The sequence below is a fragment of the Stenomitos rutilans genome (assembly GCF_059505485.1).
In genome coordinates this window covers 1-42285 of the sequence record NZ_JCACKR010000111.1, presented here as the reverse complement: position 1 = coordinate 42285, position 42285 = coordinate 1, and the positions used below count along the sequence as shown (strand labels likewise).

At 48.6% G+C, this 42285-nt stretch carries 53 protein-coding genes and 2 pseudogenes; 23 read left to right on the top strand and 32 right to left on the bottom strand.

What is annotated here, in order from left to right:
• Positions 1-369 precede the first annotated feature (369 nt).
• The 6 genes and pseudogenes from AC5JLP_RS22335 to AC5JLP_RS22310 form a co-directional block, all read right to left on the bottom strand.
• A complete protein-coding gene (locus AC5JLP_RS22335; RefSeq protein ID WP_496070163.1) occupies positions 370-1014 on the bottom strand; it encodes a PDDEXK nuclease domain-containing protein in 645 nt (214 codons plus the stop codon).
• Positions 991-1254: pseudogene (locus AC5JLP_RS22330) on the bottom strand (DUF1016 N-terminal domain-containing protein); the annotation flags it as partial. The pseudogene AC5JLP_RS22330 and the gene AC5JLP_RS22335, both read right to left, overlap by 24 nt.
• A gap of 12 nt (positions 1255-1266) precedes the next feature.
• A complete protein-coding gene (locus AC5JLP_RS22325; protein ID WP_496070159.1) occupies positions 1267-1434 on the bottom strand; it encodes a DUF1016 N-terminal domain-containing protein in 168 nt (55 codons plus the stop codon).
• A gap of 85 nt (positions 1435-1519) precedes the next feature.
• Complete coding sequence (locus AC5JLP_RS22320; protein WP_496070158.1) at positions 1520-2500, bottom strand: ParB/RepB/Spo0J family partition protein; 981 nt, start codon at positions 2498-2500, stop codon at positions 1520-1522.
• Positions 2497-3186 (bottom strand): AAA family ATPase, encoded by a 690-nt coding sequence (locus AC5JLP_RS22315; RefSeq protein ID WP_496070157.1) that lies wholly within the window; start codon positions 3184-3186, stop codon positions 2497-2499. Before AC5JLP_RS22315 ends, AC5JLP_RS22320 begins: the two co-directional genes overlap by 4 nt.
• 473 nt (positions 3187-3659) lie before the next feature.
• Positions 3660-5393, bottom strand: a complete 1734-nt coding sequence (locus AC5JLP_RS22310; RefSeq protein WP_496070156.1) for an IS1096 element passenger TnpR family protein — start codon at positions 5391-5393, stop codon at positions 3660-3662.
• Positions 5394-5561: 168 nt separating this feature from the next.
• On the opposite strand from AC5JLP_RS22310, the gene AC5JLP_RS22305 reads away from it, so the two are divergent.
• Positions 5562-6536, top strand: a complete 975-nt coding sequence (locus AC5JLP_RS22305; RefSeq protein ID WP_496070155.1) for a Uma2 family endonuclease — start codon at positions 5562-5564, stop codon at positions 6534-6536.
• 149 nt (positions 6537-6685) lie between these two features.
• The gene (locus AC5JLP_RS22300; protein ID WP_496070154.1) at positions 6686-8200 is read left to right on the top strand and encodes a hypothetical protein; all 1515 of its coding nucleotides are present in this window, start codon (positions 6686-6688) and stop codon (positions 8198-8200) included.
• Here AC5JLP_RS22300 and AC5JLP_RS22295 read toward each other — a convergent pair.
• Both AC5JLP_RS22295 and AC5JLP_RS22290 read right to left on the bottom strand, forming a co-directional pair.
• Entirely contained in the window at positions 8161-8820 is a 660-nt protein-coding gene (locus tag AC5JLP_RS22295; RefSeq protein WP_496070153.1) for a response regulator, read from the bottom strand. The two genes, AC5JLP_RS22300 and AC5JLP_RS22295, sit on opposite strands and share 40 nt — an antisense overlap.
• A 2-nt stretch (positions 8821-8822) precedes the next feature.
• Positions 8823-10088, bottom strand: coding sequence for a sensor histidine kinase (locus AC5JLP_RS22290; RefSeq protein ID WP_496070152.1), 1266 nt, complete (start codon positions 10086-10088; stop codon positions 8823-8825).
• Positions 10089-10305: 217 nt separating this feature from the next.
• Here AC5JLP_RS22290 and AC5JLP_RS22285 point away from each other — a divergent pair, with 217 nt between their 5' ends.
• The 4 genes from AC5JLP_RS22285 (at position 10306) to AC5JLP_RS22270 (ending at position 13008) form a co-directional block, all read left to right on the top strand.
• Entirely contained in the window at positions 10306-10626 is a 321-nt protein-coding gene (locus AC5JLP_RS22285; RefSeq protein ID WP_496070151.1) for a hypothetical protein, read from the top strand.
• 138 nt (positions 10627-10764) lie between these two features.
• Positions 10765-11268, top strand: coding sequence for a hypothetical protein (locus AC5JLP_RS22280; RefSeq protein ID WP_496070150.1), 504 nt, complete (start codon positions 10765-10767; stop codon positions 11266-11268).
• A 33-nt stretch (positions 11269-11301) separates the two neighbouring features.
• On the top strand, positions 11302-11901 hold the full coding sequence (locus tag AC5JLP_RS22275; RefSeq protein ID WP_496070149.1) for a TetR/AcrR family transcriptional regulator: 600 nt from the start codon (positions 11302-11304) through the stop codon (positions 11899-11901).
• Positions 11902-12015: 114 nt separating this feature from the next.
• Positions 12016-13008, top strand: a complete 993-nt coding sequence (locus AC5JLP_RS22270; protein ID WP_496070148.1) for an NAD-dependent epimerase/dehydratase family protein — start codon at positions 12016-12018, stop codon at positions 13006-13008.
• 91 nt (positions 13009-13099) lie between these two features.
• On the opposite strand, the gene AC5JLP_RS22265 is transcribed toward AC5JLP_RS22270, so the two are convergent.
• The gene (locus tag AC5JLP_RS22265) at positions 13100-13696 is read right to left on the bottom strand and encodes a glutathione S-transferase family protein (RefSeq protein ID WP_496070147.1); all 597 of its coding nucleotides are present in this window, start codon (positions 13694-13696) and stop codon (positions 13100-13102) included.
• Positions 13697-14049: 353 nt separating this feature from the next.
• Here AC5JLP_RS22265 and AC5JLP_RS22260 point away from each other — a divergent pair, with 353 nt between their 5' ends.
• The gene (locus AC5JLP_RS22260) at positions 14050-14646 is read left to right on the top strand and encodes a TetR/AcrR family transcriptional regulator (RefSeq protein WP_496070146.1); all 597 of its coding nucleotides are present in this window, start codon (positions 14050-14052) and stop codon (positions 14644-14646) included.
• On the top strand, positions 14646-15491 hold the full coding sequence (locus AC5JLP_RS22255) for an alpha/beta fold hydrolase (protein WP_496070145.1): 846 nt from the start codon (positions 14646-14648) through the stop codon (positions 15489-15491). Before AC5JLP_RS22260 ends, AC5JLP_RS22255 begins: the two co-directional genes overlap by 1 nt.
• A gap of 115 nt (positions 15492-15606) precedes the next feature.
• Here AC5JLP_RS22255 and AC5JLP_RS22250 read toward each other — a convergent pair whose 3' ends face one another.
• Positions 15607-15915 carry a hypothetical protein gene (locus AC5JLP_RS22250; RefSeq protein WP_496070144.1) on the bottom strand — a complete coding sequence of 103 codons (309 nt, stop codon included), beginning with the start codon at positions 15913-15915 and terminating at the stop codon, positions 15607-15609.
• 129 nt (positions 15916-16044) lie between these two features.
• Here AC5JLP_RS22250 and AC5JLP_RS22245 point away from each other — a divergent pair, with 129 nt between their 5' ends.
• Positions 16045-16410: a winged helix-turn-helix transcriptional regulator gene (locus AC5JLP_RS22245; RefSeq protein ID WP_496070143.1), complete on the top strand. Its 366-nt coding sequence runs from the start codon at positions 16045-16047 to the stop codon at positions 16408-16410.
• Positions 16411-16443: 33 nt separating this feature from the next.
• On the opposite strand, the gene AC5JLP_RS22240 is transcribed toward AC5JLP_RS22245, so the two are convergent.
• From AC5JLP_RS22240 to hxlB, 5 genes are read right to left on the bottom strand one after another with little or no spacing between them, the layout of a single operon-like run.
• Positions 16444-17562, bottom strand: a complete 1119-nt coding sequence (locus AC5JLP_RS22240; RefSeq protein ID WP_496070142.1) for an amidohydrolase family protein — start codon at positions 17560-17562, stop codon at positions 16444-16446.
• The gene (locus AC5JLP_RS22235; RefSeq protein ID WP_496070162.1) at positions 17540-17794 is read right to left on the bottom strand and encodes an amidohydrolase family protein; all 255 of its coding nucleotides are present in this window, start codon (positions 17792-17794) and stop codon (positions 17540-17542) included. The genes AC5JLP_RS22240 and AC5JLP_RS22235 overlap by 23 nt, the downstream gene beginning before the upstream one ends.
• A 26-nt stretch (positions 17795-17820) precedes the next feature.
• Positions 17821-18366, bottom strand: a complete 546-nt coding sequence (locus AC5JLP_RS22230; RefSeq protein WP_496070141.1) for a glycine betaine ABC transporter substrate-binding protein — start codon at positions 18364-18366, stop codon at positions 17821-17823.
• Between the two features lie 27 nt (positions 18367-18393).
• Complete coding sequence (gene hxlA / locus AC5JLP_RS22225) at positions 18394-19029, bottom strand: 3-hexulose-6-phosphate synthase (protein WP_496070140.1); 636 nt, start codon at positions 19027-19029, stop codon at positions 18394-18396.
• Positions 19030-19038: 9 nt separating this feature from the next.
• The gene (hxlB, locus tag AC5JLP_RS22220; RefSeq protein WP_496070139.1) at positions 19039-19629 is read right to left on the bottom strand and encodes a 6-phospho-3-hexuloisomerase; all 591 of its coding nucleotides are present in this window, start codon (positions 19627-19629) and stop codon (positions 19039-19041) included.
• A 278-nt stretch (positions 19630-19907) separates the two neighbouring features.
• On the opposite strand from hxlB, the gene AC5JLP_RS22215 reads away from it, so the two are divergent.
• Together AC5JLP_RS22215 and AC5JLP_RS22210 are read left to right on the top strand one after the other, a co-directional pair.
• On the top strand, positions 19908-20342 hold the full coding sequence (locus AC5JLP_RS22215) for a DUF6640 family protein (RefSeq protein WP_496070138.1): 435 nt from the start codon (positions 19908-19910) through the stop codon (positions 20340-20342).
• Positions 20343-20682: 340 nt separating this feature from the next.
• Complete coding sequence (locus AC5JLP_RS22210; RefSeq protein ID WP_496070161.1) at positions 20683-21195, top strand: HAD-IA family hydrolase; 513 nt, start codon at positions 20683-20685, stop codon at positions 21193-21195.
• Here the strand turns inward: AC5JLP_RS22210 and AC5JLP_RS22205 are convergent.
• On the bottom strand, positions 21185-21760 hold the full coding sequence (locus tag AC5JLP_RS22205; RefSeq protein ID WP_496070137.1) for a cysteine hydrolase family protein: 576 nt from the start codon (positions 21758-21760) through the stop codon (positions 21185-21187). The two genes, AC5JLP_RS22210 and AC5JLP_RS22205, sit on opposite strands and share 11 nt — an antisense overlap.
• A 168-nt stretch (positions 21761-21928) precedes the next feature.
• Between AC5JLP_RS22205 and AC5JLP_RS22200 the strand changes: the two genes are divergently transcribed.
• Positions 21929-22285 carry a winged helix-turn-helix transcriptional regulator gene (locus tag AC5JLP_RS22200; protein ID WP_496070136.1) on the top strand — a complete coding sequence of 119 codons (357 nt, stop codon included), beginning with the start codon at positions 21929-21931 and terminating at the stop codon, positions 22283-22285.
• Positions 22286-22741: 456 nt separating this feature from the next.
• On the top strand, positions 22742-23275 hold the full coding sequence (locus AC5JLP_RS22195; protein ID WP_496070135.1) for a GrpB family protein: 534 nt from the start codon (positions 22742-22744) through the stop codon (positions 23273-23275).
• A gap of 102 nt (positions 23276-23377) precedes the next feature.
• On the opposite strand, the gene AC5JLP_RS22190 is transcribed toward AC5JLP_RS22195, so the two are convergent.
• Positions 23378-23569, bottom strand: a complete 192-nt coding sequence (locus AC5JLP_RS22190) for a hypothetical protein (RefSeq protein WP_496070134.1) — start codon at positions 23567-23569, stop codon at positions 23378-23380.
• On the opposite strand from AC5JLP_RS22190, the gene AC5JLP_RS22185 reads away from it, so the two are divergent.
• Positions 23553-24812: a glycosyltransferase gene (locus tag AC5JLP_RS22185; RefSeq protein WP_496070133.1), complete on the top strand. Its 1260-nt coding sequence runs from the start codon at positions 23553-23555 to the stop codon at positions 24810-24812. The two genes, AC5JLP_RS22190 and AC5JLP_RS22185, sit on opposite strands and share 17 nt — an antisense overlap.
• A gap of 8 nt (positions 24813-24820) precedes the next feature.
• On the opposite strand, the gene AC5JLP_RS22180 is transcribed toward AC5JLP_RS22185, so the two are convergent.
• Positions 24821-25183 carry a winged helix-turn-helix transcriptional regulator gene (locus tag AC5JLP_RS22180; protein ID WP_496070132.1) on the bottom strand — a complete coding sequence of 121 codons (363 nt, stop codon included), beginning with the start codon at positions 25181-25183 and terminating at the stop codon, positions 24821-24823.
• A gap of 96 nt (positions 25184-25279) precedes the next feature.
• Here AC5JLP_RS22180 and AC5JLP_RS22175 point away from each other — a divergent pair, with 96 nt between their 5' ends.
• A complete protein-coding gene (locus AC5JLP_RS22175; RefSeq protein WP_496070131.1) occupies positions 25280-26038 on the top strand; it encodes an SDR family NAD(P)-dependent oxidoreductase in 759 nt (252 codons plus the stop codon).
• Positions 26039-26114: 76 nt separating this feature from the next.
• On the opposite strand, the gene AC5JLP_RS22170 is transcribed toward AC5JLP_RS22175, so the two are convergent.
• Positions 26115-26276, bottom strand: coding sequence for a hypothetical protein (locus AC5JLP_RS22170; protein ID WP_496070130.1), 162 nt, complete (start codon positions 26274-26276; stop codon positions 26115-26117).
• Between AC5JLP_RS22170 and AC5JLP_RS22165 the strand changes: the two genes are divergently transcribed.
• From AC5JLP_RS22165 to AC5JLP_RS22150, 4 genes are all read left to right on the top strand, one after another.
• Positions 26272-26703 carry a M24 family metallopeptidase gene (locus tag AC5JLP_RS22165; RefSeq protein ID WP_496070160.1) on the top strand — a complete coding sequence of 144 codons (432 nt, stop codon included), beginning with the start codon at positions 26272-26274 and terminating at the stop codon, positions 26701-26703. The two genes, AC5JLP_RS22170 and AC5JLP_RS22165, sit on opposite strands and share 5 nt — an antisense overlap.
• Positions 26704-26896: 193 nt before the next feature.
• Positions 26897-27565: a TfuA-like protein gene (locus AC5JLP_RS22160; protein ID WP_496070129.1), complete on the top strand. Its 669-nt coding sequence runs from the start codon at positions 26897-26899 to the stop codon at positions 27563-27565.
• Between the two features lie 263 nt (positions 27566-27828).
• The gene (locus tag AC5JLP_RS22155; protein WP_496070128.1) at positions 27829-28137 is read left to right on the top strand and encodes a hypothetical protein; all 309 of its coding nucleotides are present in this window, start codon (positions 27829-27831) and stop codon (positions 28135-28137) included.
• A complete protein-coding gene (locus tag AC5JLP_RS22150; RefSeq protein ID WP_496070127.1) occupies positions 28134-28544 on the top strand; it encodes a GNAT family N-acetyltransferase in 411 nt (136 codons plus the stop codon). The genes AC5JLP_RS22155 and AC5JLP_RS22150 overlap by 4 nt, the downstream gene beginning before the upstream one ends.
• A 61-nt stretch (positions 28545-28605) precedes the next feature.
• Here the strand turns inward: AC5JLP_RS22150 and AC5JLP_RS22145 are convergent, their stop codons facing one another.
• The 5 genes from AC5JLP_RS22145 to AC5JLP_RS22125 form a co-directional block, all read right to left on the bottom strand.
• On the bottom strand, positions 28606-28968 hold the full coding sequence (locus tag AC5JLP_RS22145; RefSeq protein ID WP_496070126.1) for an FMN-dependent NADH-azoreductase: 363 nt from the start codon (positions 28966-28968) through the stop codon (positions 28606-28608).
• 24 nt (positions 28969-28992) lie between these two features.
• Positions 28993-30153, bottom strand: coding sequence for an MFS transporter (locus AC5JLP_RS22140; protein WP_496070125.1), 1161 nt, complete (start codon positions 30151-30153; stop codon positions 28993-28995).
• Between the two features lie 537 nt (positions 30154-30690).
• The gene (locus AC5JLP_RS22135) at positions 30691-31593 is read right to left on the bottom strand and encodes a helix-turn-helix domain-containing protein (protein WP_496070124.1); all 903 of its coding nucleotides are present in this window, start codon (positions 31591-31593) and stop codon (positions 30691-30693) included.
• A gap of 51 nt (positions 31594-31644) precedes the next feature.
• Complete coding sequence (locus tag AC5JLP_RS22130) at positions 31645-32040, bottom strand: VOC family protein (protein WP_496070123.1); 396 nt, start codon at positions 32038-32040, stop codon at positions 31645-31647.
• A gap of 12 nt (positions 32041-32052) precedes the next feature.
• Positions 32053-32469 carry a RidA family protein gene (locus AC5JLP_RS22125; protein WP_496070122.1) on the bottom strand — a complete coding sequence of 139 codons (417 nt, stop codon included), beginning with the start codon at positions 32467-32469 and terminating at the stop codon, positions 32053-32055.
• A 111-nt stretch (positions 32470-32580) separates the two neighbouring features.
• On the opposite strand from AC5JLP_RS22125, the gene AC5JLP_RS22120 reads away from it, so the two are divergent.
• From AC5JLP_RS22120 to AC5JLP_RS22110, 3 genes are all read left to right on the top strand, one after another.
• The gene (locus tag AC5JLP_RS22120; protein ID WP_496070121.1) at positions 32581-33279 is read left to right on the top strand and encodes a helix-turn-helix transcriptional regulator; all 699 of its coding nucleotides are present in this window, start codon (positions 32581-32583) and stop codon (positions 33277-33279) included.
• Positions 33276-34163, top strand: a complete 888-nt coding sequence (locus AC5JLP_RS22115; RefSeq protein ID WP_496070120.1) for a helix-turn-helix domain-containing protein — start codon at positions 33276-33278, stop codon at positions 34161-34163. The genes AC5JLP_RS22120 and AC5JLP_RS22115 overlap by 4 nt, the downstream gene beginning before the upstream one ends.
• 88 nt (positions 34164-34251) lie before the next feature.
• Positions 34252-34671, top strand: a complete 420-nt coding sequence (locus tag AC5JLP_RS22110; protein ID WP_496070119.1) for a ketosteroid isomerase-related protein — start codon at positions 34252-34254, stop codon at positions 34669-34671.
• A gap of 6 nt (positions 34672-34677) precedes the next feature.
• On the opposite strand, the gene AC5JLP_RS22105 is transcribed toward AC5JLP_RS22110, so the two are convergent.
• A complete protein-coding gene (locus tag AC5JLP_RS22105) occupies positions 34678-35376 on the bottom strand; it encodes a hypothetical protein (protein WP_496070118.1) in 699 nt (232 codons plus the stop codon).
• A 24-nt stretch (positions 35377-35400) separates the two neighbouring features.
• Entirely contained in the window at positions 35401-36444 is a 1044-nt protein-coding gene (locus tag AC5JLP_RS22100; protein ID WP_496070117.1) for a Rieske (2Fe-2S) protein, read from the bottom strand.
• A 382-nt stretch (positions 36445-36826) separates the two neighbouring features.
• On the opposite strand from AC5JLP_RS22100, the gene AC5JLP_RS22095 reads away from it, so the two are divergent.
• Positions 36827-37669: a hypothetical protein gene (locus tag AC5JLP_RS22095; protein ID WP_496070116.1), complete on the top strand. Its 843-nt coding sequence runs from the start codon at positions 36827-36829 to the stop codon at positions 37667-37669.
• Positions 37670-37947: 278 nt separating this feature from the next.
• Here AC5JLP_RS22095 and AC5JLP_RS22090 read toward each other — a convergent pair whose 3' ends face one another.
• From AC5JLP_RS22090 to AC5JLP_RS22065, 6 genes and pseudogenes are all read right to left on the bottom strand, one after another.
• The gene (locus tag AC5JLP_RS22090) at positions 37948-38949 is read right to left on the bottom strand and encodes a Vgb family protein (protein ID WP_496070115.1); all 1002 of its coding nucleotides are present in this window, start codon (positions 38947-38949) and stop codon (positions 37948-37950) included.
• A gap of 19 nt (positions 38950-38968) precedes the next feature.
• A complete protein-coding gene (locus tag AC5JLP_RS22085) occupies positions 38969-39625 on the bottom strand; it encodes an SDR family oxidoreductase (protein WP_496070114.1) in 657 nt (218 codons plus the stop codon).
• A 191-nt stretch (positions 39626-39816) separates the two neighbouring features.
• Entirely contained in the window at positions 39817-40254 is a 438-nt protein-coding gene (locus tag AC5JLP_RS22080; RefSeq protein ID WP_496070113.1) for a carboxymuconolactone decarboxylase family protein, read from the bottom strand.
• A 41-nt stretch (positions 40255-40295) separates the two neighbouring features.
• The gene (locus tag AC5JLP_RS22075; RefSeq protein ID WP_496070112.1) at positions 40296-40595 is read right to left on the bottom strand and encodes a putative quinol monooxygenase; all 300 of its coding nucleotides are present in this window, start codon (positions 40593-40595) and stop codon (positions 40296-40298) included.
• 271 nt (positions 40596-40866) lie between these two features.
• Entirely contained in the window at positions 40867-41646 is a 780-nt protein-coding gene (locus AC5JLP_RS22070; RefSeq protein ID WP_496070111.1) for a glucose 1-dehydrogenase, read from the bottom strand.
• A 100-nt stretch (positions 41647-41746) separates the two neighbouring features.
• Positions 41747-42220: pseudogene (locus AC5JLP_RS22065) on the bottom strand (MerR family transcriptional regulator); the annotation flags it as partial.
• Positions 42221-42285 lie beyond the last annotated feature (65 nt).

Below are 42285 nucleotides of genomic sequence, written 5' to 3'. Positions count from 1 at the left end.
TGTGTCAACAACTCAAACATCCATCGCTCAAAATGGCTTGTGCGTAAGTCCTAATTAAAACAAATCGAGTTGTTATTGTGCGGGAGAATCAGATTAAACTGTTCCGGGGCAGGGAAGCGTTTGGGATCGGCGGTAGTATGCTTGGCGGGTCCTAGCCAGTTTTTAGTTAGCGAGAACCTTTACCCCACTCAAGAAGCGTATTCCCTACTTAAGAAGTGTATTCTCTATGTACAGCAGGATGATGTCAGGCAAAAAGTGCCGCCACTTGAATAGAGTAGGAGTAGACATTGGAGAGGAGTTAGGCGGGTCTGGGCTTACCTACCCTACCACTGACCAGTTTTTGCGACACAACCTAAGCGCCTAACTATTTTAGTTGGTTATATTTCCCATATCGATACCTTCCTCTAACTCAACGGTCAAAACATTTAACTGCGTCTCTAACTCCTCGATCGTCGGTAAATTACCTTTCAAAGACTCTGGCAAAGCATCTCGAAGCTGATACGTCGAGACCCCGATCGGTTTGTTCACATCCCGCAGAGCATACTCAACGATTGTGTTGTCCTGTGTTTTGCACAAAACAATTCCGATCGTCGGATTATCTTGAGGATTCCGCATCAAATCATCGACGGCAGAAACATAGAAGTTCATTTTGCCAGAGAACTCTGGTTCAAACTCGACGGTCTTGAGGTCAATCACCACAAAGCAGTGCAGGCGGAAATGATAGAACAGCAAGTCCAATCTGTATTCCTTGCCACTGACTTGAATGGGAAACTGACTACCGATAAAGGCAAATCCTACTCCTAGCTCCAGTAAAAATTCTCGAATATGCTTAACCAACGCATTTTCTAGCTCCCGCTCTTGTGCTTCTTTGCCTAAGCTGAGAAAATCAAAGTTATAGGGATCACGCAGCACCTGTTGGGCTAAATCTGATTGTGGCTGAGGCAAGGTCTTCTGGAAGTTCGTCATTGCCTCTCCCTGGCGCTGGTATACTCCGCGCTCAAGTTGATGAATCAAAACGCTGCGACTCCAGCCTTGCTGAATTGTTTTTTGGATGTACCATAGGCGCTCTTGTGGATCTTTTACTTTGTCCAGCAACGTGCAGTTATGGAACCATGGAATTTGTCCAGCAACCTGCTGGACGATTGCTTCATCTGGATATGCTTCTGCAAGCGCTCGCATATAAAGAAGATTCGTTCGGGAAAAGCCTTTGATTGCTGGAAACTCCTTCTGCAAATCTTTAGCAAGCTTTGTGACTACTTTTGCCCCCTAACCCTGCTGCTGCTGCCGCAGTAAAATATCCTGCCCAATCTGCCAATACAGCAGCGTCAATTCCCGATTGACTGCAAGCGCAGCTCGTACTTGAGCAGTCCGAATGCGCTCTTTCAGCCCGTGCAGAAATGTTTCATAGTCTTCAGGGTGGAACAAATTAGTCATATAGCGAGCAGGCTTAAACGGGTTGGAAACTCTCAGGAAGACGGTCTCTAGAGAGCCAACAGTGATCACATTCCTTGTTCTAGAGTCAGTAGGTAATCATCGCCTCTAGTTGCGCGAGCAGATGTTCTAGCTGTTGAGTTTTGTCTGGGTTACTCCACAGCGTCTTATCTTTTTTGGCTAATTGAATTGTCTGGGTTAACCGCTGCTGAAGCGTTACTGGTTCGGCTAGCTTCGATTGGTTGTTAAGAGCTTTAAGCCGTTGCTTAATTTCAGACAGGCTGAGAGCATTGCCAACAACTTCTGTCAGCAGTTGCTGTCTGGTTTCTGTATCTTTGAGACTGGCAATTAAAATTCCTTTAGTATAATGAATTTTTCCTTGGCGAATCCCATCCAGGATCTCCTGTGGTTTTTTCAGCAGAGGCAGTCGTGTTGCGACAAAAGATTGCCAGGTGATTCGTCCAAAGGCATCAAAGATTTGTTTGACGAGTTCTGCTTCGTGGCTAACCAAAACGTTTTGGTTAGTTGTTCCTTTGGCGGCATTGTTCATGCGATAGAGCAGACTGACGACTTCTTCGGCGCTATATCCTAACTGAATTTCGAGTAGGCGTAAGGTATTGTCTAATTCCTCTAAAGCACTGAAGTCTCGGCGGTTGGAATTTTCTGATATGGCCGCATGAAAGGCAGTGCGATCGTCCCAATCGAACACCTTGGCTGGAACAGTCTCAAGCTCAATAATTCCGGCTGCTTTGAATCGGCGTAGTCCGGCAACCAGTTCATACTTGCCAGATTGATGGGAGTGGGGGCGCACCCAGAGTGGCGATCGAATGCCATTTGGCTTGATATCGTTCCAAGCCCACTGGTCTAATTCCTCTGGATCGTAGTAATGTCGGACTGGCTTACCATCAGGAACAAAAGTGAATGTGCAAAGAATGTCTTGGCATAAGATCAGTTGTTCCTTCGTTTCTTCAGCCACCTGAGTGATTTTCTGTGTCGCTGCTTGACCGAAGACAAAGCTCAATTCTTCATTGCCTGCGATTGCATCCTTCAACTTGCGTCGTGTTGTCATGATTCAGACTCAAATAATTTCAACGCTTCTATCAAAAGCTTTGTGTAGGCATTTGCAGCGGATTTAGGGGACGATCCTTTCATTCGAAACACCGTACTACCCTGTCCTGGTGCATCCTTGATACATTGTCGATCTGGAAGCACGGTGTTTAATAGAGGTAGAACGCCTCCTTGCAGAGCTTCCTGGGCTTCTCGCAGTAGAATCGTATTGTCTTTTACTGCATTTAAATACACCGCTGCGGATGGTAATCCCCCACGGATCTCTCTCGCTTGACGCACAAATTGCACAATCTTGCCAGTGCTCGCAAGGTCAATCATGGAATCTCGGCATGGAATCAAAACCAGGTTTGAACGAATGAGGACAGCCTTAGTCACCTCACTAGCATTGCCAGGTCCATCAATGATCACAATGTCATAGTGGTCACTTAGCTTGGGGAGTTCATCAAATAACTCCTCTGGGTCGCTGATGACTTTGCAAGGTAGCCCTAATTCTTTGAGCCAGTTCGATGAACTTTGCTGCCCATCCGCATCAACTAAAAGCGTAGAGTAGCCTTTTTGCGTAAACCAATCAGCAGCGTGAACTGCCCCCGTCGATTTGCCAGCCCCTCCTTTCTGGTTCGTAAATGCCAAAATTTTGGGTAGTTTAGCAGGAAGGCTTGCAGCTTCCCGAGGCTTTAATCTAGGCATGGGTTAAATAACCAAGTCTTATGGTTTGATGTTATCACTGATTTAGTAGGATGAAGCACAAAACTAACCAAAACGTTTTGGTTAGGCTGAATAGAAGTTGCAGTAGTTTGTAAAAGTCTGCGATAACAGAATAGCGGTTTGTTAATTCTCTTGAAAACGTTTCTTCACAGGAACAAAGCGGTCAAATTTCTATTACGTTGGTAGTAAAAGCAGCTTGTACAACGGTAATGGTGCTTCAGCCATCATTGGCTACGAATTTCAAGAGAGTGGCAGAAAGTGACTTGTATCTGGCTCCATATCGTTTAAATAAGAGTTGATCAGCCTTTCATGGGTTGAAACAACTAGGCGAACCAAAAGAATGTAGTTACAAAGTTTTACATGCAACTCTGATAACGGTAACGGAGCCCCTCACTTGTCTTTTGAATAGCCTCAGTGGATGCCGCTTGAAGTAGCAGTAGTAGATGAGATGCTGTTTAAGGGGAAGAAGGATTAGCAAGCGGTTCCAACTGCTTACTGACCTCATTCAGGTTAAACATTTCAGGATTGAACTCACGTCCGATCCACTCCTTGCGCTCCGAGTATTCTGGATGACGTGGATTCTGTAGAGTTTTTAGCAACGCTGTATAACCCCAACTACCACCACAATCTTCTGGCGGGCAGGCTCGTTTTCCTGCCAAACAAGTGAGATGGGGCTGTTCGGTCTGCAGCGGTGTCAGCTTTTCGACTGTAATTTGATGCACCCACTCATCACCAAAATCATAGACGTAGGAGAATGTGCACGATTCATCCAGGCTAAGCTGGTCTAAGCACAGGCTCTCATCCTCACTCAACGAAAAGCGATGCAGATGGTAATCTTCCCAGCCCATTGTGATCTGCAAAACCTGATGGAGCTGAGCTAAAGTTGTATTACCAAGCACTTGAAATCTACGCCAGAGCGCTGGACGAATGTCTTCTAGGACGACCTTCAGTTGATAAACTGTTGCCGACTGGGCGGCGGCGCTGGACGAGACGGACAAAGCGGAGGCTGACACGGTTGGACGCTTCTCGAATGCTTCACGCGCCACCACTTCACTGGCTGTTCCGGTCATAGCCAATTCGGGTTGTGCCGTTTGAGTAGACAGCACAATCTGGTCTTGGCCGGAAGCGATCGCACTGCTTGTTCCCATCACGGCATCAAACGCTGCCTCTGCTGCCGCTTGATCCGCTGCCTTGGTATAGCGTCGAAAGTTCTGCACTGATCGATGGCGCGTCAACGTCATCACATGATAGGGATTCATCCCCTTCAATACTAGATCCGTAGCAAAGGTGTGGCGAAACTGATGGGCATGAAACACAATCCCCGTTTGCTTAGCCAGCGCTGCCATCACCTTGCGAATGCCGTCATACCCTAACCGCTGCCAGCGATTACGTCGAGAATGGGAGGCAAACAGTGGACATGCCGACGACAGTTCCTCGCTCGTCAGTGCCCGCCACTGTAAATACTGTTCTAACACTGCCTTTCCCTGTGGTGACAAAGGCACAAAGCCTTTACTGTCTGCCTTCGCTTCGCAGATATGCAAGCGCCGCCCATCATAATCCGCCAGATTCAGTCGCGATACCTCTTCAGCCCGCAGTCCATGCAGGAGCACAAAAATGAGCGCCAAGTTCCGCTCTGGTAATGAACTAACTGCTGCTGCCTGCACAATCTGCTCCACTTCAGTCTCCGTTAAATTCTGTGCCTCTGGCTCCGCTAACTTCGGCAAAGCAACTTCAGTTGTGGGGTCAATGCTGACATAGCGCGATCGCACCAGCCAGCCATAAAAGTTCTTCAACGTCCCCAAAACGCGTCTAACGGTGGCATCAGAGAGCACTCGCTGGGTTGTGCCTTCCTCCTGCCGCAGAAGATGCGCCTTAAACTGAGCTACTTGACGCGGTGTGACTGCTGCCCACGCCGCGTCAGTCCAGTGGAGAAAAGACTGTAAGTCTTGTCGGTACGCCTTCTGACTCTTCGGAGCCAGCGAGCGCGCCTGCAAGAATTCCTCAACCCGCAAGCTTCTTAACTCCGTCGGCTCACTTAACTGGTTAGAACCCACTGCTTCAGCCTGTCTAGGAAAGGACTGAAGTGGCACGATAATAGGATCAGGAATGGTTTTACGAGGGTGCATGGAGTCGAGTGAAGAGTGTGAGGAGAAACGCTTGAGCGTCCAGCAGTGTTGAGCGATCGCCATTTCAAGGTGTGCGCTGCGTCTCTCTCCTACAATACCGCCTGCATCATATTCCGGTTAATTACTATTAGCTGGAATATACAAATGTAAGACGAAATTAGTGGAGTGGATGAGCACCAAATCTGAAAGGGCGGTAAAATGGGGGCTGTGAACTTGTTGGGACAAATGGCAATGGTTTCAGTTCCACCCAAACTCAATGTGATTGATGGGATCATTCACATTGAGCAGCACGACCCACCGCGATCGCCCAGAGACGTGTTGCCGACGATGTATGATCTGCCGAGTGAAGACCCGGAGGAGCCTGGTTTGCCCGACGAATTCCACGACCTCCAACCCCAACTCTTAAGCCGTACCCTCAGTTTGACGGGCTACAGCCGGGAGAATTGCTTCACTGCTTCTGACCTTAACCTTTACTACAATGTGCGGCATCCGTTGTGGCACAAGCGCCCAGATTGGTTTCTGGTGGTCGATGTGCCGCGCTTGTACGAGCAGCGAGATTTACGCCGCAGCTATGTGCTGTGGCAGGAGGGCAATCCGCCTACTGTGGTTGTGGAGTTTTTGTCACCGGGAACGGAAGCCGAAGATTTAGGGCGATTCTACGATGGAACGGTTGATGGTTCCGAGAGTGAGGCAACTACCTCTGTATCTAGTGCTGTCGCTTCAAACGAGGACAACGAGGCAACGAAGGCAAAACCACCAGGAAAGTTCGAGGTGTATGAAACGCGGTTGCGCGTACCGCATTACTTTGTCTACAACCGTTTCACCCAACGCTTGCGCTATTTCAAGCTAGAGGGGGGGCAGTATGGGGAGCAAACACTTAGTTCAGAACCACCATTGGTATGGCTGACAGACTTAGAGATTGGCTTGGGCATCTGGCAAGGAGAGTTTGAAGGGGTGACCGCCGCCTGGTTGCGCTGGTGTGATCAGGACGGACACTGGCTGTTGACAGACACTGAGCAAGAGCGACAGGCAAAAGAACAAGAACGGCTAACTCGAGAGCAAGCCCAGCAGCAATTTGAACAAGCTCAAACTCAACTACTGCAAGCGGCTCAGAATCTGCTAGCAACTGGAATGGAACTGGAGCAAGTGGCTCAGATATTGAATCTGTCGGAATCCCAAACCCAATCGCTCCGTTCTCTGGATTGAATTGGAACCTGCTACTCAAGCAATGAGTGACTTAGGAGAATGCCCCAACCCTATTTGACCTAATGACTCAACGGCACGATCAGATCAAAAATAGCTCAGAGACGGTATCAGTATCAGCTGCGCGAACGACCACGTCGCGCGTTTTTGAGATGCCGAAGGCTTTAACGCTACAGTCTAAGAAAATTCCAGACAAGTGCGTCCGCTGTGCTCTGCTCTCGATGGCGGAGGTACGATCGCTTCATGGAGCAGCAGGCGATGGGTGCTATGTCACTAAGGTGTGCCGCAGTCGCCGATCCTATGCGCGGCATCGTAACCTGCGCAATCAAACTCGCAGACAAAGACGGCATGAGACCTCATCGGAAACTAACGGTGCCAAAGCTGAAACTCAACCGACTGCTCAGTTAATTGTCTATCGGGCGACTCGCTACAACGCTCCAATTGATGGCATTGCGGCTGAGGTGCGGCAGGGAAAAACTAAACTGGCAACCGTTCAGCCAGTCTACTGTTTGGGATTATTACCGAAACAAATCGAGGCTTACATTGAGGCTATGCGGTTGGTGCTACAGCAGGACTATGGCATTGATAAGTTTGCAGGTGTCGTGCAGCAGTTACCGCGATCGTGGCAGGAATTAAAGGCTGCAAAGCAACGATCGCCCCGTCATCGCGAGATTAAGATTGACTTACCTGGGGTGACTGATAGTCACTCAGCCGTGCTGGAGATTTATCGTCAACCAGAGACTACTGCTGTTATTGCGCTCAAGACAGCAGTGTGGAGAGGGGCAACGCCAGAGAGCGGTACACCATTGCTCGACTGTCGCGGGCTGCTGCCGTCTCAAATTCATGCCTACCTGGGTCAAGTGCTCGCGTTGCTTCAATCGCGCTACAGTATTCGCTGGTTTGCTCGGAAAGTGCAACGGTCCCTCGAATCGTGCTTATCCTGGTTGGGACAGACAGAACAGACGAGCGAGGGGGAATCAGAACCTGAAGTCACGTTAGACCTTGACCCGCTGTGGTGGGAGTTGGAAACCAGTTTACAACAGCGTGACCTTCTTCCTGTACAAGCATTAGAGGTGGCGGCTGAGGGCATCTCCCAGATTGTGTTGCAGTTTGCTCAGTTTGCAGAGCTGGCGTTTGAGGAGTTGGAAGCCGTCGCGGAGCGTGGCGTGATACTAGCAGAGGATGTATTTAATCAGTATGTCCGCCAAACGATAGAGGTGGATTTAGAGCAGTTTATTGAACCTCTGGCAACGCTACCCAGAAAGCACTCGGAGCGACAAAAGATTAGGGAAGGAAATTCCGTCGTCGGGGAGTTAAATCAAGCGGCTGTGCTACAAGTGTTAGATGAGCAGATGAGCCAAGAACCAGAGTTAACAGAATCAGAAATCTTCAACGGAGCTTTGGCGTTGGCACACGAGGAAGATGTCTCAGCCTGGGGAGGGATGATCGCTCAGTGGATGCAGGAACACCAATCGTCATTACCTCTCCTGGAACTGGTGCAGGCAATGCAAATGCCGTTACTCAATACTTGGTTAGGAGTGCTGTTGAGCGACGAGTTTGTAGTGGAGCAGCGTGGACAGTTTTATGACTTAACGAGCGTGTGGATAACTGTGATTACCCACTCCGATCAATTTACTGAATCAAAATCCATGCCAACTAGACCATAACGCCACGCGATCGCCGTAGCTTGTGCCCGATCCGATACCTCCAGTTTTGCCAGAATGCTGGTGACATGATTGCGAATTGTACCTTCGGAGAGGTTGAGTCGATCAGCGATCGCGGCATTGGTCAAACCACTAGCAAGTAAACTCAACACCTGGCGCTCTCGCTGGGTCAGTAGCTCGACAAAAGTGACGCTGGGTGGCGCTCCATGCCGGACAACGTTGAACAGTTTGCCTGCTACCAGTGGATCAATATGGGTTTTTCCGGCGATCGTGCCTTCGATCGCGGCGATGATGTCTTCGCTGTTCGTGTCTTTCAAGAGATAGCCAGAGGCTCCAGCGCGAATCGCATCCACCACCCATTCATCCTGATCGTAAGTGGTGAGAATCAGGATGGGCAGGTGAGGATGTTGAGCTTTGATCGCACGAGTTGCGCTAACGCCATCCACAACTGGCATTTTCAAATCCATCAGTACCAGATCGGGCTGAAGCGATTTCACTAGCGAGACTGCCTGTTCGCCGTTCTGCGCCGTGCCAATCGTCTCGATCGTCGCCGCCGCATTGAGGACAACTTTGAGTCCTTCGCACACGATCGTCTGGTCATCGACAATTAACACTCGAATCATCTTCACACCTCAACCTGAAGCCATACCATTGTGCCCTGTTGCGGCGAACTGCGAATCTCTAGCCGACCGTTGATTAGCCGCGATCGCTCCTGCATCCCTGTGAGTCCATAATGACCTTTGGGAAGCGGTTTGTCTGGATTGAAGCCCATACCATCATCAATAATTTCCAGAATTAAATGATGATCGTGCTGACGGAGAGCCACACTAACCTGACTAGCATGGGCATGGCGCACGACATTGTTAACAGCTTCTTCAGCAATGCGGTAAAGCTGCTGTTCCAGGGCTGGATTTAAGCCAATCAACGAATCTGGTAAATCGAGGATCGCGTTCAGGGACGATCGCGCGGCTGCTTGCTCCACCAATTTTCGCAACGCCCCAACTAAACCGAGTGCTTCAACTGAGCTGGCGCGTAAAGCCTGTAAAGCACGGCGGGAGTCTTGCAGTCCGGCACGAGTTAATTCTTGAGTTTGCTTGAGCAATGCGTGGGCTGCCTGAGGATCTTGATCGAATAACACCTCTAATGCTTTTAGCTGCACGCTCAATGCACTCAAGGTATGGGCTAAGGTATCGTGCAATTCCCGCGCTAACCGATTGCGTTCCCGGCTGGTGGTTAACGCTTCTAATGTGGTTGCGTAGTCAGCCAGTTGAGCATTTTTCTGCATCAATTCCCGCCGCTGCTGGCGCTGCACTTTAGATAGCAGAATGATCGCCACTCCTGCCAGGGTAAACGTCATGGTGCGGTCAATGACATGACTGCTCATACTGCTAAAAATTGTGCCCTGCGCTGGGTCGAGCCAGTGTGCCAGCAGGAGAGTGGTTGCGCCCGTGCCCAGGATAAAGCTAACTAATGCCCGGTATCCATACTGCATACAGATGAACAGCAGAGGTAGCAACAGTTGGATATAGAGCCGTCGCGGATTGACCAATGCTGCATCGGGTGACAATCCAGCTTGCAGGTTCAAGTGAGTGGCGATCGCTTGACTCAGCAGAGGTTCGAGTGTGGCAATGACAATTGCGATCGGTAGATAAACTTCGCCTAACTGCCGCTGTGACCAGCGCGACGACAGGTAAATTAACAAAACGGTTGATTGCAACCAGGCTGCGATCGCTGAGTAATTAGATTGAAGGGTAGACCTGTGTGCTGTCACTACGAGAAACAACCCCAGCAACAGCCATTGCACACCTACAATCAGCCGAAACCCCCATACAATTCCAGGTTCAACGGATTCATGAGAGTGAAATAGCCGATTCAGTGGCACAACTCGCATCGTCGTTACTCTCGCGTCATTCTCACATTGAGTTCAACCTAACACGCTGCTCTCTATCCAACGAGGGAGCAGATGCTTGATCTACCATGACAAGACTCACAAAAAGTCATGAATCAGTGCCTAATGCCTGATGAGTAACGACACTGGGTAAGTTTTAGCCACCTTGATACCTTGAATGAGTTACGAGTTCTTAGCACCTAAATCAAGGAGTTATGCCATGAAATTTCTTTTATCTACGTCTCTGATTGGTTGTGTGTTCGCTCTCAATGTGGCGGCTGCATCTGCACGAGAAACCTACACACCCCGTAATCCAAATGTCGATGCAAATCCCAATGTGAATATTGGCAATCCGGCTCGCAATCCAAACCCAAATGTCAATCCCAATCCTCGGATCAACCCGACTCGCAACCCAAACCCGAACGTGAACCCCAACCCCAATCCCAATCCAAATCCCAATGTTAGCAATCCTAACGTCAATCCCGATTTCGATGCCAACCCTAACGTTAATGCAAATCCCAATGTGAATCTTCGACGCTAGTCGGCTGAGGCGATCGGCTTACCGAATGCGTTAGTTCCAACAGGATGAGTTAGTTTCAACTGGATGCGTTATTCCTAAGTAACGCTAATTCCATTGGGCTAACTCATTCGCCATGCAGTTATCAATTGGTTAAAACTAATGATGAAGCCCCTTCTTTTCTTCCTATCTGCGATCGCTTTAGGGTTACTAAGTTGTACGAACGCAGCGAAATTTCCTCCCGTTATTGCTCAGACTTCGGCATCTTCAGAGAACCCATCTATTGCCCAAACTGCGGCATCCTCTGGCTTACCCGTGCCGACGAATCCATTCTTGGCAGATTCACCCTGGGCAGTTCCTACAGGTGAGCGGGTGGTGTGGGGGGCAACGTCTACCCATATGTTCAAAGCGTTCGTTAAAGGTGATCAATTTAAAGTTGTTGCTGACTATCAGATTGACCGAGAAATTTTAGAAGTGAATTGGAGTTTGGCTGTTTTGAAGGGCAACAAAGTGATTGTGCCCGATCGCAATCAGCGACGGTTCCTGCGCTTTGCCGATTCTGATTCGAAGAACCCCCGATCGCCAATCAAGATAGAAGCTGTCTGGCAGATTCCGCCGCAGATTAAAGGGAAGTCAGTGCATTTCAACATTTGTCAGAATAAGTAAGTCGTCATCTTGGCAAAACCCCTCATTTTAACTTTGGAAGCTGAACAAACGTCTCAAGCTACGCGCGAACTGATTTTGGCAACGGCAGAGAGCCACTTGCGGCGCTACGGCTATGCCCGCACGACCGTGAGTGAGATCGCTCGTGCTTGTGGTATGTCTCATGCCAATGTCTACCGATTCTTCAAAGACAAGGCGGCAGTGATTGATGCCGTGACCGAGCAATGGCTCAGTGGAGTTGAGCAGGCGCTACAAACGATCGCTCAACAACCCACGACTGCCACAGACCGACTCACAGCCTACGTATTGGAGCTACATCGAATTAAACGGGCAAAATTGCTAGACGATCGGGAACTGTTTGAAGCATTCAGCGCCATTCTGCTTAAAGATCGCATCGTGGTTGAACATCATCTTCAGAGGCTTCACAGTATTCTCAAACAAATTCTAGCGGATGGCGTTCAATTGCAGGAGTTTCAGATTGCTGACCTCGATCGTGCGGCAGGGGCGATTCAGGATGCCACACTCAAGTTTCATCACCCGCTGATGATTGCCGAAGCGATCAACCAAGCAACTGAGGAGCAGGCAAGCACAGTGATTCAGCTCCTCCTTGTAGCGCTTAAGTCTGGCTGCATCTAATCCTTTTATGACAATTTTCATAGATTGTCACTTGTCACATTAGAGTAGGTACGCTATGGTTTAGGCAAGTAGTTACAGATTACAGTTTTTGTAATTCGTTTGAGGGAGGGCAACATGAAGGCATTTGTCACAGGTGGGTCAGGGTTTGTGGGGCAGCACATGATTTCCCTATTGCAGGAGCAGGGGTACGAGGTGAGGGCACTTGCCCGTTCAGAGCGAGCCGCTGAACGAGTGGCAGGATTAGGAGCAACGGTTGTACGAGGAGATTTACTGGATGAGGTGCCTATGGCTGAAGGAATGCAGGGCTGTGAAACCGTGTTCCATGTTGCAGGCTTTCTCAGCGGTTGGGGAACCTATGAGGCGTTTTACGAGGCGAATGTACTGGGCACTGAGCGGACGATCGCGGTGGCAAAAACGGCAGGAGTGAGGCGGTTTGTTCAAATTGGGGCATCGGCAGTGGTAATGCATCCTGGGTCGGTGCTGAACGCGGATGAGGCATTGCCACTGCAAACCGCATCCCCTTTGCCCTACATTGCAACCAAAGCGATCGCAGAACAACGCGTGATTGCTGCCAACGCTCCGGGCTTTGTCACATCCGTGGTGCGTCCTGCCTGGATCTGGGGCAAGGGCGACCATGCGGTTCCACAACTGGTAGCGGCAGTGAAGCAAAAACAGTTTGTCTGGATTGATGGCGGCAACTATCCCTATGTCACTACGCATGTTCGTAATGTCTGTCATGGAGCGATTCTGGCAGCAGAACGCAGTTCCGGGGGAAAAGCTTATTTTCTAGGAGACGATGAGCAGGTGCAGTTTCGAGAATGGGTGACTCAACTTTTGGCGATCGCAGGAGTGGCTCCCGGAAACTTGAGTGTGCCTTATGGCTTCGCTTGGAACGCGGCGGGACTGCTGGAAACCATTTGGAAGCTAACTCATCGGGCTGGAGTGCCACCGCTGACCCGGACAATGGTGCGCTTGATTGGTCAAGGATTCACGTTTAGCGATCAGAAAGCCCGTGAGGAGTTGAGATATACGGCGATCATTAGTCGTGAACAGGGTCTAGCCGAGTTGAAAGGGGTGCGATCAAGACAGTTCAGCTTTAATTCGTGAAGGGGCGATCGCCCAAACTCGCTGAAGCAAATAGGTGGAACTTAGCTGTAGATTCATCCTTGAGGCAACACACAGCAGGGTTGCTGTGCTTCTATAGGCTTAGCAGTTCCACGTAGCCCGGTAGCTGTTTTATACGAGCGAGCCAAGCTGTCACGTTTGCATAATTGTCTAAAGCGATTTTCCCGTCAGCAGCTAGGGCAATGTAAGGGAAGCAAGCGATATCTGCGATCGTTGGGCAATTCAATTCCAACCATTGTCGCCGTGCTAGATGTTGGTTAATAGCTGTCAGGATTGTATGAGATCGTTGTGTTGCCGTCTCAATATCTAATTGCCGACCAACCAGATGATAAGCTCGTGCTGCTGCAAGTCCTTGTTGAATATCGTGAGCTGCTGTAAAGAGCCATTGCATTACCAAACTCATGGGTTCTGCTTCACTTGGCAACCAGCTATTTCCACCATAGCAACGTGCTAGATACACTAGAATCGCCTGCGACTCCCGGATCATAGTATTTTCATCAACTAACACTGGAACTTGACCAAATAAATTCAGTCTCAAGAACTCTAACGATTTATGCTCGCTACTTTTGAGGTCTAGGGATATAATCTTATGCTCTAGGTTCAGCAACGAAAGCATCAGACGGGCTTTATAACAATTTCCAGATAATGCAAAGTCATACAGCTTTAGCATTCAACTAATTTCCCTCACTCTATTGATGCAACTGCCCTCATTAAATCATTCTGCAATTCTGTTGTCATACTGGATAGTGCGAGATAACGTTACCAGCCAAGCAGTCTGACAACGCCATGCACCGACCGCTGAGATCTGGTCAGTTATGATGCAGAGGTTATCTGTAGCGGGTGGTAGGCAACGCTACTATTGCAGACTAGTGGGTGCAGTGATTACCAACTCCGTGTGATGCGCGATCGCTCGATACCTAGAGAGTGCTTGGTGAGCCAACCTCATGGAAAAGTCGAGGAAATACTTGACAAAGCTAATACTATTCGCTTTTAGTAAATAGTGTTAGCTAACCTGAGTTTGCCGTGGGTCGTCCAATCAAAGAAAAATCTCTAACTCAACGCGACATCATTGCCGCCGCGATCGCCTGTGTGGAGACCGATGGAGAGGCGGCTTTGGGCGTGAACCGGGTGGCGCGAGAGTTGGGAATCACACCCCCATCGATTTACAAACATGTCGAGAGCGGGGCAGTCTTACGGCGACTCGTGGCGCTGGAACTTTGGCGGCGATTCTTAGCATTGTGCTGTCAGTCAATTGAGGGCATAAGCGATGCTGCTGCCCTGCTGAAAACGGTGGCGCATACGGCTCGGAATTTTGCTCGATCGCAACCTGCACTCTACAACGTCATGACGGCAATGCCTCTACACCCGACCGATCCAGAGTGTGTGCCCATTGTTCAAAGCATCCTGACCTTTTATCGGCGAGTCCTCCAGCCTTACAGTTTCACCCAGCAAGAAACCATTCATGCAATGCGAATGTTAAACGCCGCTTTCTATGGATTTGTAGCGACCGAGCAAGCCGGGTTGCTCACCCTAGAGCCATCAACGGAGGAAAGCTACGACGTGATGATCAATGCCTTGATCAAGGCCATCCAATACATCCGACAAGAGCGAGGTGAATAATGACGATTGAAATGCCGATGGATCAGTATATTCAAGTGGATGGAGTTAAGACCCGTTACTGGGCATTGGGTGAGCAGGGTGCGCCCGTGTTATTGATTCATGGTCAAGCAGGGGCGATCGACTACTGGTACAAAAATGTCTTTACCCTGGCACAGCACCATCAGGTTTACGCGCTTGATTGGGTCGGCTCTGGCAAATCTGACAAGCCTCAAACAACGTACACGATTCAGGATCTGAGTCAATTCATTGTTCACTTTATGGATGCAGTCGGCTTATCCCGTGCGTCTCTCATTGCGGGTTCTATCGGTGGTGCAATTGCCCTGAAGATAGCGTTGGCAGTGCCTGAGCGGGTGGATAAGCTAGTTTTGATTGGCGTGGGCGGTTTGGGCAAGGAAGTTGCATTTCCAGCACGACTGACCTCACTGCCGATCATGGGAGAACTGCTGAATCATCCCAGCCCTGGTGCCGCGAGATTTATGATGCAGCAATGTGTTTATGATCCAGACCCTTACTTAAATAACAGCGAATTTATGGATCTGGTACTGCGGAATATATCATCTGAGATTTTGCAATTTCAGACTCGCACCTTTCGGACGATGGGAAACGTCTTCGGGATTAAGTCAGAGTTTTTACGAACTGTGCGCGATCGCCTAGCTGAGATTCAATCACCCACGCTGATTGTATGGGGCAAACAGGATCGAGCCTTTCCCGTCAGTCATGCTGAAGTGGCAGCGAAGGGCATTCCGAATGCTAAATTGCAGGTGTTCGATCGGTGTGGACACTTGCCCTATTTAGAGTATGCCGATGAATTTAATCGCTCAGTGCTCCAGTTTCTAGCGAGTTAGCGTGGCACAACCTCACAAGTCGCTGAACGTAGATTCATCATCTTCAGCAGAGGAGGACGATGAATCTACCGAGTGTTGGCAACTCACCAGCCCCAAAAGTTGGGAGTCGCAAAAGTTAGTTATAGTGCGGCGAGTTCAAGAAACGACTGGCTTCTTCAGTGACGTTGCCATCGAAAATTCGAGTTGTGAAAGCTGCCCCAATTTTCTTTGCCTCTGTGGGAAAGTAGTCGTAGGCAAACGCTTGAGCGTTTTCAAGCGAATCGAATTCATAAAAGCCACCGACCGAGTTGTTTTGCACACCGCTCAACCAGGTTTTGTTCTGAAGACCTTTTTGGGCTTTCAAAACCGGGTTGAGTTCACGCCACGGAGCTCGATCAAACGGTACAGAAAATTGCACTTCAGTGTAGACAAAAAACTTGCTCATTCCTTTACTCCACAATGTAGTTCCTTGCTCGAAGTGAAGCCCGGACTCACAATCTCACTGTAGGCGTCTGCTATCATTGCGTCAATAATGTACTTTTTCGGTAGATACTCTCGAAAAGGAAAGTATGGAATGACCTCAAAAGAACGCTATACGCTATGCCCGGTGGATGCTGCGATCGCTCTGATGTCGGGAAAGTGGAAACCGCGCATTCTTTGGAAACTGCACCTCTACACGGTTTTACGCTACAGCGAATTCCAACGGGAGATGCCCAGCATCACTCACAAAATGCTCGCCCAACAGTTACGGGAGTTGGAACGGGATGGTTTAATCACTCGAACGATGTATGCAGTTATGCCGCCGAAAGTTGAATATCGACTCTCGGAGTTTGGCCAGACGCTGGCTCCAGTGATTGATATCTTAGTCACCTGGAGTCGAGATCATGAAACCGAAGTACGGGCGATTTTGGAGCGAAAGGAGTTGGCTGAGCATGTATAAGTTAGACCACTCAACAATTTTGAGAGAGCATTCCTAGAACGCAAAGCAATCACAGCCAATACCGCCCCAAAAGTTTGATAAGGAGCCAGCCGTGCTGAGCGTTGAGGATGCCGTTCGACAAGTAGCTCTGTGAAAGTGATTGCACAAGGCAGTGCATAGGTGAATTGCTTTTGCCGCGGCAGGAACCGCTGGAGCAGAGTAGTAACCACCATAGGTTGCAACAGGCGACCACTCCGGCAACACAGGAGTAGAAGGTGGGTCAAGGTCTTTGAACTCTTTGGCGGCATAAACAACCCTGCCACCCACGATCGTCATCACCGACTCCAACCCTTTAATTCGCTCGGCTGGAATTGAGAAGAAATCTTCGGAGAGGACGGCTAAGTCTGCAAGTTGACCGGGAGCAATCGCCCCTTTCTTGCCTTCCTCGGACGAGAACCAACTGCTGCCCACCGTGTAGAGGCGTAGTGCTGCCATGCGATCGAGCCGATTAGCTGCGGGATATAGCGCAGTACCCCCCACCGTTTTACCGCTCACCATCCAGTAGAGAGAGACAAAGGGATTGTAGGATGCGACACGGGTTGCATCGCTTCCAGCTCCAACGGGAACATCCAGCTCTAGCATCCGAGCGATTGGAGGAGTACGTTCAGCGGCTTGCTTACCATAGCGATCAATGAAGTAATCACCCTGAAATGCCATCCGATGTTGCACAGCAATGCCGCCGCCTAACGCTTTGACTCGTTCAATGTTGCGATCGCTAATCGTTTCAGCGTGATCAAAGAACCAGTGAAAACCATTAAACGGAATCTCTCGATTCACATCCTCGAATACATTGAGAAAGCGATCGATCGACTCGTCATAAGTAGCATGTAATCGGAATGCCCAACGATTTGCTGCCAGCAGTGATACGACGCTCTTCAGTTCTGCCTCTAGCGAATCTGCCAAGTTGGGACGGGGTTCCAGAAAGTCCTCAAAGTCAGCGGCAGAAAAGACCAGCATTTCCCCTGCCCCATTCATTCGGTACAGGTCGTCGCCGTTGCCCGGTTTAGTCATCGTGATCCACTCGGCGAAGTCTTCTCGTTCCTGTTTCGGTCGCTGAGTAAACAAATTGTAGGCAACGCGAACCGTTAACTTAACCCTGTTTGTGTAGGTCATCAATCACCTGATAGTCGTCGGGATAGTTCTGAAAACCGCCGCCAGCATCGATCGCGCTGGTAATGCCCAAGCGATTCATTTCCCGCATAAAGTGGCGAGTGGAATTAACCTGATACTCGTAGGGCAGTTTGGGTCCTTTTGCCAAGGTTGCATAGAGAATCATGGCATTCGGACGGGCAATTAGCATTCCGGTGGGATTGCCGTTGCTGTCATGCTGAATTTCTCCGGCAATGGGTTGAGGTGTGTCTTTGGTGTAACCTACCGCTTTGAGAGCCGCGCGGTTGAGTGATCCAACCCATAATTAATGATCGCTTGTTGGGAGACGACGCTAATAGTGGCTCCAGCTCCAATACCCTGAATGGTTTTCGTCATCTGTGCAGCAACGTCGGGTTTTGCTAGATCTGCGATCGATCGCACGGCTGCTTCCGGCACGTAGTCGGGTACGCCCCAAAAGAAATAGGCGTTTTCATACAGCGTTGCTAGCTGTACCGCTTGATATTTAACCGCATTCCAGTAATTCGCGTGGGCTTCCGGCAACCAAGCCGCCACCAACAGATCCACTTCACCCGTTCCTAATAGCGGAAAAATTTGCTCGTGCGGACCTTCTCGCACCGTCACCCCATAACTGAGACGTTCCAGGAGAATTTGAATCAGTGCCGCCTTTACCTGGTAAAACGACAAACCGACTTGCCCCAACACGATCGTCTGTGGACGAGCCGCAGTTTGAGACAGGCTGTGATGGGTCAGAATGGTACTCATAGGTAAACCAACAGCGAGGGCAGTGACAAACTGTTTGCGCTTCATAGGTAATAGATCCAACTTAATTGCGCTTTATACAAGTTGAAGTTGTTCACGAATCCGGCGGGCAGCCTCTCCCGGCGACTTGGCAGCGTAAATGGCTGCACCCACCGCTGCCACATCTGCTCCCGATGCCGCAACTTGCCCAATGGTCGTTTCATTAATTCCCCCCGCCGCCGACAGTGCCAACGAGGTAGCCTCCCGGAGGGACGTGAGTGCATCAACCGTAGAGGCACACAAATGTTGCGCCTGATCATCCAAACCGCAATGTACCTCCAGGTAATTTACTCCCAGTTTCTCTAATTCCTGTGCTCGCTTCACTGGCTCATGCACAGCAATCATATCTGCTGTCACATATTTGTTGTATTTCCGAGCCGCCGCCACTGCGCCTGCGATTGTGCCATCGCTCGATGCCGCTAAAACAGTCGTAAAATCTGCTCCCGCCTTGAATGCCATTTCTGCTTCCAGCTCTCCTGCATCCATCGTCTTCATGTCTGCAAAGATCAGCTTGTCTGGAAACTGTTGCTTAAAGGTTGCGATCGTTTTCAAGCCTTCCTGCTTAATCAACGGAGTGCCCGCTTCAATGATGTCAATAAAAGGCGCAACCTCCTGAAGCAAATTCATGGCTTGCTCTAGCGATAACAAATCAACAGACACTTGAATTTTCATCGGAATACCTCATTCAAGATTTGTATGTAATGCCCACAGGGTTTCTGCACTCCTATTCAGGCTGTGAGATAGCACATGGAATAGCGCATCAAACAGCAGTAGAGTGGTTTGTTCAAATAGCGAGCCTGCAAATTGTTGAGACTGATGCTGGCTGTGATCCTGTTTTGCCGCCGCATCAATTTTGATTACGAGATTCGCTGTAGTTGCCAGAGGGGAAGCGGGTTGCGTGGTTACGGCGACCACCGTTGCCCCAATTTCTCTCGCTTTCGTGGCGATCGCTAACACATTTCCAGTACTGCCAGACCCGGAACAGGCAATCAATAAATCCCCCGGTTGAATCGATGGCGTTGTCGTTTCACCAACTACATACACATGCAGCCCCAGATGCATCAATCGCATTGCTACCATCCGAATCACTAAACCACTGCGCCCTTCACCCGTGACAAAGATCTGTTGAGCAGTGAGAATGGCATCCGCTAGTTGAGCGATCGCCGAGTAACTCACTGTCTCCAAAACCTGCCGGTCTTCCGCCAATACTAGGGTGATCGCCTGACTGAGCGCCGTTTGAATGGTCGCTGGATTCGTGCTCGAAGAAACCATAGGGCTACTGACTCGTGACTTAACTGAGGTCAGTGTTACCCATGCTTGAGATGAGAACCAGGCACGATCGACATTTTAGACAAGAAGTTACGAAGAGTAGGGGACGGTTCTATTCTTCAGTTCCCCTACTCCTTTGATAAGTTCTGAACTAACGTGCCGATCTTCCCTCGCTGATTGCATTGAAATAATGGAGTCTATTTACAGCTTTAACAAATAAAGTTAGGTGCGATCGCCCTTTCGCCCTCCCCCTTTCACCTTTTTTTCTCAGAGATTGATCAATGCAAAATCGTCGAATTGGTCGAGTTCTTTTGTCACTATCAGGCTTTTGTACAGGTTTCCTACCTGTGCTAGCAGACTTCAATGCAGAGCATACCTTCAGTGCGGGTTGGTCTCCTCACGCTCGATTCCACGGCAGTGCCACTGTAATTGGACAAATGGCATGGGCGGCGATCGCCCTCTGGCTCCTCTGGAGTCCTGCGACCAGGCAGCATAAACTCAGCTTTCTATTTGCCACGTTTGTGCCCCTGGTATATTGGGGCGCATTTTTCCCTGCTATGCTGGTTCCCACTGTTGCTCTAGAAGATCAGGGCAAGGAGATTCCGCATCTATTCGGAGTTCCCAGCAACGTTTACATTTTTATGTTGGTCATCACGATCGCCCTGCTCGGCTATTGGTTCTCTCAACGCGATCGCACATCATCCAATCAACTTTAGGTGCAGTGACTCGTTCACCCACACTCAAGCCGTTCTAGTGGCACTCAAGCGAGGGATTGCGAATTTGTAGAAGGGAGTGTCCTGCTGATCGCTGAATGTTTTATATGGAAAGTCAATCGGGTCGTAAATCTCGTGATTAAATTTTGTTGTTAGGTTAAGCACTCTGACACACAGGAGGTAATATTGAGTGACTCAATTAAAGTGTAGTGCCGTAATATTTGATCTTGATGGCGTGCTTGTAGATTCCACAGCCTGTATCGAGCATCACTGGCGACTATGGGCAGCTAAGTACAACCTTAATTTAGAGAAAGTTTTGGACGCAGCGCATGGAAGGTGAACCATAGAAACCGTTCGTCTCGTTACACCTTATCTTGATTCTGTAATAGAGGCAGCCCAGTTAGAAGCAGACGAGGCTTTTGATACAAATGGTGTGGTTGAAATTGAGGGAGCAGCCCAACTGCTACGTTCGCTCCCATCTCATCTATGGGCGATCGCCACTTCAGGAACCAGGGATACTGCAACAACTCGAATTAACCACACAGGCTTACCAATGCCAAATGTTCTTGTCACAGCAAACGATGTCGCACGGGGTAAACCAGATCCAGAGCCATACTTGTTGGCAGCTAGTCAATTGGGAATAGCTGCTAGCGAATGTGTTGTAGTAGAGGATGCACCAGCAGGGATACAGTCAGCGCTCAATGCTGGTATGCAAGTTATTGCTATTGCTACTACCCACTCCACAACAGATCTTACAAATGCCAACATCATTGCAAGACACATTATTGACGTACAAATCTCCAAAGATAATTCTCAATCAGAAAACGGCTTAATTATCCAAGTAGCTAAAATGTAACATTCTGAACACGTTCAAACTCAACGGTAGAGATAACGTTCGCATAAGGCATTGCGAGTGCCGCCATAAAAGCCGCATGAACCTCGGCAGCTTTGACTATTTGATCCTCAAACTCCAGGTCTCGCGTGGCACAAGCATCCTGAATGACGATGCACTGCAATCCAAAATCGAAGGCAGCGCGGGTTGTGGCATCAATGCACATGTGACTCATTGCACCACAAATGACCACTTCCTCAACTTCAACGTCTTTGAGGTGCTGGAGTAGATGGGTGTCTCTAAAACTATTCGGAAAGTGTTTCACCACAACCATTTCGTTTGGTTTGGGAGTAACACTTTCATGAATTTCAGCCCCTTTTGTATCTGGCAAGAAAAATGTTGCTCCCGGTTGTTTCGAGATGTGCTGTATATGAACGATCGCTGATTGTTGATCTCGAAATCTCTGTAGCAGTTTCCCAGCGTTTTCTGCCGCTGATTCGATATCAACAAGTTCAAAGTGTCCACCCGGAAAGTAATCATTTTGAATGTCAACGAGAATCAAGCCCTGTTTCACGTCAGTTCCTATCATAAGTTCGTCCTGTATCGCTTTCTTGAGTTTGCACTTGAGGCTGAAAATAGCTTATGGCTCCATCTTGCAGTTGCTTCGATAGCATGAGTATGAGCGAATCATTTCAATAGTTCAAGTACGTACAATAGAGTTGGAAACTATTAAAAAGTATCGTTGGAACCCGACTCTATGCCGCAGAAACAATACATGTGTCCGGTAGAAGCCCTTGTCGATGTTGTGGGGGGCAAGTGGAAGCTGCCAATTCTCACGCTCTTGTTTCAGGGAACTAAACGCTATGGAAAATTGAGACAGCAGCTTCCGGGAGTGACGGAGCGGATGCTGACTATGCAGTTACGAGAGCTAGAACAGTCTGGTATTGTGCAGAGAAAGGTGTATGCGGAAGTTCCTCCCAAAGTAGAATACTCCCTAACTGAGTTGGGACTGGGCTTAGAACCAGTTTTACGGGTCATGCTGAGTTGGAGCGAGCAGTACTTGGGTGTGATTGAGCAGAAAGCAGATTGGTGGAAGGAGGTTAGTAAACCTTGATTGCATCTAAAATGTGAGCGATCGCACTCAAGCCGTTCTCGTGGCACTCAAGCGAGGGATTGCGAATTTGTAGAAGGGGTGGCGATCGCTCCTCCCATCCTATTCTTCGGACGCGGCTGCATAAGAAGTGAGCTAGAGAGATGTACCGTGCATCCAATAGTACATCTGCTTATCTCCGTAGTGAATCGGAAGATATGCGGAAAGTACTTGCCTAAACATCTCTAGCAGAGTATTCTGCTGAAGAATTCTGCCTAAACGCCGAATTGGGATCTTAGGCAGAAAGTTTCCGTCTATTCACCTTCTATGGGATCTTAGGCAGAATGATTCCGTCTATTAATTGTTAGGTTTCTTGGGTAATTAGTGAGAGCCGTTCTTAGAACTTATTTGTAGGGTGCATAGAACCGGATAGCCTAGCTGTATGATTCTTCATGATGAATATTACAATGATTGTGAGCTATGGCTAGGAGAGTAGAAGTTGTTCCGCATAACCCAAACTGGTGCAGCGCATTCGAGAATGAATCGAAACAAATTGCGGCTGCGTTGGGTGATAATGTAGTGGCTGTTCATCATATTGGCAGTACGGCGATTCCAAACATTCATGCAAAACCAATTATCGATATGTTGGTTGAGGTCAGAGAGATCGCAAAAGTGGATGAGCGAGATGCAGCGCTGCAAACATTAGGGTATGAGGTCATGGGTGAGTTTGGAATTCTAGGTCGTCGTTTTTTTCGCAAGGATAATGAAGCTGGAATTAGAACACATCATATTCATGCGTTCGAGGTTAATTCAGCCCAGGTAGAGCGTCATTTGGCATTTCGCGACTATATGAGAATTCATGCTGAAGACGCGCAGCAATACAGTGAATTGAAGCAAGAACTCGCCAAGAAGTACCCGACTGGTATTGAGGGGTATATGGACGGAAAAGATGGATTTATCAAAGAAATGGATAAAAAGGCGGCGGAGTGGCGAACTTCACAAAGAGGTATGTGACAGAAACCTAATAATCCGCTTGCACACCGACCGTATCTAGTTGGTTGGTTAAGAACGAAAGGTTACTCGCGGCGGGTGAAGCGGGTCGTTAGCTGGCTCAACTTACAGTGGCTCTAGAACTTTGAGTGCGATCGCATGAGCAGTTACATCGGTAACTCCCAACGTTTTCAGAATCATTTTTGTGATCTGCTCTGGATACTCTGACTCTGTCTGGCTAGAATGCTTCCCATTGCCATCAAACCAGTTCCCAAGATCAGGTAAAACAGGAGCAACCGTTATGCGAATTGCCATCATCGCCCTGGGAACCCAAGGTGATGTTCAGCCTTACATTGCTTTGGGAAAAGGATTACACGCGGCGGGTCATGCTGTGCGTTTATTGACGCATGAAAACTATGCAGGGCTGGTGAATTCTCATAACCTAGAGTTTTGCTCAATGCAGGGCAATGTCCAAGAACTGATTGAAACCCAGGAGATGCGTGACCTGCTTGCGAGAGGGAATTTTCTAGAGATTACCGCTCGTATGGCAAAAGAAACTCAACAGGCAGCCATTCGATGGGCACAAGCAGGCTTAGTTGCTTGTCAAGGCATGGATTTGTTGATAGTAGGCGTTGGCGGCTTAAACTTGGGTGTTGCCCTGGCTGAGAAGTTAGACATTCCCTTGCTGCAAGCCTATGTCTTTCCCTTCACTCCCACGAAAGCCTTTCCCGGTGTCTTGTTTCCCCAATTAATTGCCCGATTTGGTGGATCTGTCAATTGGCTGTCCCATCAATTGGTTCGCCAACTCCTCTGGCAGGGGTCTCGAACCGGAGACACACTCGCCCGCAAGCAAATCCTGAACTTGCCCGCAGCCCCCCTGTTAGGTCCCTACCACTCCCCGTATCTTCGCCGCTACCCTGTTCTCTACGGGTTCAGCCCCTCGGTGATTCCCAAACCCTCGGATTGGCAGAATACTCAGGTCACGGGCTACTGGTTTTTAGACGCAGCACCGAATTGGACTCCACCTGATGCCCTGATAGAGTTTCTCGAAAATGGCTCACCGCCTGTGTATATCGGATTTGGTAGTATGGGCAGTCAAGCTCCAGAGAAAACGGCTGATTTGATTTTGAGGGCGATCGAGCAATCGCAACAACGCGCCATTTTGCTTTCTGGTTGGGGTGGTCTGCGACCAGAAAACTTGCCGAATCGCGTTTATCTAGTGGATTCTATTCCCCATGCCTGGCTCTTCCCACGGGTTGCAGCGGTGGTACATCATGGCGGTGCAGGAACAACAGCCGCCGGTCTGAGAGCCGGAGTGCCGGCGATCGTGACTCCATTCTTTGGCGATCAGGGCTTTTGGGGGCAACGGATTGCCGCATTGGGCGTTGGCACCAAACCAATTCCCCGCAGGCAACTGACCGTCGAACGACTGACCCAGGCGATTCAAACGGCTGTAACCGACCAATCGATGCGTCAGCGAGCAGCGAAATTCGGGGCGAAGATCCAAGCGGAAGATGGAATTGCCAATGCCGTTGCTGTCATAGAGAGAATGGGACGATGACTGTCTGCTCATGTACCCGTTTGACTTTCACTCTGCGCTTCAAGTTCACGCTGTAAGGCTTCGATCTCATCCAAGATTGGCATGAACCGTTGTCCAAATACTGTCAACTGGTATTCAACGTGGGGCGGAACAGCAGGGTAGACAATTCGTTCCAAGATGCCCAGGCTGACCATGCGGCGAAAGTAGTAGTTTTGCACTTTAGGGGTCAAGCCCTCTAATTCACGCTCGATCGCGCCAGGGCGACAAACTCCTGCACGAATCAGCCCCAGAATCCGCAGCGACCACTTACAGCCGAAAACAGCCTCTACAACTTCTGCAACATCTGGAATAGACGAACTTTGTTTTTCCTGAGAAGACCGCATTTCTTTCATAAAAGTACCCTGCCTAACAAAATTGTGCCCGCTTGCGGGAGCCTGTCGCGCTCTCTATGCTTTGAATCACAACCAGCATACAAGCAGGGAGAACCCATGAGTTTAGAGCACAAAGTTGTTGTGATTACAGGTGGTGGCACAGGCATTGGTGCAGATGCGGCTCAAGCCTTTCATCAGGCTGGGGCTAAGGTTGTTCTGAATGGGCGGCGGGAAGATAAGTTGGCTCAGACCGCAGCCGCGATCGACGCTTCTGGAGAAACAGTTGCCTATGTAGTGGGCGATGTTGGACAGCCCGAAACCAGTCAGCGAATCACAGCACTTGCCGTTGAACGATTTGGCGGTGTGGATGTGCTGTTTAACAACGCAGGTATCTTTCAACCAAAACCGTTTCTGGATCATACTGAGGCAGATCTCAATGACTATCTGAATCTCTTACGTGGCTATTTTCTGATGTCACAAGCGGCTGTCTCGCAAATGCGTCAACGTGGGGGAGGAGCGATCGTCAACATTGGTTCAATGTGGGCAAATCATGCGATCGCTGCCACACCATGCAGCGGGTCTTCCACAGCGAAGGGTGGTGTTCATGCGCTGACTCGTAGTCTGGCGATCGAATTTGCACCAGAGAACATCCGAGTCAACGCGATCGCCCCTGCTGTGGTTGAAACCCCACTCTTTGAGCCATTGCTAACTCCTGAACAGTTAGCGGCGTTCAATGCCTTTCACCCAATCGGTCGGAATGGGCAAGCTCAGGACATCACAGAGGCGGTTCTATTTCTAGCGGATGACTCCTCTTCTGGTTGGATTACAGGAGTTGTTTTACCCGTTGATGGTGGGGTCACAGCCGGACGCAATTAACCAACAAAGAAGGCAATCACCCTTCGCATTCATTCTGCTTCTGAGTCGTTGTAGAAGTTGGATAGAAGAGTGCTTGCTAGGAATCTAAAAGCTCATCAGGTAAGCGTTTTAGGATTCGCTGGAAGGGTTCGGTATTTTTGAGACTCCGCGCCAGCATGAGCGCACCTTGAATCTGTAAGATGGCATCTTCAGCCTTTTCACGAGCTTGAACAGCACTAACGCCAGTTTCAGCAATCACTTCTACACCAGAACCCAGAATTCAACTTGGTGAAGATGACATTTACTTCGTTGACATCGCACCTGTCTGGAATGGTTACGAAGGAGATGCAGGACATACGTTTGTGACGGGTTCTAATCCTGAGCTAGAGCGCTGCGCTCTTGATACTAGACGAATTTTTGATTTAGTATCAGAGAAGTGGAGAACCGAATCAATCAATGGTCAAGAGCTTTACGAATTTGCGGCACAAACTGCTCAAGAACTAGGGTGGATGCTGAATTTGAAAATGGATGGTCATCGTTTAGCGGATTTTCCACACACAGCTTATCACTCTGGGAAACTAGCAGCAGTTCCGTTCCATCCGTCTCCTAAAGTTTGGGTGTTAGAGATTCAGATTAGGCATCCTGATAAACCCTTTGGAGGCTTCTACGAAGATATTTTGATGTGAATGATTAGTGCTGATTCAATGAGTGAAATTATCATAGAATGTCAAGAGTATCTGTGAGAGATTTAGCGATCGCACCGTAAGCAAATTTCACACTACTCATAGGAAGACAATGTATTTCTATGGTGTTCGCATTCAATCAGCTTAGACTGCAAGTTTTTTCGATTCAATAGCGACCGCATTGCTCTTCATTTGTATGGCTGAGATCATTGCCTTTGCAGGACCTTCATTACCTGCTATTCCTGATTCAACTTGGAACTTATTACTAAACCAGGTACAACTTCAACCACCGGCTCAGGAGGGTGACATTCTTGCTGTAATAGATGAGCGCCCTCACACACTGGTGCTGATAGACGGGTACTATTTTGATGGTCGTGACCATATTGTAGCTGCTGTCAAGCCTCAAGAATTAATTACAGCAGTCAATGCTGGTATTCGGCTCATTGGTGCTGCCAGTATAGGAGCAATCTATGCGGCTGAATTAAGCCAATATGGGGTTGTGGGTGTGGGTCAGGTTTTCGAGTGGTTTCGAAACGGCATATTACGAGGAACTGATGAGCTTATCATTTTGCATCTTCCGGAAGAGTTCGGCTATCAACACATTACGGTTGCCCTTGTAGAAGTTCGCTATGCTTTGCAGCAATTAGTCAACGAGCAGTTTGTCTCTGCTGCTGCCAGTCAAGCTTTTATTGCAACTGTTAAAGAATTACCATTCCCTGAGCGAAGTTTAGACGTAATTCTGCAATTAGCGCGTAGTTACTTAAATGAGTCAACAATTAAAGCATTGCAGCTTCGTTTGACTTCAAATAGCGTTAAACAAGCTGATACAAAATTAGGACTTCAATTTGCCTTATTTGAGTCATGATTTGAGAGTAGCAGATGAGCGTGAGCGAGATTGATTCGTTTGTTGCCCGCACGATCGCTGGTCAATACGATCTCCTTCATCTACAAATCGAGCGATCTCGCTCAAGCCGTCCTGGTTGCGCTCAAGTGCGGCATTGCTAACTTGTAGAGAGGGGGGCGATCGTCAAAAAGCAAATTAGGAGAACTCAGCAAGAATATATCGATACAACTACATTTGGTAGAACTAACTTAGTACAAGTTTTATCCAATGCTAGAGAAGTTAGTATGATTGCGAGAATGTGGCATGGTAGAGTGCTTACCTCTAAAGCCAAAGCATACCGAGAGTTTTTGAACATGCGGGCAGTTCCAGACTATCAATCCGTGGAGGGTAACGTCAGTGTTTACATCTTTGAGCAGTCCGAAGGAGACATCACCCAATTTGTTACACTCTCGTTTTGGAAAAGCATGGAGGTTATTCAAGGCTTTGCGGGTCAAGATGTAGGGGTTGCAAAATACTATGCAGAGGACAAGGACTTTTTGTTTGAGTTTGAGCCAAGAGTCTTGCATTACGAAGTTGTAGGGCAATCACAATGACAATGATTACTTTTTCTGAGCAGCGAGATATTACGATTGAACAAATTCTGCCGATATACAGGGCAAATGGTTGGTCTTCGGCTCAAAAACCCCAAGCTTTGTATCAAGCATTACTCAACTCACACTCGCTTGTCTCAGCGTGGGACAGAGAAAAGCTAACCGGAATTGGTAACGCAATTTCGGATGGATTTTTAGTTGTTTATTATCCCCATCTGTTAGTTCATCCAGATTATCAAGGTCAGGGGATTGGCAAAAGAATTATGGAAATCTTAAGGAAGCGGTACGAGGAAATGCACATGCACATGCTTGTAGCTGATAGTGAAGCGATCGCCTTCTATGAAAAATGTGGGTTCACAAGGGCTGGAAAAACAGAGCCAATGTGGATATACGGTGGCGACGATCATTAAGCAAAGGTCACTCAGTGATCACGAGACGGTAATGAGAATTTGGCGCTAATACAGAAGCGATTTACCGCCACCACCACAGCAAACTTGCTGAATGAGAAGATTGACTCATGCTGACTATTACGATCCTGTAGTTGTACATGGGAATACCAAAGACATAGAGACTGGCGGTTAGCAATTCCTCAATCAACTCATCCGAAATCATCAAGGCAGCTTCTAACGATGGCGTGAGTTGCTCCGGTGGAGCGAATGCCGCAGCAATCCAGGCTTCATCGATCACGGGCACTGGATAGCGTCCTAAATCTCGGTATGTGATCGCATCATTTGGACGAATTTGTTTCCACACATTGATGAACTGTTTGGTCAATGCGCGAGAGATTGATCGTTCTCCTCTCGGACTCGAATCTAAATGCAAAATGTGTGTCATTTCAGATACTTTCTCCATCGATTGTTAATTGCTGGTATTGTGCGTCTTCAAGGAATGCCGTTTTTCTTTGAGTTTTTGGTAAACCGCAATCAGGAGAGCATTACTGATCAGCAGAACCATTCCAAATCCAATCAGCGTGCTCACAGTTCCGAATCGCTCAGATAGAAACCCAATCAGAATCACGGGAACGCCATATCCCAGATAGGCACAGACAAAATATCCAGAGGTGACTCTTGCTGATTGAGAGCCACCCAGCCGTACCACTTCAGCTAATCCACCCAGGTAAGTAAATCCGTAGCAAGCTGTACCCGCGATCGCCACTCCTGCCAACACTAAACTCAATTGACCGAGCCATGCTCCACAGGTAAAAATGAGGTAGCCCAACACCAGCAGCACAGCCCCAATTTGCAGCGATCGTCGGGCTTCTAGTCGTCGAGCAACAGGCTGAAACAGAACGCCTGCAATCACGATAATGAATAGCATTGGACCTGACCAGTTTGGCAGTCCGTACTGCGCTAATTGAGCGGGAAGAATCACGCCAACGATGCCAGCGAGTGACCAGGCAAGGGCGATCGCCAACCCTGCCCAAATTGTTCCTGGTGGAAAGCTCGGCAGTCGAATCAATGAGCTAGAAGTTGTGGGTTGTTCAGGGATGCCGATTGCCAAACCAATACAGCCCAGAATCAGGACGAAAATCACCCAGTAGCTGAACGGCACCAGCGATCGCTGATAGGACAACACCACGTTCGTAAATAGAGCGCCACTGGAAAAGCCCAATGAGGTGGTGAGACTGATGTAAGCGGCGACCTTCTTAGCGTTCTGGGGCATCAAAGCCGATAGATATGCCGTTCCCGTTCCAGTAATCAAGCCCACTCCAATTCCTTGCAAAACTCGCGTGACGAATAATGTGTAGATGCTGGGTTGAGCAATCATCAGAAACGTTGCGACACAAGCAACGAGCAAACTTGCCAGAATCACTGTTTTTCGTCCAATTCGATCGGAGGCTCCACCCAGCAAAATCAAAGTAGGCAGGAGTCCTGCTACGTAGGTAGAGAAGGCGATCGCGGAGATGCCACTGCCAAACCCCGCCATTTTTGCATAGGTCCCGTAGAGCGGAATTTGTAAGTTTGCGGCATGGGTGATCAGAAAAACGGCGGCTGCCACAATGAGTACGGGTCGCTTCATGGGTTCTCACCTGTTTGATCCTGTGGCGGAATGATCCGTTGTTCAAACCGCTCTTTTATCAGACGGTCTCGTTCCGACAATCGCGGTTCTCTCTGAACAGGTTGAGGCTGAGGAGTTAAAGCGCACTCAGAGCGTTGCTGCACTTGGATTGAACGTTGAGTTGCTGGTAGTTTAGATCGTGTCGTTGATGATTCTGATGGTTTAACAGCAACACAAGTTGGTTGAGGGGATGGCTGCAATTGAGAGTCTGTTTGTGCATTTCCATTGATACTGAACAAAGTCGAAGACAGTAGAATTAAGCCAACGCTGAGCGTAAATTTCATTGTTTAAGCTCCTGAATGACAGGTGGTGTTGATTCAATCAAGATTGAGCTTTGTATCAGCAATTCAACAGCAAACTTTGGTGCGATCGCTCACACAGGAGAGACTCGGTAATTGTCTTGCTGTTGTTTAATTGCTAAAGAAAACTCTTTATAAACTAAATCTATAAGACCGTAATCAGTCTGTCTTGCACGTTCTTACGGTTTTAGACACATTCTTACTGACCTTTGAGGAATGCTTTGGGAGTGACACCAACAAGTCGTTTGAAGTGACGACTGAGATGGCTTTGGTGGGTGAAACCCAGATTATGAGCAACCTCTGCGATCGACGCTTTCCCCTGCCTCAGCAGTTGTTTAGCCCGTTCTATTCTACGTTGAATCACAAATTGATGCGGTGCAAGTCCAGTCGATTGTTTAAATAATGCAGAGAAATAGCTGGGGCTGATCTGAGCGATCGCCGCCAGTTCTGATAAAGTTAAATCTTGATCAAGATGATGGTCGATATAATCAGTAACTTGTTTTAATTGATGCCTTAATAAGCCCTGAACTGTTGGCTCAGGAATTTGTTTTTGGATTGAATAACGCCGTAGCAGATGGATTATGAGTGTAGTTGTGAGTGAGTCAACATACAGTCGATCGCTGAATTTATCTGCTTCAAGCACAGATTTGAGGGGTAAACCAATTCCATAAATCAGTGGGTCAGGTTGACTAAAGCTGGGTAAAAGTGCAATTTCGCTACTAGAAGTCCATTCAGATGCATACTGTTCAAAAATAGTTGAATGGAACTGAAGCAGAATAAAGTGGCATTCCTGCTTCCAAATCGCCCAATTATGAACATGAGCCGGAATAATTGTGACATCTCCCCGTTCTATTTGCCCAGATTGCAAAGATTGTGGTTGCATGTACCCAACGAAGGGAGAAGAGAGCCGCTGAGTATGAATGATAATTTGAGATTGGTTTAAGGCATTTTCAGGAACTTGATGAGGTGGTTGCTGGTGATATTCCAGTCGAATACCGTTCCATCCGGCGCGATCGCTGGAGAGGATTGGTGCCTTGGGATAAAGCTTCATCGCGTCATTCTGCTGAGTCAAGTCAACACCTATAGGATTTGAAGTGACCATTGCTTGTTTGACTCCTTTTAGCTGTAAACGCTATAGACCACCATTACAGTGCTACAAACTCCACTCGGCATTCTGCAAAACGACTCGGTAGCCATCGGGATCTTCAAAGGTAACTCCGTTTTTATCCCAGTAGGGGTTGTAGGAGGTTACGGGTTCATAGCCGATCGCGTTCATGCGCTCAACAGCCTGCTGCCATTCCAGTTGATTCGGCAGGTAAGAAACAATGAGATTGTCTTGAGTAGGAGCGCGACCGACCGTGTGTCCTTGATGATGGGTGAACTCAAAATGGTAGCTTTCTCCTGGCATCCCCACCATCACTCCGTCAAACCCTTCATGATTTTCAAAACGAGTGAGAATTTGTAACCCTAACCCTTCTGTGTAGAAACGAACCACTTGATCGAGGCGATCCGTTGGACGAGCAACCCGCAAAGTCTTTCCTTGCAGCATAAAGCTTGCCTCCTAAGAATTGGAAATTACAGCAACCGCATCAATCTCAAACAGCAGTCCCTCGACTGCCAGCCTTGGTACTGGAATCAGTGTGCTAGCGGGTTTCCGTTCTCCCTGCCACATCGCATTGCGCTCGGCTGAGATTAATCGTTGCTTCTCGGCATCATGATCGACCGAGAGGACTGTAATTTTCACAACGTCTTCTGGCGTAGCCCCGACTGCGGCTAACGCTATGCGAAGGTTGGCGAATGCCTGCTTCAACTGAGCTGCAAAATCAGTCGCTACTGGATTGCCCGTTTCATCCTCACCCAATTGACCTGCAATATAGACGAGCGTTGAATTAGCCGGAACCGTCGTGACATGGGTGTACCCGTAGTGAGATGGGTCGTGTAACCCAACTGGATTGATATGCTGAATCGCTGGAGCCATGTCTTACCCTCTTGAGTCAGAGATTTGTAACTGCTTTCTAAAGAAAACTCTTTAGAATGATCATAAGTAGTCAGCTTGACTTTGTAAAGCTTTTTCTTTAGATTATTGAGTATGAAGCCTGATCAACCCACAGAATCGAGTAGTGTTCGGACGCGACGATCGCTCATCCAGCACCTCAAGCAGGAGGGAGCCTTGGATGCAGAAACCCTTGCTGCCCACTTCAACATCACCGCAATGGCAGTGCGGCAGCATCTCTATGCCTTGCAGAAGGAAGGATTGGTGACGTATCAGGAAGAAGCTCGTCCGATGGGTCGTCCTGCCAAACTGTGGCAGCTTACCCCTGCTGCCAATCGCTTTTTCCCCGATCGCTACGCCGAGTTGACGCTGGGATTAATCAATTCGATGAAAGCAGCCTTTGGCGAGGCGGGACTCGATCGCCTGCTGGAAGTGAGAACTCGCGAACAAATTGGGACATACCAGGCGATCGTGCCCCGTACTGAGCCACTTCAACAGCGACTGCAAGCGCTAGCAGACCAACGAACGGAAGAAGGCTACATGGCAGAGGTTATCACTCAAGCGGATGAAACCTTTTTACTAGCTGAAAAGCATTGTCCCATTTGTGCCGTGGCGACTGCCTGTACGGGGCTATGTCGGATGGAGTTAGAAATCTTCCAAGCAGCATTGGGTGAGGACGTGATAATTGAGCGAGTTGAACATATCTTGAATGGCGATCGGCGTTGTGTTTACCAAGTAGCTCAGAAGTCGATGAAAGCGACACCTCCTTCTAAAACCAGATCTGTAAGAGAATGACAAAATCGAGTGTGAATCCATCCAGATTTGAGAATCTAACTCAAATTCTGCCTGCTCCTCCCCTGTTAACCAGTGCAGATGCTCACTGGAGTCATATCTTTTTCGCTTATTACCAGCATCCTGCAGCGGAGATTCGCCAGCATACCATTCCTTTTCACGTTTTGGAAGTGATGGATGCTGACGCGCGATCTCATCACGATCGGCAGATTGGTGAACATTGCCTATCCTATCCAATTACTGGTGGTGAAGCTATTCTATGTCCAGCTAATACTCATCATTGGACAAGTTGGGAAGAACATTTAGATTTTACTGTCATCGTATTTGAACCGTCATTTTTTGAGCACGTTGCTCATGAAACAGTCAGTGATACTCAGATTGAACTGTTGCCCCAGTGGAACGTCTTTGACCCGCTAATTCAAAGCATTATCAATGCACTCAAAGTCGATTTAGAGGCTGGATGTCCAGCAGGACGGATGTATGGTGAGTCTCTTTGCACCGCCCTAGCTGTACATCTGCTCAGACAATTTTTCATCACTCAATCAACACCGCTGAATGTCCACTATGGATTACCGGCAAGGAAACTGAAACAGATTTTGGACTATATCCAGGCTCATCTCGCCCAAGACATTGCGCTAGAGGATTTAGCTGCTGTTACAGGAATGAGTCCATTTTACTTCTCTCGCTTGTTTAAGCAGTCAATGATGGTAACGCCGCATCAATATGTGATTCGACAACGAGTCGAGCTTGCCAAACAGTTACTTAAACAACCCAATTACCGCATTGCAGACATCGCATTGACGTGTGGTTTTGCCCATCAGAGCCATCTGAGTCGTCACTTTCGGCGCATTACTGGCATATCTCCTAAACAATTTCGGATTCAGTAGCAAGAACGTGCTGATCTGGGCAGGATTGGGCGCGACTCGTTTGCAGAATTCCAATACAGTTTGAGTTGTTAATTTTGGAAATACAGTCATGGCGATCGCAAACACTGAGCTACTGCAAGCATGGGCAACCCTCTGGTCTTCTAACGATACAGATGCGTTCTTATCGCTTTTCACCCAAAACTGCCACTATGAGGATGTTGCATTCGGTTTAACTAATGAAGGAAAACCCCAACTGAAAGAGTTTTTCAGAGCAACTCGAACGGCACTGCCTGATCTGAAGATGAGTCTCCAATCTTGCTTTACAACGGAGAACCACGGAGCGATCGAATGGCTCATGACTGGAACTCATCAAGGAGCATTTCACGACATCCCCGCGACTGGTCAAGCCATTCAAGTTCGGGGAATGACCTGGATTGAACTAGAGGATGGCAAAATCAAGACCAATCGGGATTATTACAACCTCTTGACGGTTCTAAAGCAAATTGGCATGATGCTAGAGTTTGCTTAGTCCACACTAAGTGTCCTCATTTGATGCTTCAAACAGTCGGTCGCCCCGATGCAAGCGATACGCCATTTGATAGGTTTGCTCCTGGGATCGCATCGTCGGAGCATGAGCCGCCAAATATCGTGCCGCTGCTACCAACACGGGCACGCCCTCCTGTGGGTCAGACAACTGGATATACAACCGGAAGGCGGCTTCGATCGACTGAATCACGTGAAAATCCCGGTTTTCTCGCAACATCAGTTTTGCCAGCATCGCCATCAGTCGCTCTGGCTTACCACCGCTGTAGAGATATTGCGCTACCAATCGTCCCGCTTCATTCACCTGCTGCTGGCGATCGAGCAGTTCGGGCAGGCGCTCCAGTAAGGATTCTGGATCGGCAACCGTGTCCTTTGGCTCTGGTAAGCGGGCAGGCGGCACGTTGAGAAAGCGATTCAAATACACGCTCATCGCCGCATCAAACACACCGCGCAAAAGTTCGATCGTCGGGACTCGTCGGATGCCCTGCTGCACCGCATTGGCAAAGGTAAAGGGATGGTGGGCACTGTTCCAATCTCCGTGGTCATTATTGGTGTGGAAGCGAGCCACTCTCAAGGCGGTGGCATAGGTCACGAGTTGAGCGAGTTGCGCCTCCGTGCAGCCCGATCGCACCGCATTCAGCAAGCCATCCACGATCGCCTGAGCATCTTCACCCAGGAGTACTGGCAGCAACTCCGTGGGTTGAGTCCACTGTCCCTACTGTGACTGTCCAGTTTCCAAAGCGGCAGGTAATTGCTCAAACGCGGCTTCCAAGATCACAACTAGATCCACCGGATAGCGCCATGAACTCGATTCCTCCATCCGCGTTGCCCTTGCTAACCCTGCGACTAGGCTTGCCAACACCGGTTCTGGTTCCTGCCAATCAACGGCATCTAGTGCTTCCAGAGCCTTGTTGATGAAATCCAATATATGCCCGACATCCAGGTAACGATGGTCGGTTGCTGCTGCAAACAGCATCTCGGCAATTTGGGTATGGCTCATCCCCACCTGTACCGCTGTCACCAAACACCGCTCGGCGGCTTCACGATCGCGCTGCTCGATAAACTGGCGAAACCAGGCTTTGAGGGTAGAGAAATCCAGGTTGGCAGTCGGGAGTGGATGCACCCGAAAATGTGGGGGTGCGGCGGCACTGTCGCGGGCAACGGCAGCCAGTCCTTGATACAACGCACGGGGGCGATCGCTTTCATCCAGGTAAGGCAGCAGATTGATCAGGCAGGTCAGCATCGTCAGTCCGGTATCCCACCCGGCTTTGTTGTAGCGTGTGCCAAAGGCTAAACCGACCTGAAATATCTCGGTTGGGGCAACACCCAGATCGAGCAGGGCAATGGTTGACTTGGCAATCACCAGCGGAATGCCCTGCTCTAGACCATCCTGTAATCGTTGTTGCTGCTGCGCTTTGGGATTAGTCTGAGGCGCGACATCAACCCAGATTTCTCCAGCTTGAATCTGCACCGGGAACGATCGCCCATCGTCTGCCCAGGAGTCGAAGGTGCCACCACTCGCCAGGTCAAAGCGGGCATAGTGCCAGGGACAGGTGACAATACCGTCCTTACACACACTGCCATGCAAGGGGAAGCCCATGTGCGGACAGCGGTTATCGATCGCGTAAACTCGCTCGTTGCTGTAGAACAGCGCGATCGTTTGATGGTTGAGATGAACCAGCAATTGTCCTTTTTCCTGAAGTTCCGCCAGATTCGCGGCTCGCAGGAGAGTTTTAGGTCGGTCTGAGGTGGTCGTCATAGTTTATAAAGAGATTACTTTAGAAACATCCTAAGTCAACCCCTCTAGTTTGTAAAGCTTCTTCTTTAGTTTCTTAAACTGATTCTGTAACTGATCGCAGTTAAGACGAATGTATCAGCCTTGTAGGTGAGCGGTCGCACTCGATCTGCTGAAGCAATTACGCAGAACTTGGCTGTAGATTTATCCTTGACGAGGAGATACACAGTAGACTTGCTATAGATTCACCGAGTTAGCGAGGTATGCAGCAAGGAATTCGTTAAAGAGAGATATACATCGAAGCTCTGTAAAATAAGCTATCAGTCTCGCTTGACCTTGAGTAATCTGAAGGCAAAATTGACTGTTATTCTGTTGTAGAATTAGTTGAATTTACTCGTGAAAAGTTATGGATTCTTGGCTGACAGATGAAGTTAAACAATTGCTTTCTCAGCCTTGTCTGGCTATTTCATCTGTAATAGCGAAGAAATTAAACAATCGAATAAAAGTTATAAAGCAAAATATGGATGAGCGGGCACTCACCGAGTATTTAGTAGATGCCCTAGATATTTCATCACTGGAAAATGTATGGGGAAGCGTTCTCGAATTATTGCGAGATCAAAATATATACTTGCAGACTAACGTCCGAAAGTCTACAAAAGAAAATAAGACAGGAGCAGATATAGGATTAATCATTAATCGTCATATATATCAAAAAAAGGCTCAATCGAAGGTACGATATAGCTGTCTAATTCAGTGCAAAAGAGTTGATATTAATGGTGAAATAGGAGATTTCTATCATGAAGTTAGCTCTACAAAAAGGACTCAAAGCAGTTTAATGCTTGATATTACTCCTAGCGCTTTTTATTTTATTTTTACCCCTTCATCTCTACTCAATATTGATTATTCGCTAGTGCCCGTCGCCTTTATTAACACTGGGGAAGAATGTAAATCTCCACTGTGGGGTATGGGGCATTTTGGATGTGACGAAATATGGTTTCCACTTCTGTCAAATAATCAAATAGATTCTACAACTGGAGTTCTAGTTGTGCCTGCTCTCGCTGTAGAAGCTCAAGACAACAAAAGTAAAGACGCAAAATTAGAGGACATATTACCAAACTGCATGCCATTTTGGTATTGGTTTTCAGAAATATTAGTGGCTGGCTTTGTTGGTGACCCAAGAAAAGAAACAATAGATACAGCAACTAATAATGTAGATTTTTCTGTTGAAATTACAATTAATAATGGTTAACTAGATTGTGAGTCTTACGCAATGTTTAACAAGTTTATGAAGCAGACAGGCGAGAGATTTTGGAAGGATTACCAAAGCTATTTGCCGCTGCTCAACTCGGTCGTTACCATTCAGTCTTGACCCATAAACTAGCGATCGCGCGATCGCTAGTTTATTTAATGAGGCGACGCTCAAAAGGAGTCACTTCGTGAACGCGCTGACCTACTGGATGGACGATCAAGATGGATTGTGTCAGCACAAGCCACGATCAACGGGTAGGAAATTAGTTCTGCCCACTGCTAATCCGATGTAGCAGTGAGTGACCCTCTACAACCCAAACCGACCACGAAAAACGCATCTGGAACGGCAGCTTCTTTTCCGGGTAGCAAGCGATGACGGATGCGAGATTCAGTAATCCAGATCGTTTGACCCGCGATCGTCAGATTAACAGGCGACTCCAATCCACTCACCAAAGTTTCAATTTTTTTGGGTGTTTGAGTGTCCAAAATATTTCTGATTCGGAGCAATCGACCGTTGCCGCTAGAGACTGCGCCTTCGGTGATTAGTAGTGAACCATCAGAGGTAAATTGCATCCCATCGGGATTTTCTAGCGATCGCGGTAACGGAATCGCCTCTACTTTTGGGTTCCCTCGCGTTTGCGGTGTCACTCGTAGCAGCTTGCCACCTGAGAATCGACCGACAATCAAAACGCCGTTGGCAGCACGGGCAATGCCACCCAGCCCAATCTGACGAGAGCGAAACTGTTCATCTTCTGCCCAAACTCGGAGTTGCGTGGTTCTAGGGGCAAGGTAGTGGATGCGTGGACGCGAACTATCCGTTACATAAACGCCTCCGTTCTCATCCAGTGCAATATCATTGCTAAATCCACCATCAGGCATGGGAATTACTTGCAGGACTTTAGCGGTGCGAGTGTCGATCGCAAAAATCCGGTGAGGGCGACGAGTAATTTGACCGTCGCTGCCGTGAACACCCAAAAAATCAGGTGAAGCTCCCCAGAGAATGCCTCGCTGTTCATCCAGCCGCAAACTGGTTGCCGCGAATATCTTGTCTGTTCCATCAAAGAAGGTTTCTGTCTTGCCATTAGGGAAGATACGCAGGATTTGTCCACTGGTAACAGAGCCAACATACACTGTGCCGTTGCTGCTGTGAGTAATGCCATTGGGGTATTGAAATCCGGGTGGCAATTTGATTGTTGGAAGTAACTGCGGTGCAGAGAACGCTGGCAGAACGACAACGCTGCATGTCGTCAGCACGGTTGAATAAAACAAAACTTGGTTCATAAAGCTATATTCCTCATCATTACCAGGGCAACTCCTCACCGTTAGCGTGCCAGAATGTCCCGGAGTTTTGCAGATTCAGTTGCTCGATGCGCTGCAAAATTCCTTGCACTGATTCTGCAACCGGAATGCCACTGTGGTTTGTCATATCCGTGCTGACCATGCCGGGATGGAGAATCGCCACGGCAATCTGGCGCGGCTTTAGATCGATCGCAAGCGATTTGCCAGCCATTGAGAGGGCGGCTTTCGACATGCGGTAGCCATAGTAACCCCCGGAGGTGTTGTCGGCGATCGATCCCATGCGACTGGTGATCATCGCAATCTTAGAACCCGCTTTGAGATTGGGCAGCAATGCCTCAGTCACCCGCAATGCACCCATCGCATTGACTTCAAACTGTTGACGAATGCTGTCAAAGTTCAAATCCTCTAGCGTGGTTTGCTGAAACATACCAGCGTTGTTGATCAACACGGCGATCGTCCCGCCTTGCAGACGCTGAACCAAATTAGCAACAGAGGCATCAGAGGAGATATCAATGCCCGACTCTACCTGAACTTTCAAATCATCAAGCTCTGAAGACGAGGAACGACAGACCGCGATCACGGTTTCATTCATCTCTTTCAACTGTTGGCATAACTCGTAACCGATGCCACGGTTCGCCCCTGTAACCAAGATTGTCATGAGAGCCTCCTTATTTACGATCCAGCACTAGCCGCGAACTGGGTGCATCAAATCTAACGTTTCCGTTAACTAGGATATTGAGTTCACCTTGCAAATCCTAAAAATTATGGCTTCTGTCCTTTTGCATCTCGTTCTTGAAAGACTTCTTTAGCAACATTCATGCCATTGACAGAAACAGGAAATCCCACGTATTACCCCACGTAGGCAGACAGTTGAGTGATAATTTCAACAATTTCTTGGCGAGTACAACCCACATTTAACGCGCCGTTGATATGAAATTTAAGCTGCGGCTGCACATTGCCCAAGGCAGTTAGAGCGGCAACCGTGGCAATTTGGCGTGATTTCAAATCGAGTCCTGGACGAGACAGCAAATCGCCGTAGGCATATTCGACTGAATATCGCACCAGATCAGGCGCAATACCTGCAAAATTCTGTTGACCTCGCTCAAAATCATCCTGATTCACTCGGCGCACCAGTCGTAAGCCGCGTTGCAGTCGATCACCCACCGTTGTTGATGCTTCTTGAGTAACCGCAGTGCCTCCAGATTGAGCAAAGGGCAAAAACTGAATGAATCCAACGATCGCAAACACGACCACGCCCATTAGTGCAATTCGCATTAATCGCTGCATAGGAAATTAATCTCCAAATTTAGTTCTGATGATTCTTTGAGTCAACCAATTTTTTCCAGCGTCATTACGTTGATTGGCTCTGCCAACGTCTCCTCATAGGCTTGCAAAACTTGTTTCACGTAAGGCTGCTGGAAGTGGGCATCCAATGCCGCTTGATCCTTCCAGTTTTCGTACAGCACAAAAACGGTTGGATTGCTCGTGTCTTGCAACAAGTCAAATGTGATGCAGCCAGATTCGGCGCGAGTCGGGGTAAGCAAACTCAGCAAATCCTGCTGCATCCGGGCTTCCAGTCCAGGTTTGGCTTTGATACGGGCGACGATCGTTAGTCGTAAATCTGTCATAATTAGCCTTCTAAAATTGAAGATTGGCAGTTTGTGCTCGGCGGGTGAAGCTCAAAGCTCGAAGCATGACGTTTTAAGCTTGAGCAATTCACTTCAGAGCCTGAAGGATCAAGTCTAGAACCCGAAAAGTCGAGTTCAAAGCTCGAAGGCTGGTGTTCTGAACTGGAACAATTGACTTCGGATCTGGAAAGTCCGAGTTCTGAACTCGACAAATGCCCCTCAGAGTTTGAATGATTGCACTCCGATAGCGAAATTAGTCATTGGACTGGAATCAGTAGCGAAAACCAGGGATGGCAAAGCCCCCGTCAACGGCGATTGTCTGTCCCGTGATGTAAGCTGCCGCTGCCGAGCAGAGCCAGACCACCGCTTCTGCTACTTCCTCAGATTCGCCCAACCGTTTCATTGGAATGTGCTGAGTAAAGGCTTGCACTACCGCATCATTTGAATCATCAGGATTGCCAAAGCGCCGAAACATCTCTGTGTCGATGATGCCGGGGTTGACGTTGTTGACGCGAATCCTGTGTTGGGCGCACTCTAACGCTGCTGCCCGCACCATGCCATCCAGACCGGCTTTGCTGGCAGAGTAGATGGTCGAGCCGAGCATTCCGCCTTTTGCCAACCAGGAGGAGGTGTTGACAATGGCTCCCCCTGTACCCTGACGGATCATTTGCTCCACCTCGTATTTCAGGCAGAGCCAGACCGCTTTCAGATTGGTGGTAATGGTGCGATCCCAATCGGCCTCCGTCAATTGGGACATCGGGGCAAATACCCCTTCAGTGCCAGCGTTATTGAAAGCGAAATCTAACTGTCCATACAGCGAGACTGTTTTTTCAATTAGAGCCGCGATCGCTGTGGGTTGGGTGATGTCGGTTTTGACGAAGCTGGCTTCTCCGCCTGCTTGTCGAATCTGGTCAACTACGCTTTGTCCTTCCGCATCTCGACGGGCGGCAACGACGACTTTTGCCCCCTGTCTAGCAAATAGCAGGGCAGTGGAGCGCCCCATGCCCGAACTGCCACCCGTGACTAAAGCGACTTGATTTTGCAATTTCATTGTGACTTCTCCATTGGTTGATTTAGTTGCAGCGCAAAGTAGTGAGCAGTGTCGTTGTAGACACACTCAACAGATGAATTGGGATTAGATCAAATTTGGCTTAGCGTGAGGCTGGGATTGCCTCATCCGCTTGAGATTCACCCTCTGCCTCAGCGTCTCCCTGTTGCAGAGCGCGTTCCAGCATGAACGCTCGTCCGGCGGTCAGACATTCCTGGCGTTCATGAATCTGAGAGTAGGAGTAAGCTGGATCAGCCTGCTGACGGGCTTCTAACCCTTTGTAGTAGCCGATCTTCCACTGAATCACTTCCAGGTTGCGTTGCAGTTCCTGAATGTGAGCTTGCACCTGTTGTTCGTGGACCTCCAGTAGCTGGCGACGATCGCCAATTGCGTCTGGTTGTTCTCGAAACAGTCGGGCAAACTCTTGCATCTGTCGAATCGGCATCCCCGTTGCCCGCAGGCGCGTGAGAAACTCAATTCGGGCAATGTCTTCTTCGCAGTAGCGCCGATGCCCACTGCTAGCACGATCGACGGGTTCCAGGAGTCCATTGCGTTCGTAGTAACGCAGCGTGTGAACCGTTAAGCCCGTGGCTCAATAGGTGTTGCGGGGAGGTAAAACGAGGAAGCATAGACTAAGATGCT

Excerpts from the sequence above, each read along its gene's own strand:
- AC5JLP_RS22185 (WP_496070133.1), top strand. The coding sequence starts at position 23,553 with ATGCGAATTGCCATCATCGCCCTGGGAACCCAAGGTGATGTTCAGCCT.
- AC5JLP_RS22160 (WP_496070129.1), top strand. The coding sequence starts at position 26,897 with ATGGCTGAGATCATTGCCTTTGCAGGACCTTCATTACCTGCTATTCCT.
- AC5JLP_RS22205 (WP_496070137.1), bottom strand. The coding sequence starts at position 21,760 with ATGATAGGAACTGACGTGAAACAGGGCTTGATTCTCGTTGACATTCAA.
- AC5JLP_RS22135 (WP_496070124.1), bottom strand. The coding sequence starts at position 31,593 with ATGGTCACTTCAAATCCTATAGGTGTTGACTTGACTCAGCAGAATGAC.
- AC5JLP_RS22200 (WP_496070136.1), top strand. The coding sequence starts at position 21,929 with ATGCCGCAGAAACAATACATGTGTCCGGTAGAAGCCCTTGTCGATGTT.
- AC5JLP_RS22305 (WP_496070155.1), top strand. The coding sequence starts at position 5,562 with ATGGTTTCAGTTCCACCCAAACTCAATGTGATTGATGGGATCATTCAC.
- AC5JLP_RS22315 (WP_496070157.1), bottom strand. The coding sequence starts at position 3,186 with ATGCCTAGATTAAAGCCTCGGGAAGCTGCAAGCCTTCCTGCTAAACTA.
- AC5JLP_RS22310 (WP_496070156.1), bottom strand. The coding sequence starts at position 5,393 with ATGGCGATCGCTCAACACTGCTGGACGCTCAAGCGTTTCTCCTCACAC.
- AC5JLP_RS22145 (WP_496070126.1), bottom strand. The coding sequence starts at position 28,968 with ATGACACACATTTTGCATTTAGATTCGAGTCCGAGAGGAGAACGATCA.
- AC5JLP_RS22075 (WP_496070112.1), bottom strand. The coding sequence starts at position 40,595 with ATGACAGATTTACGACTAACGATCGTCGCCCGTATCAAAGCCAAACCT.
- AC5JLP_RS22080 (WP_496070113.1), bottom strand. The coding sequence starts at position 40,254 with ATGCAGCGATTAATGCGAATTGCACTAATGGGCGTGGTCGTGTTTGCG.
- AC5JLP_RS22255 (WP_496070145.1), top strand. The coding sequence starts at position 14,646 with ATGACGATTGAAATGCCGATGGATCAGTATATTCAAGTGGATGGAGTT.
- AC5JLP_RS22265 (WP_496070147.1), bottom strand. The coding sequence starts at position 13,696 with ATGCTAAAGCTGTATGACTTTGCATTATCTGGAAATTGTTATAAAGCC.
- AC5JLP_RS22285 (WP_496070151.1), top strand. The coding sequence starts at position 10,306 with ATGAAATTTCTTTTATCTACGTCTCTGATTGGTTGTGTGTTCGCTCTC.
- AC5JLP_RS22140 (WP_496070125.1), bottom strand. The coding sequence starts at position 30,153 with ATGAAGCGACCCGTACTCATTGTGGCAGCCGCCGTTTTTCTGATCACC.
- hxlA (WP_496070140.1), bottom strand. The coding sequence starts at position 19,029 with ATGAAAATTCAAGTGTCTGTTGATTTGTTATCGCTAGAGCAAGCCATG.
- AC5JLP_RS22280 (WP_496070150.1), top strand. The coding sequence starts at position 10,765 with ATGATGAAGCCCCTTCTTTTCTTCCTATCTGCGATCGCTTTAGGGTTA.
- AC5JLP_RS22095 (WP_496070116.1), top strand. The coding sequence starts at position 36,827 with ATGGATTCTTGGCTGACAGATGAAGTTAAACAATTGCTTTCTCAGCCT.
- AC5JLP_RS22150 (WP_496070127.1), top strand. The coding sequence starts at position 28,134 with ATGACAATGATTACTTTTTCTGAGCAGCGAGATATTACGATTGAACAA.
- AC5JLP_RS22090 (WP_496070115.1), bottom strand. The coding sequence starts at position 38,949 with ATGAACCAAGTTTTGTTTTATTCAACCGTGCTGACGACATGCAGCGTT.
- AC5JLP_RS22125 (WP_496070122.1), bottom strand. The coding sequence starts at position 32,469 with ATGGCTCCAGCGATTCAGCATATCAATCCAGTTGGGTTACACGACCCA.
- AC5JLP_RS22270 (WP_496070148.1), top strand. The coding sequence starts at position 12,016 with ATGAAGGCATTTGTCACAGGTGGGTCAGGGTTTGTGGGGCAGCACATG.
- AC5JLP_RS22320 (WP_496070158.1), bottom strand. The coding sequence starts at position 2,500 with ATGACAACACGACGCAAGTTGAAGGATGCAATCGCAGGCAATGAAGAA.
- AC5JLP_RS22190 (WP_496070134.1), bottom strand. The coding sequence starts at position 23,569 with ATGATGGCAATTCGCATAACGGTTGCTCCTGTTTTACCTGATCTTGGG.
- AC5JLP_RS22175 (WP_496070131.1), top strand. The coding sequence starts at position 25,280 with ATGAGTTTAGAGCACAAAGTTGTTGTGATTACAGGTGGTGGCACAGGC.
- AC5JLP_RS22100 (WP_496070117.1), bottom strand. The coding sequence starts at position 36,444 with ATGACGACCACCTCAGACCGACCTAAAACTCTCCTGCGAGCCGCGAAT.
- AC5JLP_RS22245 (WP_496070143.1), top strand. The coding sequence starts at position 16,045 with ATGACCTCAAAAGAACGCTATACGCTATGCCCGGTGGATGCTGCGATC.
- AC5JLP_RS22180 (WP_496070132.1), bottom strand. The coding sequence starts at position 25,183 with ATGAAAGAAATGCGGTCTTCTCAGGAAAAACAAAGTTCGTCTATTCCA.
- hxlB (WP_496070139.1), bottom strand. The coding sequence starts at position 19,629 with ATGGTTTCTTCGAGCACGAATCCAGCGACCATTCAAACGGCGCTCAGT.
- AC5JLP_RS22295 (WP_496070153.1), bottom strand. The coding sequence starts at position 8,820 with ATGATTCGAGTGTTAATTGTCGATGACCAGACGATCGTGTGCGAAGGA.
- AC5JLP_RS22250 (WP_496070144.1), bottom strand. The coding sequence starts at position 15,915 with ATGAGCAAGTTTTTTGTCTACACTGAAGTGCAATTTTCTGTACCGTTT.
- AC5JLP_RS22240 (WP_496070142.1), bottom strand. The coding sequence starts at position 17,562 with ATGACCTACACAAACAGGGTTAAGTTAACGGTTCGCGTTGCCTACAAT.
- AC5JLP_RS22325 (WP_496070159.1), bottom strand. The coding sequence starts at position 1,434 with ATGACTAATTTGTTCCACCCTGAAGACTATGAAACATTTCTGCACGGG.
- AC5JLP_RS22130 (WP_496070123.1), bottom strand. The coding sequence starts at position 32,040 with ATGCTGCAAGGAAAGACTTTGCGGGTTGCTCGTCCAACGGATCGCCTC.
- AC5JLP_RS22290 (WP_496070152.1), bottom strand. The coding sequence starts at position 10,088 with ATGCGAGTTGTGCCACTGAATCGGCTATTTCACTCTCATGAATCCGTT.
- AC5JLP_RS22155 (WP_496070128.1), top strand. The coding sequence starts at position 27,829 with ATGATTGCGAGAATGTGGCATGGTAGAGTGCTTACCTCTAAAGCCAAA.
- AC5JLP_RS22070 (WP_496070111.1), bottom strand. The coding sequence starts at position 41,646 with ATGAAATTGCAAAATCAAGTCGCTTTAGTCACGGGTGGCAGTTCGGGC.
- AC5JLP_RS22085 (WP_496070114.1), bottom strand. The coding sequence starts at position 39,625 with ATGACAATCTTGGTTACAGGGGCGAACCGTGGCATCGGTTACGAGTTA.
- AC5JLP_RS22300 (WP_496070154.1), top strand. The coding sequence starts at position 6,686 with ATGCCGAAGGCTTTAACGCTACAGTCTAAGAAAATTCCAGACAAGTGC.
- AC5JLP_RS22195 (WP_496070135.1), top strand. The coding sequence starts at position 22,742 with ATGGCTAGGAGAGTAGAAGTTGTTCCGCATAACCCAAACTGGTGCAGC.
- AC5JLP_RS22115 (WP_496070120.1), top strand. The coding sequence starts at position 33,276 with ATGACAAAATCGAGTGTGAATCCATCCAGATTTGAGAATCTAACTCAA.
- AC5JLP_RS22110 (WP_496070119.1), top strand. The coding sequence starts at position 34,252 with ATGGCGATCGCAAACACTGAGCTACTGCAAGCATGGGCAACCCTCTGG.
- AC5JLP_RS22120 (WP_496070121.1), top strand. The coding sequence starts at position 32,581 with ATGAAGCCTGATCAACCCACAGAATCGAGTAGTGTTCGGACGCGACGA.
- AC5JLP_RS22215 (WP_496070138.1), top strand. The coding sequence starts at position 19,908 with ATGCAAAATCGTCGAATTGGTCGAGTTCTTTTGTCACTATCAGGCTTT.
- AC5JLP_RS22230 (WP_496070141.1), bottom strand. The coding sequence starts at position 18,366 with ATGAAGCGCAAACAGTTTGTCACTGCCCTCGCTGTTGGTTTACCTATG.